We start from the raw sequence: 57,671 nt of genomic DNA, 5'->3' as shown, positions 1-57,671 counted from the left end.
GACCTGACGTTTGATTTATCGCCCGGTGAGTCGCGCTTGCCGCAATCACCGATCAATGCCTGACGACAAACAAACGACCCGTTGTTAACGCAAGACTCTAAAAACAAAACAAGAGAGAGACGAAGCCATGAAAACAACCATCACCCGGGGCGCCATTGCCGCTACCCTGACTCTGGCCACCACACTGCCAACAGTGGTGAACGCCGAAGAAACCATTAACCTGACCGTCGGTTCCAGCCACCCCACCACCATCCCCTGGGTCGGCATGATTCCGAACGTCTTCATTCCCGAAGTCGACCGCATTCTGGCGGAAAGCGGCGACTATGAAATCAACTGGACCGAGGCTTACGCCGGCCAGTTGTATGGCGCCAACGCGACCCTGACGTCGGTCGGCGATGGCATTGCCGACATCGGTTGGGTGTTCAGTTATCTGGAAGGCTCGCGCATGCCGCTGAGTCAGTTGAGCGCCTACACGCCGTTCACAACGAGTGACCCGGAACTGATTCTTGACGTGTTCGTCGACCTGATCAACGACCAGCCCGAACTGGCCGACGAATGGGAAGGCAACAACGTGGTGTTCCTGGGCGCCACCGCGTCGGATACCTACGACATCTACACCAACTTCCCAGTCAACGATTTATCCGACCTCGACGGTCGTCGCATTTCCGCACCGGGCGTACTGGGTGTGTGGCTCGACCCGGTGAACGCCACCCCGGTCGATGGCACCCTGGCCAGCTACTACACCGACATTCAAACCGGCGTGTCTGAAGGGGTTGTTACCCTGGCAACCGGTGCACTGCCGGCGCGCATTTATGAAGTGGCCCCGTACATCACTCAGGTGAACCTGGGCGTGGTGTTCTCCGGCGGTATTGCCATTAACCGCGACCGGTTCGAAAGCCTGCCAGAGGCCGTTCAGGATGCCATGAAGCAAGCCGGCGCGGTGTACACCGCCGCCCACGGCCGCGACCTGGCCGAACGTTACCAGAGCTCGCTCGACCGCATGGTGGAACTGAGTGCCGACGGCAACAACCCGGTTCAGATCACCGCCCTCACAGCAGCCCAGCGCCAGGAGTGGATCGATGGCATGCCGGACCTGGCACAGCAGTGGGTCGATAACAACGAAGCCCGCAACCTGCCCGCAAGCGACATTCTGCAAGCCTACATGAATGCCATTCGCGAGCGTGGCGTGCAGCCAGAACGCGCCTGGGACGAACTCTGAGTTCGGTACCCCCTCGACGCAACGGCCGGGCGGGTGCCCGGCCGTTACCACGGTCACTCCCTGGAGCAGTATGCCATGAACGTGAAATCGCTAGTTTTCGGCCAGGGCACCGGTAACAGTCTCTTTGGCTACCTGGTGGATGGGCTGAACGCCGCCGGGTCGCTGTTGATCTTTGCCATCATGGCACTGATTTGTGCCGATGTGTTATCCCGCAATCTGTTTAACCAACCCATCGATGGGGTGGCCGAAATGGTCGCTGCCTCGATTGTGATGATCGTCTTCCTGCAGTTGGCCAGCACGCTGCGCCACGGCCGCCTGGCCCAGGCCGACATCTTTATTTACGGCTTTACCGTCTCATTCCCTCGCATCGGGCGCAGCCTGACCACCCTCTATTACCTGGCGGGCGCCGCCATGTTGGGCGTGGTGTATCAGGGCACCGTGCCGGTGCTGATGCGCGCGATTAATCGCAATCAATTCTTTGGCGTGGAAGGGGTGTTCACCTTTCCCGTCTGGCCCATTCGTACCGTGGTGGTGGTGTGCGCGGCCGTCACTGTATTGCAATTTCTGGTGCTGGCGGTGCGCGAAGCCCTCTGCGTGGTGCGCGGTACCCCCATTAACACACCCGCCGCCCCCAGTTCAGGAGAACCCTCATGACCGGTTTGGAAATTGGCCTGGTCGCCGTCGTGGTCATGCTGGTGCTGATTTACATCGGCATGCACATCAGCATCGCGCTGATGCTGGTCTCGTTCGGCGCCATTGCCACCCTGCGTGATTCCGGCCTGGCCACGCGCATGGTCGCCGCCGCCGCGAACGATTCGCTAGGCAGTTATTTGTACGGCGTGGTGCCCTTGTTTGTGTTGATGGGCTTACTCGTCGTGGTCTCCGGTGTTGGGCGCGATACCTTCGATGTGTTTCAGCGCCTGCTGCGCAAAGTGCGCGGTGGCCTGGGGTTGGCGACCGTAGGTGCCAATGGCATTTTCGCCTCCATCACCGGCATCAGCGTTGCCTCGGCGGCGGTGTTCACTCAGGTCGCTGTGCCCGAAATGCGTCGCCACGGTTACACCCCGAAATTCTCAGTAGGTGTGGTCGCGGGCAGCTCGGTACTGGGCATGCTGATTCCACCTTCGCTGTTGATGATCGTCTACGGTGTGTTGGCCGAGCAATCGGTGGGCCGCATGTTCATTGCCGGTATTATCCCGGGCCTGATTCTGGCGGTGAGTTTCTGCATCACCATCATGGTGCTGGCCTATGCCTTCCCGGACTTTATGAACCAAAAGGGCCACCAGCCCGTTGCCGACCCGGAAGGCATAAATCCATCACGCCTGGCCCTGGCCAGCAAACTGATCCCGATTCTGATTTTAATGCTGCTCGTGCTCGGTGGTTTGTACTCAGGCTTCTTCACGCCCACGGAAGCCGGTGCCGTCGGCGCCTGTGGCGCACTCGTGCTGGCGTTGGCCAAGCGCCGCCTAACCTGGGGCTCTTTTTACAAGGTGCTGGGTGAAACCGGCCACGTGGCGGTGTCGATTCTGTTTCTGATTCTGGCGGCCTCGTTATACAGCCGCATGCTGGCGCTCACCGGTTTGCCGATGTCCGTCGCGCAGTGGGTCACCTCGCTTGACCTCGCCGTGTATGAATTTTTGTTCGTGTATTTGCTGGTGATCATCCTAATGGGCTGCATCATCGATTCGGTGTCGATCATGCTGATTGTGTTGCCCATTGTGCTGCCGATTGCCCAGTTCTTCGGGCTCGACTTGATCTGGTTTGGGGTGATTACCGTGGTCGCGGTTGAGATTGGCCTGGTCACGCCACCGTTTGGGATATCGGTGTACACGGTAAAAGCCAGCCTGAATGACGACACCGTCTCGGTAAAAGAAATCTTCAAGGGGGTAACGCCCTTCTTCATCGCCATGCTGTTTGCACTGTTCGTGCTCACGGTGTTTCCAGCGCTCTCCACCACGCTGGCTTACCTATATTAGAGGTGACTGCTGCCATGACATCATTGTCGACCGCACCCCTGGAAGACGCGCGCCACACCCCGCTGGATGATTGCGCGCTCAACCAACTGTTCTACGGCGCCCGTACGTTTTCCTACTGGCAAGACCGGCCCGTCGACGACAACAAACTGCGCCAGTTAGCCGAGCTTTCCGGCCTGGCCCCAACCAGCATGAACTGCAACCCGCTGCGCATTTATTTCTTGCGCACGGCCGAGGCGCGCGAGCAACTGGTGCCTGCGTTAAAGGAAGGCAACGTCGACAAAGTGCGCCAGGCGCCGGTCACCGCCATACTGGCCTACGACCGCCGCTTCTACGACCACCTGCCCACCCTGTTTCCACACAACAAAGACGCCCGTTCCCTGTTTGTGGGCAACGAACCCCTGCGCGAAGAAACCGCCTTTCGCAATGGCAGCCTCCAGGGTGGCTACTTTATTCTGGCCGCGCGGGCGTTGGGGCTAGATTGCGGCCCGATCTCCGGTTTCGATAACGACAAGGTCGACCAGAGTTTCTTTGGGTCGGAGAACCCGCACCTGCGCAGCAACTTTATTTGCAACCTGGGTTACGGTGATGAAACCCGGTTGCACGCGCGCGGCCCGCGCCTGAGTTTTGATGAAAGCTGCCGGCTGTTGTAAACCGGCCGGTAGCCGAAGAGTGAACCGATGAAAACGCCGCCGCCACAGCGACGGACACACAAACAAACGGCAAGACAAAAACAACAAGAGGACGCTCCCATGTGCAGACTGTGTGACGCTAACAAAGCCAGTGGCCATTCCGAAGGCCGCCGAGATTTCCTGAAAATGGCCGCCGCGACTGGCGCGGTTGCCGCCTCCATGCCGCTACTGGCCGGGGGCGCACAAGCCGCCGCTCACTCGACCCAATCTCAAATGCCCTCAGGCATCGGCAACGAAGGCCGCCGCACCCTGATCAAAGGCGGCGCCGTCATGTCGATGGATCCAGCCATACCCGACCTGCCCGTGGGCGATGTACTGCTCGAAGGCAAACGCATTGTACAAATTGCCCCCTCCATCAGCGTGGGTGACGACGTAGCGGTCATCGACGCCAAAGGCAAAGTAGTCATGCCCGGCTTCATCGACACACATCACCACCAGTTCGAAACCGCCCTGCGCAGCTTCCTGGCCGATGGCATTCTGATCAATGACGGCCAACCTCACAGCGAGCGCAACTATTACGAGACGATTCTGCAGAACTTCTCGATGCATTACCGCACCGAAGACGTGTACATCAACGAACTGTTCGCCGGGCTTTCGCAACTCGATGCCGGTGTAACCACGGTAATGGACGTCAGCCAGATCCACCATTCACCGGAGCATTCCGACGCCGCCATTCTGGGCCTGAAAGACGCCGGCCGCCGCGGCGTGTTCGGCTACTTCGAAGGCTGGGGCGACCGCGCCCAATACCCACAAGACGCCACTCGCATTCGCCAGCAACACTTTGCCTCCGACGACCAACTGACCAGCATGGTCATGGGCGGCGAAATCTACCTGCCGGGTTACGAAGAAGCCTGGCGCATCGGCCGCGAACTGAACCTGCCGATTGCCCTGCACGTAGTCGGCACCTTCGGCATGGCCGACACCTTCGACCAACTGGCACGCGACGGCCAGTTCGGTGCCGACAACATCTTCATTCACATGACCGGCATGAGCGACATGGCCTGGCAGGCAGCAGCCGATGCAGGCTCACACGTATCCCTTTCAGTACCCATCGAGATGACCATGCGCCACGGCATGCCACCGATTCAGAAATGCCTCGACATGGGCTTGCAACCCTCGCTCTCCAGCGACGTGGAATGCACCATGACAGCCGACCCCTTCACCCAAATGCGCTCCACCATGACGCTGCAACGCGCCTTCGTAAACGAAAAGGCCCTGGCCGGTGAAGACAACCTGCCAGGCCTGCTCACCGCCCGCGACTGCATCCGTTTTCACACCCTGGAAGGCGCCCGCGGCCTGAAATTGGACCACAAAGTCGGTAGCCTTACCCCGGGTAAAGAAGCTGACATCATTCTGTTGGATGCCGAAGCCATTAACGTTGCGCCGTTGAATCATGTACCGGGTGCTGTAGTGACGCTAATGGAACGCAACAACGTAGACACCGTGCTGGTAGCCGGCAAAATCCGCAAATGGCAGGGCAAGCTGGTGGATGTGGATGTAGACCACTTGCGTGGGCAGTTGGAGGCGAGTCGGGATTATTTGTTTGAAGCCGCAGGCATAGAACAGGACCTGTTCAGAGCCTGAAAGCAACCACCCAACTAAAGTCTCCCTCTCCCGCCCTGCGGGAGAGGGCCGGGGAGAGGGCACTCTTCCAGATTTATGCTCCCTCTCCCGCTTGCGGGAGAGGGCCGGGGAGAGGGTGCACTTCAAGTCTTACAGCCAACCACAGAACCCCACCCCGTTAGGCCTGTGCCCGTCGAAGGCCTTTGGGGCGCAAGCCAAACCTGAGACCCTCACATACAGGGGGGCGCGAATGACACCTCTCAGCAGATATGTACTTGCCAACTTCGTCACAGAGTGCCATGGTGAACGGACAACTAAATTTGACTTGGTGTGCCCTGTAACCGGCCGGGCGGTAGTGAATCTGAACGATTCTCACCGACTGCATAACAGTACGTCTCGACCACCATATATATTCCGATCAAATCCGAGGAATGCCAGCAGAATTTGGCCCATGCAGCTTTTGATCGCCTCGGCTATTCGTGCACATCCCAGTGGCTATTGAATCACCCTATAGCTATGCGTCAAAGAACGAAGGGGGGACGGGATGTGCAACATATCCAGAATATCTCGGTGGATATGTTGCAAATGTGATGGGTTATCCCGGATAGCCTACAGATTTGCAGGTTCTTGTGGGTTGACGTGTAGTTCATAGAAAGGGCCTGGTTTTAGATTGAAGGCTCTGGAATGGTTTTTTCAGAGAACTGGCGTGAGATGGGATGTTTTTGGTGGTCTTGGGTAATGTGATGTGCATTAGTTGATCTGAATAATGGTATGGACTCTCTCCTATAATGTCCGCGTCACCAATTGACGCCAGGGCAAACGGGAGGTGGGTATGAAAGGTCTAGGATCATATTGCGGTATCGATATTGCCAAACAGGTAATATCGATTCACATTGAAAACAGTAACCGTCAAGTTATTTGTCGTAAGAACCTGACTCGATCTAAAGTATTGACGTTTTTCAGCAATTTGCCTGCATGCCTAATAGGTATCGAATCATGTGGAGGCAGTCAATATTGGGCGAGAGAATTGATGAAGCTAGGTCATGATGTCCGCCTGATGAATGCTCGATTTATTGTGCCGTACCGACGCAAAAGCAAGAATGACGCTAATGATGCAGAAGCGATCTGTGAGGCTGTGACCAGACCGCACATGAGGTTTGTATCCATCAAGTCTGAACAGCAGCAGTCAATTTTGATGATGCACCGCCTAAGAGAGCAATGCGTATCGCAACGTAGAGCACTAATCAATCAGATGCACGGCTTCTTATTAGAGTTCGGGATTTCGCTACCAAAAGGAGCAAAAGCGGTACACAGAAATATGCAGGCCATTTTGGATGAAGAAAAACTACCAAGTCTTGCTGTAGAGATGTTGCATAACCAAATGGTAGCGCTAGCTCAGGTTGAAGAGCGAGAGTCCGTTCTCACGAAAAGGATCACACAGTGGGCTGAGAGCAATGAACAAGCTAAGGCCCTGCTAGCCCTAGAAGGCGTAGGGCCACTGACAGCATCTGCCATTGTTGCAACAGCTGGTAGTGCCAAGCCATTTAAGAACGGGCGACAGTTTGCCGCCTGGTTAGGCCTAGTACCAAAGCAGCGATCTAGTGGAGGTAAGGCCAAGTTGGGTGGTATTACCAAAACTGGAGACAGTTACCTTCGCAAACTCCTGGTACAGAGTGCTAGATCGGTACTACTAATGGCCAACCGAGGGCGGGGTAGAAACAAGGAATGGGTAGGCCAGTTAGTGGAACGTCGGCCCACGAATGTAGTGGCCATCGCAATGGCGGCGAAGCAAGCACGTATGGCATGGGCTGTTATGGCCGGTAAAGTGGTGTAGCAGTTATTAGAAATGAAGAGGATGCTCAATGATTTGCTGAGAATTAGATGAATGTCAGCCTGACTGACTGCGCGATAGCCTGATAACAGTTTTGATACTCGATATCGATTGAATAATGAGGAGCGCGCAGGCAACTACCATCTTGGTCACTCAATGAGTGAAACCGAATAGATAAATGCAGTCACAAGACGTTACTCTGATTTTCGTGCAAAGCGGGGAGAGTCCATAGATAAACTGTTAGCTTCTACTTTCGGAGATCGTACTCTTGGGTAAATCGAACAAAAAACCTTACGACGAAAGAACCGATGACGAAAAGCTATTGTCCAATTGGAAGAAAGCAGTGGGTCTATTCGAGAGGGAAGATTGGTCGGCCTCTATAATGCGAGTAGCTACTTCTTCAGAAATTGCCTCAAATATCTATGTGCGGCACTATCTTCAGGAGAGGCACGGCCTTCCTGGAGACTTTGTTAATTCACTTTTAAAATCCGCAAATGGTATGGCTGGTAAGTTAAGGCAGTTAATAACTCCAGCAGCTAAATCGCTTGGCAAATGGGATGAGATTAAGTCTATTCAACAGAAAATAGACTCAATCAATACACATCGAAATGAGGTGGCGCATGCAGGAAAGTTCAAGAATAGAAAGGACGCGAGAGTAGTAGTTGAGCATGCAATCGAAGTTATCGGGATTTTAGCGCCCAACGTTAAAGAACAAGTGGCTTGTCAGGCCGAAAAACTAACCAGTAAATCCAGCCGACGCAAAAAGACGCGCGGCTGAATTAGACGTTATACGGTGGGCCTAGTAAATCCGCTTTCGACCCAAAGCGAACATTTATAATTTGAATAAACTAGGTTGTCAGCAACAGATAAACAATATAGTGGCGAGTAGCGGTATTAATGACCAATAGTGATGGCGAAGAAATAAGGAAAGTCATACCGTCTCAGTTTATGAGAGCGCTTCGGCCTGAATATTATTCGGATACCGAAGACCGAATTGCCTATCTGCTAGATCCGCCAACCTTGGAATATCATCTGGAATCGATTACCTCACGCAATCAAACTCATGATTTTGAAATATTTTGCCGGAAACTCTGTGAACGAACAATTTGTCCGAACTTGCGTGCCCATACGGGCCCGGACGGTGGGGGCGATAGTAAAGCTGATACCGAAACTTACCCTGTAACTGAAGAAATTGCAGCTCTATTTTATATCGGCGAAGAAAAATCAGCACAAGAACGATGGGCTTTTGCTTTTAGTGCTGAAAAGAAATGGTCAAGCAAAGTTCGGAGTGATGTGAAAGGTATTGTTGAAACGGAGCGTGATTACAAAAGAATAATTTTTGTTACGAGCAGGTTTGCCCGGGATAAGGATCGTGCCCGTATCGAGGATGAGCTTTCAGAGCAATATAGTATTCCGGTTACAATTCACGACCGATCATGGATCATAAAAGAGATCATAGAAAATGACCGTAAAGACATTGCCTACAATTACCTGAATGTTGGAGAAACCAAGGACGATCCGCTTAGGCTGGGGCCGACGGATTATTCTCGCGTGCAGCAACTCACAGAGATTGAAAAATCCATTGTTGATCCTGACGCATTTAAGGATATGGAACAACAACGGGTCACGGAAGCTCTCTTAGCAGCGAAGTTATCTAGAAACATGGAGCTCCCCCGCACAGAAACCGATGGCAGGTTTCTCCGTGCTATCAGGTTGGCGGAGGCGGATGGTACTTACCGGCAAAAACTGGAAGCCAAATACGAACATATCTGGACAGCATTCTGGTGGTTTGATGATTTTCAGTCTTTAACGGATTCATACGAGGCTTTTGAAACGCTGGCAATTAAATCTGACCATGCCATAAATCTGGAATTTTTGTGTAATCTTCTTCAGCTTTTTGTGAACTCGGTCATTCATGATCATATGTCCCGCGACGAATGCAGACTTGATGAGCGCACGGCCAGGCTTAAAGAGGCGGTGAAAAAAATAGCCACGGATAAAGACCGCCCCAACAATGCTCTTGAAGCGCAGACCTCTCTTCTCATTATCCGGATGAACCAAGCTATGCTCAATAACAAGCGCGATGAACTGGCCAGCGTTTGGTATGATTTTTCTGCCGTCTTGGAAAAAGCAAACGGGCTTGGCGAGTTTAAAGCTGACCGGCTGGTGCAAATTGTGGAGATCGCCGGGAATTTAGCCGGGAATGATCCCGCATATAACGATTTGGTGGAAAAAACAGCAGAGTTTGTTTCCAAACGGAAAAGCGAGGCTGAAGGCGCTTTGATACTTCTTAAGAGGGCGCAGAAGCTTGATTTTGATAATAACTTTGAAATGATCCGCCTGCTTGGCAAAGCCGCTATAGGGCTGACAAAAAAGGAATATGCTGACCATCTCATCGAAGCCCTTCAGCTTTTGATGCTTGCCTATCGGAGTGCAGGGCTATTGTGGGCAGCACGGGCAAGCTGCGCCTTCCTTGCCGCATCCTGTGTTATGGAAGGCGAAGAAGATAGTGAACTGCCGGTCAGTTTTGTTCCAACAATGAAAATCTGGGCGTGGATAGCATTGGAATTGCGCCACATTCCTGATTTTCTGTTTGCGATCCAATTGCTGAACGGCGCTCTGTCCGCTTTACCGTTAACAGATGATTCAAAAGAAAAGGTCGGCGAGGATATTCGGGAGCTGGATATGGCACTTGGCAGCGTGCTCCTGAATTTGGATGAAACCAATCTTCGCAAACTGGAAAGCCTGCCGGATATACTTGAGGCGCTGGGATTATTCATGGCGCGGTCTGCCCTTCTTTTTACGCTTGGTCACGTGGATGTTCTGCGGTCCGACGGTAGTTTGCCCGAGGAAGAATCCAATGACGACGTGAACAGGATTTTTTCAGTGCTAGCAAGTCAGCCGGTTGCACAAAATCTACGCGGGCCTCTTGTTCTGAATACTGAAGTGGCGCAGATTTTAAACACAACCATTCTGGGTATGGCTGTTGAAATCCATATTGAAGGAAGTGCTCAATCCGTCCTTATTGCGGAAGCTATTATGGGTTCTTTGGAAGCGTTTTTTGCCACGGCGATTGAACAACGTATTGTCCCCCACACAGAAAAATTTCGGCTTAATGTGATACAAAGTGAAAGAGTATCCGAGCCATCCTTTGAGATAAGCACCATGGATATGATTGGCACCATCACCTGGCCTACTGATCTTTCTCCCAGCAATTTTGACAATCAAAGCGAGATTCATGAATTTTGGGCAGAGGTATCAGGCTACATCCTTTCCACATGCTGCATTATCGAAGATGCGGAAGCGTTTTTGGAAAAACTATATGCCGATGAGGCTTTGCACCACAGAATGACGATGGTGGCGCTCGCCTCTACCAGTTACCACAGAGTCGCGACGCGAAGCATTTCCCGGCTATCAGATTGGCAAGAGGTCATACAGCAATCTTACGCATTGCGCAGCAAACGCCCGGTGGTAACGCTTATTCCACTTACGGAAGAAAAACTAGACGATCCAGAATTTCAAAGCAACGACAGGCCGCCTATGCCGAAAGATCATCGAGCCTATAGCGTCAAATCGGTTATTGATGTACATGCTTGGGATCAGGCGCAATGGAAAGGAACGGCTTATGCTCAACTCAGCCATTCTCAGCCCCCATGTGTGGCGTTTCTTTTTAAAAATGAAGAAGGTGGCAGGAAAATTTTTGAACGCTGGCGGGAACGGTTTGGCACACAAGATGAAAATGAAGAAATTTCTTTATCCATTATCCGTCAACTGCCAGAGAAAAATGAACATTACTATTGCGTCCTAATAACTTCTAAATTGCCGGAAACAGATGATTTTAAGCCAAATCAAGTGATGACAATGGCCAGTCGGTCTATGACTATGACGCCTGACAACGGAACTAATTTAGAGAGGTTTTTGAAGTCATATGAACAGTTAGGAGCATTCTATGTACTACCAGCGTTTTTGAATGGTGCAGGCCCGCCGGAATTGGCTTTTGACTTGGCGATTTTAAAACGTGATCTGACTGTGAAGAGAGCTCAGAATGTTGGTGAACATGATATCGAGGCGATGGCTCTTCGTGGGCACTTAAAAAATAGCTAGCTATAAAAAAGTCAGTGGCTGCTTAGGCTTCAAGGAGATCATTACATTCCTAATACTACTATTATTAATTTCCCCGAAACATGGCCTGATGATCTGCATCAATTCTTAAATGGAAACGAAAGGGTTATAGAAGGCTGGGAATACAGCGCTCCTAAAACAACGTCAGCGGTGGCCTAACAGGACAGGCACATTCACAATGAAAGAGTGATATTGATTTGAAAGATAGTATTTTGGTTGAAAGAACGGCTTCAGAATATGATGTAAATATAATCATCGGAGAAAATGGTTCAGGAAAAAGTTATTACTTAAATTCTATCGCAAAAGAGTTTATAGATTCTGGCATGAATGTTATCGGGATCGCTACTTCTGTACATGATAAATTTAATATTCGCAGCCGTCGATTTCATTTTTTTGGAGGTCGACAGGGACGAAATATGGTTGAAAAGCTTGTTAAAAAATCTCTCTATTTTAAAGATTCTGTCGACACTGATAGAGTGAGGTATTTAGTAAGAGCGCTTGAGTATAGCGGTTATGAAGCGCGTATTGGCATAAAAGTTGAAGGTTATGATCCTGAAAATGAAAAACTAATCAAACATGACCTAACGATGTCTGATGAAGATAAAAATGAAATCCTCACTATCATATCTAATTATGGAGAAAACTTTGGACACCTTGATTTGCCCGGTTTTAGTGAACTATTAAGTTTAAACTTGATTGGGTTAACTGCTGGAAATATTTATGGGACTACATTATCAACAATATTGAAGCACGAACGTATTCTAAAGAAGCTAAAAATAATATCATCTGTAAATCTGTATCTTGAAAAGGAATATAGTACGGTAGAATTAAAGAATGCCAGTTCAGGTGAGTTAATGATGATGTCTTCATTTTTGCATATATCGTCACATATTACAGGCGATTCAGTAATAATTATAGATGAGCCTGAAAACAGCTTACATCCTAAGTGGCAAAAAGAGTATATAAGCAAAATTTTAGATTTGTTTTACTTATATAAGCCGAAAATTATTATTGCAAGCCACTCGCCATTAATTATTCCTTTGGAAAATCAAGATTCAAAATTGTTCAGGTTATCAGAATACAAACTAGAAGAGATTTCAAGAGAAAGCAGTAATAATGAAGAAGTTATGTCAGAAGTTTTTGGAGTTTTAACCCCGGAGAATAGATACCTTTCTGATTATCTCATCAATGTAATCAATGATTATGACGCTAATCTTATAGACTATAAAGATGCTAGAGATAAAGTCTTAGAACAAAAACAAAAAATATATGACGTTAGGCAAAGAGAATTCGTTGATGGTGTTTTAGAGATCATTGAGGTAATGTCAGATATTAAAGGGGGAGATGGTGGTTAATCGTGTTAAATTCACTCGTGATGAGATTTTGAATATTAAAAGTGCTGCATTAGCAGGGCACAACGGTTGGGATAACAACCCAGAGCTAAAAAAGGTTAAAGATAAAATTAAAGACTTCTCCATAATTAAAACTAATGAGAGGTGTTGTTATTGCGGCAGAAATGTTAAAGGTGAATTTAGAATGGTGTTAGATATTGAGCATATCCTGCCAAAGTCACTTTACCTAAGATATATGTTTACTATGAAGAATTTATCTGTTGCATGTAAACGTTGTAATATGAGTATAAAAAAGAATAGAGTGGACTTTTTAGAGGACAGTATTGTCTTGACGAGTAAAGTATTCAAATCTAAACATTACAAATTCATTCATCCAAATTTAGATAAATTTGATGCTCATTTGCTTCTGGCTGGTATTCAGTTAGGTAAAAATATGATAGTTAAATATCATGTTGTAAAAGACAGTGATAAAGGTAAGTTTAATTATGCTTATTTCAAGCTTGACGCATTAGAAAAAGATAGTTTTGATCGAGGGCAAGGGGGGCGAAAGAGAGCAGAAATAAATAACCAAAGTGTTAGGAATATGTTCAACGATCTGGTTCTCTAACAAGGCGCGCCTAACAGGACAGGCACAGTAGTAAAAAATATTTGCAATACCTTGGTTATAAAAACTGATTTTAGGGACTGGACTAGAAGAACGGCCTAAAAGCCTAAATGGACAGGCACCGTAGTAAAAACAGTTTGAAATACCTCGGTCATAGAAATATGTTTTAGATGCGTTGCAAGAGAATTAATGGATAGGGTTAATCTGTATGAAAACCTGCTAAATTTATGCTTTCCAAGCGCAGCAGCGCCTCAGGTTGCCCTGTGACACAAGCCACATTGGACAGGCACTTTAGAGAAAGAATAGAAAACAGGCCATACATCGATTCAGTAATTTGAAAAACAGTACCGCCGATTAACGTCAGTTTGGAAGAAAGGGGAAGATTGGCTGATTATCGCTTTTTTCAGGCACACAACTGCCTCAGGCTGCCTTGTTAATTGAGTATCGAGGAAAGTTTTGGCTAAGTCAGTTGCGCAGCCAAGGCTAATCCGGGAGTTCGCCGGTAGCTGAACTGCTGGCATTTTGCGCTTATTGAGATTGCAGTGCCAACCAATCCTTTAAACTGGCTTTCAAAGTGCTGAGTGTTATAGAGCCAGTGTTCAGCGTCGATATTAAGGTGTTCGAGAATGGGGGGAAGGGTCTGTGTGATGACCTAACAGGACATGCACAATAGCTGACTATAAAAGCTGAAAAGTTCATAGGTCGATGCTATTGCCTGAGATTGGTATCCAGAAGATTGCTCTTTTTTTAAAGCGACCTAATAGGACATGCACAATAGGCGACCGACTAGTAGGACATGCACATTAGTCGACTATCAAGATCATAGAGTCCATAGGTTTTGACTATTTTTGTGATGGGTGTCCAGCTTGCTCTTCATAAGTCAATAGGGCGTGCACAAAACGTTCTACAGGAAGACTATGGTCAAAGTTTTATGCTATCGACTGTGATGGGTGTCTACAATTTACTTCTACAGTTTAAGGGTAGATTAGAATCACGAAAACTGAAGCAATCATATACAATGCAAACGCTAAAAAGAATGCCCTCAAAAAAGTTCTTTCTATCCCTAGATGAAAACCTGCAAAGACCATTATTTTTCTTAACGTAAATTGTCTGATTATCAATAAACTACTGACGCTTAGTAATAGGGTAACTACCATGTGTTTTGGATCAAACCCTACCAGGACTCTTTTGATGAAGAGAATGGAGAATGCGCAGATGTAGAGCGAAAGGAACAATTTCCAGAACGTATTTCTATCAGCCATCAATTGCTCCCTTTGATAAAGTAGCGTTGCACTAAGGTTAGTCTAACAGGTCAGAATCGCCTAACAGAGCATACACAGAGTCCACTATCAGAGCTAAAGAATTCATAGGTCGATGCTATTGCTTGTAATGGGTTTCTAGCGGGCTGTTGCCGTCTTCCGCATATGACCGCGCGTTTATAGTTGCCACACAGATGACCCGCCACTAAAACCGGGTTCAGCGCCAGAGCTCGGCCGCCACCTCAACCACAATAGCATGACGCCTGGCCAGCGCCTGGCGGTCGTCGTCGTAGCCACCCCCGATGACCGTTGCAACGGGAATGCCTCGCTGTAGCAGCGTGCTCAGCACCAGCCGGTCGCGCTGCCGGATACCCGCTTCTGAAATGTTCAAACGCCCCAGCGGGTCACCGGAATAAACGTCCACACCCGCGTCGTACAACACGATGTCCGGTGAGCTACGCCGCAGTGCCTCGTCCAGTGTGGTGTCGACGACCTCCAGGTAGTCATCGTCTTCCATGCCGTTGGGCAAGCCCACGTCCATATCGCTGATTTGCTTGGTGAAGGGAAAATTGGTTTCGCAATGAATGGAGCAGGTAAAGGCACCCTCATCGTCCTTCAGTAAGGCGGCCGTTCCGTCGCCCTGATGCACGTCGCAGTCAAAGATCAGCACCTGCCGAACATCGGATTGATTGAGCAGCACATGGGTGGCAATGGCCAGGTCGTTCAGAATGCAGAACCCGGAGGCGTGGTCATAGTGCGCATGGTGGGTGCCGCCCGCCAGGTGACAGGCCAGACCCTGATGCAGTGCCAACTGAGCGGTAAGCACCGTGCCGGAGGGCGCCAGTAAGGTGCGATTCACCAGCCCTTCGCTCCAGGGCAGGTTCATCTGGCGTTGTTCGGCACGCGAGAGGGTGTTGTTAATGAACCGGGCCAGATAATCCGGAGAGTGCGTCTGGTTGAGCCAGTGGTCGCGACACTTGCCCGGTCGGTAGGTGTTGTCGGGGGTCAGCAGTCCCTGGCCGCGCAGGTAGTCTGCCAGCAAGCCAAACTTTGCCATCGGGAATCGGTGTTTGGGCGGGAACGGGAAGCTGTAGTCGGGGTGGTGCACCATCGGCGGCAAGCCAGACATCGGGTCATCCTAAGGGTTTAAGCAGCTGTGAATCATCGGGGCTCTGTCTCGGTTATGGCCAGTGGCCAAGTGTAGCCAATTTTGACCCTCGATGTGGCGAGACCTTACCCAAATTTCCAAACACCGGGGTTCACCCGACTCACTGAGTAGCAAAGCGTGAATAATGGGTAGTACCAGGCTCTGGTCGGTGAGCTGAATGGCGCTGACGGTAACGGCGATGCCACCGCGATGGAATGGTAAACGTACCCGGCCCGTTTGGGCCGGATATTTTTTTATAGGAGCAAGTCGCGTCTGGCTTACCAGCGATTATAGGCGAGGTACTTACCGCTCATGGTGATCACGACTCGGTCGCCTTTGGGGTTCTCTTCCTTGTCGACCTCCATGGTGAAGTCAATGGCGCTCATGATGCCATCACCAAACTTTTCATGGATAAGCTCTTTCAACGTATCGCCGTACACACCGACAATCTCGTAAAAGCGATAGATAGCCGGGTCTTGCGGAATCGCATCGTCCCAACCTTTTTTGGGGGATACCTGCAGGGTGGCTGCAACGTCTTTATCGAGACCGAGCAGGTCACAGATTGCGAAGGCTTTGTCTTCTGTCATGGTGTTCATCCCGAGACACGCCGACGTCGTGAATACGGGCGACATACCAATGCTCTCTGCCAGGGCTTCCCAAGAGATCCCTTTAGTCGCCTTGGCTTCGAAAATTTTTGCGGTCATCATTTCTTTGGTCATCATGGCTAAATCCTCATTTCATTGATAATGATTGGTCAAGCGTTAACGGCCTTTACTGTGTCTGGATGACTCTCCTGATCACCGATTGTTGAGCCGGCGGTAAGCCCCGGTTCAACAACGCGCGGACTTCCATCGGCTTCAGGCTCTGCGGAGTCACTTCGGTTAACGAGATAATCGACGAGATAGTCACGTATTTTGTGGTAGGACGGATCCTGGAAAATGGTCGACCGGGCACGCGGGTGTGGCAAGCCGACTTTTACGCTTTCCGCTATCCGCGCGTTAGGGCCGTTGGACATCAGAAAAATGCGATCCGATAACAAAATGGCTTCGTCCACATCGTGCGTGATCATAAAGACGGTTTGTCGTGTTTCCTGCCAGATTTTGACCAGCTCATCCTGAATAACGCCGCGGGTCAGCGCATCAAGCGCACCAAACGGCTCATCAAGCAACAACAGTTCAGGTTGCGTAGCAAAGGCTCGGGCGATACTCACACGCTGACGCATACCACCCGACAGTTGCGAGGGTTTGCGATGAAAGGCGTGATCGAGCCCGACCATTTTCAGGTAACCCTCGCTGTGCTCCAGTACCTGTTGCTTGCTCCAGGATGGCCAGCGCGCGCGCACCGCAAACGTAATATTGCTCAGGGTACTTTTCCAGGGCAGCAGACTGTAGTTCTGAAAGACCACGCCCCGGTCAAGGCTGGGGCCTTTTACTTCCTTGCCATTCATGACGATGTTGCCGGTCGTGGCCTCATCCAGACCGGCCAGCACGTTTAGGATCGTGGATTTACCACAGCCGGAGTGACCGATGATGCACACAAATTCGCCTTTCTCCAGTGCAAGACGAATGTCCTCAAATACGGTGAATTCGCCGCCCTGTCCGTCTGGGTAGACCTTCGACAGCGCTTCGACTTCCAAAAATGACTTACTCATAACAGCCTCCGTTCGGAGTGGTACACCGCCCTCACATCGTGAGGGCGGTGTTTTATTCGGTGTATTCCACCAGCTTCTGGGCTTTGCCCAGGGCGATATCCAATACCATTCCGACCAAACCAATCATGAGAATGGAGAAGATCACGCTGGTCAGATCGAGGTTGTTCCATTCATTCCACACGTAGTAACCAATGCCCGTTCCACCGACCAGCATTTCTGCGGCAACAATCACCAGCCAGGCGATGCCGATCGAAATTCGCATGCCGGTCAGAATGGTGGGTGCAGCGGCCGGCAGGATGACAGTAAGCGCGGTGCGGATCTGGCTAAGCTCATGCGTTCGCGCCACATTAATCCAATCCTGGCGCACGTTGGCTACGCCAAATGCCGTGTTCAATAACATGGGCCAGATCGAACAAATGAAGATCACGAAGATGGCCGATGCGTCGGAGTCCTGAATGATGAACAGCGCCAGTGGCATCCAGGCAAGGGGTGATATTGGCCGCAACACCTGAATGTAGGGGTTGAACGCCTTATACATCAGGGGCGACATACCAATCAGAAACCCAATCGGTAGCGCAATCACCATGGCTGCCAGGTAACCGGCCAATACCCGGTAGACCGAGTACGCCAATTGAATGCCAATCCCTTTGTCATTGGCGCCCGCGTCGTAGAACGGATTCGACAATTCCTCCCACGCCCGAATCAAAACAGCCGAGGGCGGTGGCACCCGGGATTCCTGTTCCGCGCCACCCATCAGAATTTCGTACTCCGTCATACTCTCCTGAGCTTCAGGCGGTTGAGTCGACAGCTCCCACAGGCCAAGCAAGGCGGCCAGGAAAGAAATCGACAGCAGCGCCGCCCTCACGTTCAAAGAGGACATCATCAGACCCTCCCGATCGCAAAGCTTCGCGTGTATTCTTCAGGCGTCGCCGGGTCAAAGGTTTTACCCATGATGACGTGTGACTTGTACGTTTCGTTGGGCACTTCCATACCCATCTCTCTCATGATGCGTCCGGTATCACTCGCCAGGTAAACCTGCTCGGCAATACCCCGGTAATCGACGTCGCCTTCGATGTAACCCCAACGCTTCATTTGCGTCAGAATCCATACGCCCATCGAGTGCCAGGGGAACGGGTCGAAGTCGATACGGTTTGGCTCATCCATGATGTTGCCCAGACCATCGGCATAACGACCGGTGAGTACTTGTTGAATGACGGGAACCGGCTGATTCAGATAGTTGGTCGGTGCAATGGCTTCAGCAATTTCGAATCGGTTGTTGTAATCGTTCGAGTACTGGGTTGCATCAAGAATCGAGCGCAGCAGTGCGCCGTACGTATTCGGGTTCTCTGTGGCAAACCGCTGGCTACAGGCAAAGGCACAGCACGGGTGGCCTTCCCAAATTTCCTTGGTCAGCATGTGAATGAAACCGACTTTTTCCCAAACAGCCCGCTGGTTGAACGGATCGGGCGACAAATAGCCGTCCAGGTTGCCGGCTCTCAGGTTAGCGACCATTTCCGGTGGTGGAACCACTCGAATCTGTACATCTGTATCCGGGTCAATGCCGTTTTCAGCAAGGTAGTAACGCAGCAAAAAGTTGTGCATCGAGTACTCGAATGGCACACCAAATTTGAAGCCTTTCCACTGTTTTGGATCACGCTTATCTTTGTGGTCTACGTGTAACACAATGGCCTGGCCGTTAATGTTTTCTACGGCTGGCATGATGTAAGGTTCCGGAGTAGAACCAGCTCCCATCGACATGGCCAGTGGCATCGGGGTCAGCATGTGAGACGCATCGTATTCGCCCGCCAGAGACTTGTCGCGCGCGACGGCCCAGCCTGCGGTTTTGGTGACGGTTACGTCCAGACCATACTTTTCATAGAAACCCAGCGGGTCTGCCATGATGATCGGGGTGGCGCAGGTAATGGGGACAAAGCCAACGTTGAGTCTTGTCTTTTCCAGCTGCCCCATCGCTTCATGAGCCGCGGCTTTTGCCTGAGCCAGCGGGAATACACTGCCAATCATCGCAGCTGCACTGCCGGCACCCACCATTTTCATGAAGCTTCGACGGCTATGATCGTTGTGCCCGAATACGGAACGCACGACAGCGCTTTCAATTGCCCGGTCAAGCAAGTCTTCGGAACTGCCGTTCTGCGCGATGGTATCGGCAGAAGCCTGCTCCTGCTGAGCGAAAGCGGGGGCACGTTCTTTTGTCGGGTTTGTGGAGGTCACGCAGTCCGAGCAACCGCAGTCTTTTTTGTGTATCAGCGACTGGTCACCGTCAAATGGATTTCCCAAGCTTTTAATGGTCATCGAAGTATCTCCCGTAATGTGTTTGGGGCGCAGAAACCCAACGCCCGGTCCTCAACATCGTTGCCTTTTCACCTCCAGTCGCACCAGTTGGGTGCGATGGCAGGGGCTCTATATAGGTCGGGGCAGAAAGCGGTGCTACCCGACCACGCGTAATGCACCTGACGTAGAGGCTTATCGCAGAAGTTGTGCCAACCCCGGCAACTTTTTTAACTCATTGTTTTCTTTGGCTTTTAGCAGATGTTCAAGCTTTTGGTCGCCTTACGAATATTCGTAAGTTACGAACATTCGTAAAATAGTTAACGATATTTCGTGAGCTGGCATGAGTTTTGGAGAGTCATTCAGACGGGCTGTGCCTACTCCGGGATGGCCATTGACGGGATGACACCTCATGACTGAACTGCTTACGCACTCAGCTTCCGACACTGCGCGCTCTGCCCGGCATTGGATTGACCAACTGCCGGAGCCTGCACTGCTGGTGGATGCCGAGCAGGATGTCATTCTTGCGCTGAATCCGGCCCTCGGGCGGTTGCTTGGCGTCAGTCGAGGCAGCCTGGAGGGTTCGTCCTGTATCCGCCTGTTCCGTGGGCAAGGTCCAATGCTCATTGCCTTTACCGAAGAAACCCTATACCGGGGCAGCGCCTGGAGCCGCGACTTTAGCCTCACGCATCGGGATGGGCAGTCTGTAGAGCTTGAAATGTCAGCCTCACGGGCCGGCGAACCCGACGAGCACGTTATGCTCCTACTGTTGAGAGACAGCAATCTGTTGCGCGTTCGCCGGGAGCGGCATGACGCCAATCACTACCATAGTGGCGGGCTGCTTGAATGGCGGCGCATCGAAGCGCTGTTCAAGGATATGGAGCGAGAGAACCAACTCATTTTGCATGCGGTGGGTGAAGGTATTTACGGCGTGGATGCCGAAGGCCGGGCAACCTTTGTGAACCCGGCTGCCGAGCGAATGCTGGGCTGGCGCAGTGATGAACTGATGGGTAGGGTCGTGCATCGGGTTATGCACCACTCCCATGAAGATGGCAGCCTGTTCCCGTTAAACCAGTGTCCCATCTACGAGGCCTTCCGTAACGGCAGTGTCATGCGGGTCGATGAGGACTGGTTCTGGCGGAAAGACGGATCTGGGTTCCCGGTTGAGTACACCAGCACACCCATCATGGATAACGGCCACCCCGTCGGTGCGGTGCTTGTTTTCCGCGATGTGTCACAGCGCCATCAGGCACAAAAGCAACTGCAAAAAGCCCTGGAAGAAGTGGAAAGCCTGAAGCACAAGCTGGAAATTGAAAACGCATACTTGCAAGAGGAGCTCAGTGCTGAGTATCACTTTCATGAAATCGTCGGGCAAAGTGACGCCATTAAAGCCATTGTCAGGCGTATTGGGCTAGTAGCACCCACTGATGCGAATGTTCTGGTAACCGGTGAGTCAGGTACCGGTAAGGAGCTTATCGCCCGAGCGATTCATCATGCAGGCTCACGACAGGAACGACCACTGATTCGCGTGAATTGCGCGGCTATCCCGAAAGATTTGTTTGAGAGTGAATTTTTCGGGCACGTTAAGGGGGCTTTTACCGGCGCCATCAATGACCGTATCGGTCGGTTCGAACTTGCCGACGGCGGAACGTTGTTTCTTGATGAGGTGGGTGAGATTCCCATTGAACTGCAGGGCAAACTACTTCGGGTATTGCAGGATCAGGAATTCGAGCGAGTCGGTGAAAACCGAACACGCCGTGTTGACGTGAGAGTCATTGCGGCGACCAATCTGGACTTACAGGTCGCAGTGGCTGAGAAGCTGTTTCGGGAAGACCTCTACTTCCGACTCAATGTGTTCCCGATTGAGTCGGTGCCTTTGCGGCAACGAACCGAAGACATCCCGATGCTGGCACAGGAATTCCTGCAGCGAGCCTGTACCCGCTTCAACCGCCCCAGGCTGACACTCACTAACCGGGATGTTGAGCAGCTGCAGCATTACCACTGGCCAGGCAATGTCCGTGAATTGGAAAACGTCATTGAGCGACAAGTCATCACCGCCAATGGCCGGCTCGATTTCGACCTGGTCGGTCGCGATACTTCCAGAGCAAAGCAGGCGCTAGCCAGTGATGCACCTGCCCGACATTCCGGAGCACAGGTCAAAACGGTTCAGGAAATGCAGAAGCTTGAATACGACAACCTGGTACGTGCATTGGTCGCTACCGGGGGGCGGGTGTCTGGACAGGATGGTGCAGCATCTTTGTTGGGTATTAAACCGACGACACTGGCCTCCAAATTAAAAAAGAGTGGCATCAATCCGGCAAGCTTTAAAACGACTGATACTGAGGCCGAGAGTCGTTAGTGCTCGCTGGACGTTGTTGGTCGGTTTGATGAGCCGCTCAGAGTAGCCCAATGAAACCCGGTTCTATAAACAGGGCGATAAATCGTATGGACACAGGCCCCAGAGAGAGTTAATAGCGCATGCCCGGCCAGTGGCTCTCTAAACCTCAGTTTGGTTGGATTATTTCTATTGACTGTTACGGGTGACCACACGATCTATCCACACGACCTGGCTAGCGGGTGTCTTGGTGAGTGCCCTTGTTACCGATCGTGCTGTTCCCTGAGAATCTCCTTGCGGCACACGTCCAGAATTTCATCGGCTAGCGGCGAGTCATCCGGGCAGGCCCTCGACAATATTAATGCACCAACCACATGAGCGTAGGTGCTAATCATCGTTGCCCGCCTTTGGGTTTGGTCGAGTTCGCTTTCTTTTGCGCTCTGGTCCTGGAAGGAAGCGATAGTGTTTTCGATGCCGTCCGCAAAGGTTGCCTTGATGTCTGCCGATTGTCGCGCGGTATCCCCACTGAGTGCCGCTATGGTACAACCCGAGCTACGGCTGTCGCGATGCCCCCGGCTCAAGTACTGCTCGACGAATGCCGCAGGGTCGAGCCCAGTGTTGCTGGTGAGGTTTTGCGAAATCCCGCATGCGGCCGCTTCGTCCATCAGGTCTGCTTTGGAGCGGAAGTGCTTGTAAAACCCGCCGTGGGTAAAGCCAGCAGTGGCCATTAATTCTGCGACCCCCACGCCGTCGTAGCCACGTTCCCGGAATAGCGTGGAAGCAGTCTCAACGATATGGTCCCGGTTCTCCTGAGCCTGTGCTTTGGTGACCTTCATGGCTGGGCCTCTCCCGTTCATACATAAACAAGTCAGCCATACTACATTGATGTCGATCATAATCAAAATTCTTGACAGTTTAGATTATGATCGACATCATAAGGCTTCATTCACTGGTGAGACCCTGCCATGACGAACCCCAATCACACCACTGTACTTATTACCGGTGCTTCAAGCGGCTTTGGCGAAGAGTTTGCCAGGCAATATGCACAGCGCGGCCACCGCCTGGTGTTGGTCGCGCGCCGGAAAGATCGGCTTGAGTCATTAGCTGAAACTCTGCGTCAGCAGTACAACGTCAACGTTTTGGTAGAGCCGGTCGATCTGTCCGACCTGGCTGCAGTAACCGATCTCCACGCACGCCTTACCAAACGTGGCGTCGAGGTCGACGTGCTGATAAACAATGCCGGCCATGGCCTTCACGGCCCATTTCTGGACAACCCGTTGGACGCAGCCCTCTCTATGATCCAGTTGGATATCGCCAGCCTCACGGCCATGACTCATGTGTTTGGGCAGGATATGAGAAAGCGTAAACGCGGGCAGATACTGCAAATCGCCAGTATTCTGGCCTATCAGGGGGTTGAGCAGTTCGCGGTTTACTCGGCCGCCAAGGCCTATGTGCTTCGCTTCGGTGACGCACTGCATCGGGAGTTCAAGCGAGATAACGTCACGGTGACAACACTGTGCCCGGGGCTGAGTGACACCGGCTTCATCAGTGCTGCGGAACAGCGGGTTACACCGCAGATGCAAATGGTCATGATGCAGACCCCACCGGTTGTGCGTGCAGGAATTCGGGCGCTGGATGCGGGTCGTATTAGCGTGGTCGCGGGTTTATCCAATAAGTTGACCACCTTCTTCATGTGGGCCACACCGCGCAGAATTCACCAGGCCGTTATGTCCAGAATCTTGAATGCAGGATAGGGCAAGCAACTCTGCGGTGGTAAAGCCTGAAGACTGTCGGCATTGATCTTGCGGGATCGGTTACAAATTCCATAATACACTGTCGATACTAGGTGACGGTCAGTTCAGAAACGCATTCGAACTGGGTGAAACGTCTTATTTGGTTTCACCCTCGGCATCGGGTTTCGCTGCCTTGAATCACTATGCTGAAATCAAACGCAGCTAATAGCAAAAGCAAAAGAGCTCCATACGCACGCACAACAGTCTTCTATCTGGGCTGAAAAGTTGATGGTCGATGCTATTGCCTGTAATCGGTAGCCACAGAGCTCTTGGTTAAGGCCGGCAGCTGACATCAAGCCTTCGACTGATAAAGCAACCTCCCACTCAACGACAAGAGTCAGCCAAAATAGTCCTCCATCCACTGCACCAGTTTACCGGTGTCCAATTCGGACAAGGCCATACTCTGAAATTCATCTCCGGCCTCTTGTTCGATGGTAATAAACTGATACAACAACTGGCCGGGCTGCCCGTCATGAAGAATCAGCATGATACGTCGAGCTGTTCGATGACAGTCAATGGTCAGTACATCGGCCGGAATACCGGCATCACGCATCTTGCGGCGCACTTCAATGACCGGGTTGATGTGTTCATGACTGGCCTGGATTCGGGCATGGGCATCGCTGACGGCATCTGACAGCAATTTCAGGGGATCTTCGGGCATGGTCGGGCTCACTAGGCATCGCTGACAGGTTTAATGAACCGCTTAGGGTAGCCCAATGAAACCCGATTAGACAAACACTCTGGACACGAGCACCGGGCGAGCCGGTTCCCAGCCTACCCGGTGCACGGTTTACGATCACTCCTGCCGGGTAGGGCGATACAGTATTTCGTTGATGTCCACATCTTCCGGCTGGCTCATCGCGAAGATGACGCAGCGCGCAAAGCTGTCGGCCGAGATTGCATGGTCTTTGTAGAAACCCGCCACCCGTTCAGACACCCCTTCGGCGGCAACTGACGATGGCAATTCCGTATCGACAGCGCCCGGTGACAGTATGGTGGTGCGAATGCCATAGGGTTTCACTTCTTTGCGCAGGCCTTCCGAGATCGCCCGTACGGCAAACTTGGTGCCGGAATAGACTGCGCTGCCAGGCCCAACGCTGTGACCCGCCACCGAAGAGACGTTGATGATCTGGCCGCTTTGCTGCTCTTTCATGTGCGGCAGGGCCGCCCCGATGCCGTACAGAACCCCTTTGATGTTGACGTCGATCATCTGGTCCCATTCGTCGTAGCGCAGCATCTCCAGCGGAGACAGGGGCATTAGACCTGCGTTGTTGATCATCACATCCACCCGTCCGTGGAGTGATATGGCGCGGTCCACCAAAGCCTGAACCTGGGTACGGTCGGTGACATCGGTTTTGACCAGGGCATCCTGGCTTAACCCTATTTCCTCTGCCAGCGCTGTCATGCGGTCCATGCGTCGTGCGCCGAGCACCAGTTTGGCGCCAGCTTTGGCCAGGTGGCGAGCTGCTTCGGCGCCCAGACCACTGCTTGCGCCGGTAATAACAACGACTTTGTTTTCGATACCTTCTGTCATGAGAATCTCCTCTCTTGAGCATTGTCCGTTGAAGCGGTACCCACCATCGGGCTCTAAACGGACGCGGTGGTCATGATTGGTCCGTTATTGGCGATTTCAAACTCGGTGGTTGAAACAAGGCGCGGTGAGGTAGGCAACGTCGGCAGGCAGACGGTCGCTTTCTGTGTTAGCGTTATAGAGGTTCTAGGTCGGGTGCAGCCCCTGTGAGACCGCGCCAGCACAACGGCTCTACTGGTAGTTAATTCACTTTTGTCAGGTTTAGTAATGACCCATGACCCCTTCTTTCATCATCCTGAACTCGCCGATCTGATCACGAAGCCAGAAGACTCATTCTTTCGGGATTTTTCAATAGCCAAGCTCACCAACATACTGACCGACAGAGGGTTGCCGACAGGCTGGTGGCATACCGACGAACACCGTAATGCAATAAGAGGAGAAGCACTCAGCGAACACCGCTCGGGGGATCTCTGGATATTCGCGTATGGATCGCTCATGTGGGACCCGGCCATTCGGTTTACGGAAGTCCGGCGAGCTCGGGTCCAGGGCTATCAGCGCCGGTTCATATTGAAAGACATTCATGGTGGCCGTGGAACACGTGAGGCCCCTGGCCTAATGGCAGCGTTGGACCAGGGTGGTGAGTGCGAAGGGTTGCTGTTTCGCATTGACCGGGACGACATAGAAGTGGAAACCGACATTCTCTGGCGGCGCGAGTTCATCGGGCCGGCATACTTTCCGGTGTTTGTACCCGCTCAATTGGGTGAGGGCACTGTCAATGCGCTGACCTTCGTAGCGGACTATGAGGCTGAGTTAATTGAACCGGAACTCAGTCGAGCGGAACAGCTTGAGTACCTGTTAACGGGGTCGGGTTTTCTGGGAGATAGTGCAGATTACCTCAGAAACATTGCACGGCAGTTTCGGCTGTTTGGCATCAAAGACGCCGAAGTCGACGCTTTGTATAGGGGGATGAATCTACGCGAGGAATGAAACAGCACATCGTTTGAATACTGAATTCCCCGACTCCGTGTATACACGTAAAGAGACACCGTTGGGTATCCGTAAAAAGCGTTGACAGAGCAGTCACCCATCACACAGATTAAGCCCCACTCTATACTGGCGATGATACATAGACGAATCTAAACCGAAGTGGATTTCCCGGTAGGTTGTGCTTAGTGCTGCATTGCAAGGCAGGCTGCAGGGTAGCCTGGCAGAGAAGTAGTGGATAAACATCACGGTAAGCGAGGATGGTTGCAATGGAAGTGTTTGGGATCATTGGTATGTCGATGGGCACCATGGGCTTTATTTTTGGAATCTATGGAATGAATGCAATGAATCAGGTTGCTCTGCTTCGAAAAGAACACGACGCATTGAAGCAAAGCCTGATCGATTCGGGCGTTCTAACAGGCACCCCTGAACCAGAGTAGAGGCGAGCATTCAATGGTGGTTGCCTAATGTTTCTGCACCACGTAACCCCCAACCCTACGACAGCACAATGACCTGAGTCGCTAACGAAAGGTAAGTGGGGATGGTGTGGATGAGGCGGGCGTTGTGGGTGTTTTACTGTAAAGGATGATTCCGTGGATACCGAATATTTCGATTTCAAAGACCATATGGATTCCGTTGAGTGGATAAACAGCCTCCCAAGGGGGATGATACACCAAAGAATGAATACGTTAGTTCACACGGTCACCATCACAAAGAACCATACTGGATGGGAGGTGTACGTTGGCCCCAAAGACATGGACGGCGGCGGAGAGGGTATTGCGATCACGCTGGACGACGACCTCGCCCTGGTGAGCTATGAGATTGAAAGAATTGCACCGAGCCCTTACTAGCGAGAGCGAATATGAGTGACGTGATTCAGATCGTTGCATTGACCCTAATGGCCGGAATTGCCATGCCTTTGGGTGCGTCCCTTGCCGCAGTTGAACGCATCAGTCCGTTTTGGCTGGAAACGGAAGTCCGTCACGGGGTCATTGCATTTGGTGGTGGTGCGCTGTTGTCGGCGGTAGCGCTGGTGCTGGTACCAGAAGGGGTGGCTGACTTATCGATTTTCACGGTTGCGGTTTGCTTTACGGCGGGTGGTGCCCTGTTTATGGCCCTCGACATCTGGCTGGCCGCTAACAAGACACCGCTTAATCAGCTGGCCGCGATGTTGTCAGACTTCGTACCTGAGGCTCTTGCGCTGGGTGCGACGTTCACCGTATCTAGTGAAGCCGGGCTGTTGCTAGCGGGCATCATTGCACTCCAAAACCTGCCAGAAGGGTTTAACGCATACCGGGAAATCAGTGAGGCTACGGAATACAGCCGGGGGCGCATTATCGGTGCGTTTACGGCCATGGCATTTCTGGGCCCGGTAGCCGGCCTGATCGGTTATTTTTTACTGGCAGGGTACCCGACAGTGGTGTCGGGAATCATGGTGTTTGCGGCTGGTGGTATCCTCTACATCGTATTCCAGGACATAGCACCACAGGCCAAGCTGAAGAATCATTGGGCGCCACCCTTAGGCGCGGTTGGGGGTTTCTTGCTGGGGGTTATCGGTCATATGCTGGTTGGGGCCTAGTCGCAACAGCACCGGTCGAAGAATCTAACGCTAGCCGCCAGTGGGTAGGGTCGATTCAAGCATGCTAAACGGTCAACTAACGGAAGTGAGTGATCCGTAGGTCGGTACTCTCGCCTGTGGCCCGTGTGCGAGCACCGCTGTTCCTACTTGAATTCGAGCTAGGGTTATGCTCTGATCAACTGGTTCGAAACATTCTTATGGCAGTTTTCGACATTTACTCTGAAATCTAACAGAAACGATGGATGGACTAAATGAAAGGAATTCTGCTCCCTCAGGCAACTGTGTTTGCCATTAGTATCTTCCTGGTCGGCTGCGGCCCTTCCGATTCTTCTGAAGACAGCAACGCTGGCACTAATGCCGGTGGTGGTTCAAACACACAAACTGCTGCTTATTGCGAAGAAAATTACCCGGCTATGACGTCCAACCTGGGCAATGTCTATGTGTTTGATGCTGAGCCACCTGCGTGCTTTGGATTGGTGCAAAGCCCTGCGCTGCGAAAGGAAGTCCCATTCACCATTTCGACGATCGACATAAGAGATGGCTCGATTGGCGACCCTGAGTTGAGTGTGGACTCAACGGTTAAGCTGTTGCTTCGTCAGTCCGGATTCAACTTTGGTGGATATGAGCTCTATGCTTCCATCACCATGACTAACAATTCCAGTGATTACTATTGTTACCGGCCGGACGATATTGAATTGAAGAACGCATCAGGTGGCGTGGTGGTTGAACGAGTAGGGTCAACATCCCGCTCTGGCGGTGCATTGTTTCATAGCAGCGTTGATACAACGTTTCGATGTTTGCCATCGGGCCAAACTCATTATTACATCGCGTCGTCTTCACTGGTGTCTGAAAGTACTTTTAATTCAGTCGCTTCGGCAACGATGAGTGAGCTTAGACTGGATAAGGAATCAGCCAATTATCGCCAGGCTCCCGTATTGAATGCTGAAATGACGTGGCTAAACCCGGGGAAACGAGGCCTGGGCTACCCGACTCTGGAGGTGACCTGGACAAATACAACGGGTGAAACAGTCGAGTTGGATGACGATACCCATAACGTCTGGCTGATGGATGAAGATGGCTATGCTGTATCACGAACCTATGTTCGGCTGGATGAAGGGTTGAATATCGACGATACCGAACTGCAACCCGATGATTATGTGGTGCTAAACGGTGACACAGTCACGCTATCGGATGATGCGGCCGACAATGCGGTAGTTACACCATCCTCTGCCACCAGGGCACTGATCTATCTGGACTGGATTTGGGTGGAGTAATTCGTTTACCGGAGTTAAATGGGGTTATCCCCATCAATTCTGAATAAGAGCCTGGAAAGCAATGATTAGACATATTTTACTGATAAAGTTTAAAGCTGTTTCAACGTTGGCAGACATCGAGCATATTAAAAACCTGTTCATGGCCATGCCTGAAAAGGTCGAGGGCGTGGCTTCGGTTGAATGGGGCGAAAACGATAGCCCTGAAGGGAAAAACCAGGGCTACACCCATTCTGTATTGATGACATTTGCAGACGCAGCAGGTCGAAAAAATTACCTTCCGCATCCTGAGCACGAAGCCTTGAAGCTCGTTTTTGGTCCGTTGCTGGACGACATAGTGGTGTTTGACTACCCGATTTAGCGGGTATCAGTGCCTGGTGGCATTCTCTGTGGAATACCTCAAGCCTTCGTAAGAACCCAGGCGCAGATGCTAGAATACTTGCCCGCTTCAGCTATCACCGGAGAAAACATCACTATGACCACGGCTTCCACACTTTACCCAATTGGCACGCCAGGCACTCCCTGGGGCGAACCGGAACGCGCCGAGTGGCTGGCCGGGCAAACCCGGCACCGTAGCTTTGAGGCCGATGTATTGAGTGTGATCGAGCGCCTGGGTGATCGTTTCGATGTGCAAGCCTATGGCAGTCTGGACTATGGTGCCGACCATTACCCGCTGATGGCCATCCGCAGTCGGGGCTGGCGTAATGATCTGCCCGTTGTGCTGGTTACCGGCGGCGTGCATGGCTATGAAACCAGCGGTGTGCATGGTGCGCTGCAGTTCGTGGACCAAAATGCGGCGGCATACGCAGACCGTGCGAATGTGCTGGTAGTGCCCTGTGTTAGCCCCTGGGCTTATGAGCGCATTCATCGCTGGAACGCGAACGCGATCGATCCGAACCGGTCGTTCCGCGAAGGCAGCCCGGCTGAGGAATCGGCGGCGCTTATGCGGTTAGTGGCTTCCCTGGGTGATCGCGTCGTGATGCATATCGACCTGCACGAAACCACCGATACCGACGAAACTGAGTTTCGCCCCGCACTGGCAGCGCGCGACGGCGAGCCATTCAAGCCCGGTGAGATTCCCGATGGCTTTTATGTGGTCGACGACAGCGAAAATCCACAGCCTGATTTCCAGCAGGCGGTGATCCGCGCTGTTGAACAAGTCACGCACATTGCTCCGGCTGACAAGCGCGGAGAGATCATTGGCTCAACAGCGGTGGCCCGGGGCGTAATCGAGTACCCGCTCACTCAGCTTGGCCTGTGTGCGGGTATGACCGGTGCGGCGTATAAAACCACCACAGAGGTGTATCCGGACAGCCCGAGGGCGACCCCGGAGCAATGCAATGCGGCGCAAGTGGCGGCTGTGTGTGCAGCGATCGACTACGTACTTGGCTGAGCATAACTGGCAGGGCCGGCCGCGACCGGGTTAATCCAACAGCGCCGTCGTTCAGCATTGCAAGAGCCAACCTGTCAGCGTGTAGATGCTAGCCAGGCTTTGATTGGCTCCCAGTACATTTTGTGCCAGCCACCGTCCAGGTGGTCACCGGCTCCCTCCGGAAAGGCGGTATGCGTCAGGTGCAGCTGAGTGCCTCCGTTGTGGGGTTTCAGTTCGAAGGAGACCAGTGAATAGTGGCCACTGGCCCAGTCGGCACCTCGCCAAGCCTGGACAATGCGCTGGTTCTCGACCAATTCTATGTTGCGACCTTCCACGCCACCGCCATAAAGCGTAAAGGCGCTGCCTTCTGTTGGCTCTATTGTGGCCGGCGCCTTGGTGAATGCACTGTGGTCTTCAGTATTGAGGTAGGCGTTGTAGAGTGTTGCGGGGTCGGTGTCAAAGACCATGTCTTGCTCAATTGAGGCGGTCATGATCGGGCTCCTTATGGGTGGGTTGGACTCATCATCATTTAACTAAACCATTTGGTTTAGTAATTCGATGCTAAACCGTATGGTTGACTATTGCAATGATAAACTGAATGGTTAACAATCCGTCTATGATGACTGAACAAACCGCTCGCCCTCAGACGCTGGATGACGATCAGCTCGACCTGGTTTTTAAGGCTTTGTCTGACCGTACCCGGCGTAGGCTGCTGGCCGAATTGGCCCGTGGCGATGCATCGGTCAGCGAGTTGGCCGCGCCTCTGCACATGTCGTTACCGGCAGCGTCCAAGCACATTCGCGTGCTGGAGAATGCATCGCTGGTTAAACGCACCAAGTCCGGGCGGGTGCAACACTGTGCCTTGCAGGCTGAGGCGCTGTCAGATGCCGACGCGTGGCTGAACCACTACCGGGCGTTCTGGAACGATCAGCTGGACACCCTGCAACACTTCCTTGAAAGTGATCCCTCATGACCTTGGCCGACCTGAGCCTTATTGTTCGGCGTCACATCAAAGCCAGTCCCAATCGGGTTTTTGCCGCCTGGACATCACCTGAGGCGCTGAAAGTGTGGTGGGGGCCCCAGGGTGTCCGCTGCCCGGATGCGCAGGTCGATCTGACTGTTGGCGGGCACTACCGCATTGCCAACGAATTGCCGGACGGTCGCTTACTCTGGATAGAAGGGATCTTTGAGGAAATCGTACCCGATGAAAAACTGGTGTACTCCTGGGTATCCAGTGACCTGCAACCGGCACCAGAGCGAGTAATCGTTCACTTCAAACCGGTGCGTGAGGGTACCGAAGTGATTGTTGTCCATGAGCGAATTGCCAGTAAAGCGGCCGTCGATGACCACACTGCAGGCTGGGAAGGCTGTCTCGATGGCCTGGAGCGACTGGGCTTGATAGGTGATGTATTTTAGTCGACTAACAAGTCTTAGAGGCTGACCGTTTCATGCTGTTGTTGACGCTGTGTTTCCTTACCGCACATCCCGCACACCTTTTAAATGGGTAATCCACCCTAAGGTTATGCTGTGAATACTTGGCTGCGGGAGGCCCTCATGACTCAATCAATCATGCCAAACCCCGGCTTCGCCCCATCTTGGGACCCTGCCTGAATCGGCTCCAGCGGAGTTGACCGCCGTGGGCGTAAGCTCCGCGCCTACAGAATATCCTTGTCGGAGAACAGCCAGAGCTGATTAGGGATTATGCACCCACTAAGGCCGCTATCCGACATAATGCATTACCGGCTAGCAAGGCAACCCCTGGTCATTACCCGCAACATTCTTTCTCGTTCACTCACCCCGTCACGAGCTCTAACCTCAGCGCGATTCCAGATACGCCAGTCAGCCTTGCGATCCCCCGCTGGTGACCAGCGCCACAACAAGTTTGCAGAAAGCACGCACCGCTCTGTGTCCGGCAACGCATCCAGTCGCTCCAACACCACAGGCACTGCATCGGCCCCCAGCGCCATCAGATAATTGGTATCCAGTGACTGTTGCTGATCAATCGTGCGCTCCAGGTTCACACTCGCTACCCAGCCTGCCGGGTTTATAAGCGCGAAAACCAATACCATGGCCACGCCAGCCAGAGTCGACCCCGAAGCGAACCAGTTCAAGCGCCCCTGCAGCACCGTCGCCGAAAACAACAGCAGGGTGAATGCGAGCCACAGCAGAATGGCCAGCACGGTTAACCGGTCCAGACTCAACCCGAAGGCGTCGATATACAGCACGAATCGCTGGGTGGCGGAAACCAGCATTACCAGCACGAGACCGACGAGCACCAATGCCAGGCTGCGGTACAGGCGTTGGCTGGTGCTCACGGAACCGGCGAATAACAATAGGCACAACGTCAGGCCGGCGATGGTCACCAGCTCGAAAAAGCCCCGGCGGGCGTACTCTGCCATCGTTAAGCCTGATACGCGTTGAATCACTTCCTGGCCGCCAAACAAGTACCCCAGTTGCAACGCAACGAACCCACCGAACAGGAGCGTGAGCGAACCCAGTACGATGAGGGTTTCATCCCGGCCAACACTGGGCAGCGGTATCCTTCGAAATCGATTTTCCGAATTGTGGTTGACCACGGCGGCCAGCCAGCCACTCGTTGCCCAGGCTATGAGTAGTGCAATAATGAGGTGGCTGCTTAGTTCGGAAACGGTGAACGTATCTAAAGTGCGCTCCACGAAGCGGTTAAACCCGGCATCCGCTGAAGCGAGCAATCCGGTAAATACCCACATCAGCGGCAAAGCCAGCGCGAGGCCCCGGCCAACCCCAGCCAGGCGTCGCAAAGCAGGGCCCCGGCCCCTGGTTGCTCCGGTGAGTAATGGCACGGCTCCGAACAAGGCCCTCACCGGCACCGATACGAGTGCGTACAAATGATCCAGCGGCAACGACCGGCCCAATCGAGCACCCCAGCCGAGCATGATGATTTGGGAGACCGCAAACGGCAGGAGCAAAAACAATAGAAACTGGGTGAACCCATTACCACGAACCACCATCAGCCCGGTTGCCATCAGCGCCACGGCACACCAGGCCGCAACTGGCCGCCAACGGGTGGGGTCGGCTTGCAACGCCAGCCAGGTTGCTGCGATGCCAGCCAATCCAACCCACACCACCAGCCCGGGCCCTACCGGCCCGGCTCGCACTAAAAGATCTCCCAGAACGCCCAGCAGCAGAGCCGATAAAACGGTTGCGCGTTTCAGGTGGGTTGGTTCGATAGCGGCTTCGGTATCCATGTGTATTACTCCTTCACAGTAAAAGTACTTTGAAATACAAAGTATGTAGGCAAAAAAATATCAGCCGCCTTTAACGTGGCTGATAATGGCTTCCATGTGGGCCACATACTGCTCCAGTGCCTGGCGGCCCTCGCGGGTCAGGCGGTAGTCAGTACGTGGCGTTCGGCCTTCAAACCCTTTGCGACATTCAATGTAGCCCGCATCTTCCAGTTTGCGGGCGTGTACGCTGAGGTTGCCGTCGGTTGCCTTCAATACTTTTTTGAGTTCACTGAAACTGAGGCTTGCATCGGTCGCCAGTGCACTGAGAATGCCCAGGCGTACCCGGTCGTGTATTAACCGGTCCAGATCTGCTGCAGGGGCTGGTGCCGGTTTGGCAGTCGGTGGGTTGTTTTCGACTTTTGCCGCTGTTTTCTTTATTGCTTTAGCCACCGTACCGCCTCCAAATCAACAGGCCGAACAGGCCATGCAAGCCGCCGAAGCCGAGCAACATCATCCAGCCTGTCGTGTCTGGCCACAGTAACGCGATTGCGCCCGCTGCCATAAAGGCCATGCCCATCACCGGAATAATGCTCACCGAGAACAAACCGCCGGTGATCACGCTTACCCCGTATAAACTCAGCCAAATGCCCTGAATTAACGCCAGGTTGCCCGTTGGGTACAGCACGAAGGTTAATAAGCCACCGGCGGCCATCGGCGGTGAAAAGGCCAGCAGCAATTTTCGGGCAGAGCGGGTCCACAAGGTCGTACCTGCGCTGGCCGCCTTGCGTGCGGTAAACCAAAGGCCAAGTACCGTCGCCATTACAAACTCGGCAAACCAGATTGCTAATTCGAACTCGGGTGCCAGCAGTGACACCAACCAGGCTAATGCTGCCGAAACCCCAATCAGTAAATAACCCAGGCCGGAAAGTTCGGTGAAGCGGCCGGTGCTTTCCATGGTCTCGCGGATGAAGCGCAGGTTATCGGCTGCGTGTTCGTGCAAGCTTGTCGGTTCGGGCGGTACGGCCCTGGGTTGGGTGTCTGTCATAGCGGGTGGAACCCGGGTTGTTGGTTGTTGACCAAGTACTTTACAAAACAAAGTATTCTGGAGCAACCTGAATCTACAGATTGAGTAACGGTTGGGGTAGTATCGAAGGCCAAATCATTGCCGATCCTCTACAGAGAACGTTGTATAAAACAATGAAGAGACTGTTCGTTTTATTGTTATTGTTATTGTTGCTGGCCAGCGCTTCGGCCAGCGAGCTGCGACCCTTTACCTCAGACGGCTGCAGTTCTTTCCCAAATGGAACGTTCTGGCAAAACGAGTTATGGCTTGCGTGTTGTACCGCCCACGACTATGCCTATTGGCAGGGGGGCACCTTTGAGCAGCGTCTGCAGGCCGACCAGGAACTGGAAGCCTGCGTCAGTGCCGTGGGTGAGCCCGAGATCGCTCGTCTGATGCTGGCCGGTGTCAGAGTCGGTGGTACGCCCTATTTACCCACGATGTTTCGTTGGGGGTATGGCTGGCCGTATCCGCGTGGCTATAAAGCATTGAGTGATGAAGAGCGACAGCAAATAGACGCATTGGAAGGGTGAAGGTCTGGGAGGTCTGCGGTTATGTCCGGTAACGTCGAAACCTAACCTGATCGTGCCTCATGATGTCTGGCACACGGCCAATGTTCCGCAAGGAGCGCTGGCGATGTTTATTACTGAAGGTGAAGGCCCGGAACATCGCCCCGGGGATTGAGCATCCTGCGACATCCTTTTTCAGGCCTGGAGTTTGCCAATGCGCCCTAGTCAATATGCCCAACTGTGTTCCATCGCCCACCGGATCATTCACGATACCGGCGAAGCGGAAGACGTTGCGCAAGAGGCTTTACTGGCCGCATTTCTGGCAGGACACGCCGATTTTGAGGCCATCGAAACTCGGCGGTGGCTCGTCGGCACCGTTCGGAATATGGCCCGCATGTCGCTGCGCGGCACCGTGCGTCGGCAAGAGCGCGAAAGCCAGTGGCAGGGTGCACAGCACGTTCAGTCCGACCCCTCTGCCAACGGTTACCAGGTGTTGCCAGTCAGTTTGTCGCCTTCGCTCAAGGCTGTTGCCGCGCTGGCCTTATCGGGCCACAACAAGAAAGAAATCGCGTACTTACTGAATCTGACGGACGTAACGCTGCGCCAGCGCATTCGCTCCTTAAAGCGTGCATTAACCCAGGCAGAGATGGTAATGCCGACTGAACTGCCGGGGTTACACCTGGGGCTGGCCTATGGTCGACTTCGCAGTGCTTTGTTGTCCAAGTTGTCGCATCGGGGCGGTGTGTTGGCCAGCCATGATCCCGATGGGCATCTTTTTGTCATCAGTGGCTCACAAAAGGGAAATCGGCGGCAATTAGGCGGCAATTAACAGGTGGATAAACCAAAAAGGAAAACACCATGAACTTCAAACCTAAAAGTGCCAGCATCGTCTATTACGTCAGCGACATTCAGCGTACGGAAACCTTCTACAATGAGACCTTCGGGCTTGGCCTGGAGCGGATGGAGGGTGCCGATCCGTTCTGGCTGCAGGGGCAGCTGGAAAATGGACTGGATCTTATATTCTTCGAAATGGAAGGCACACGGGGCAATACGCCCGCCATTGTATTCGAAGTGAATGAAGGCGGAATTGACGATATTGTCGCCGAACTGGCGGATTCTGGGGTGACCATTGTGACGCCCGTGTCGGAGGCTCCTGGCGGCTGGAGCGCCGATTTTTTGGACCCGGATGGGTTTGGTCTGGGCTTATGGCAGTCGGGCGAGTTGCCGCGTACGTTGAAGTCCTGATCCGTCAGGTTTGTGATACCCCGGGAATGGCCATAAAGCGTCATTTTTCTGGCTAATTTCCGGCATCGGCCAACAAATCTCTACCAGAAACGTGTCTTCCGGCACAGTGTTCGGTGTCTGTTTCGCCGATAATCAGAGTTCACTGTTTTGTGGAAGCCAGCCGTGCACCGGTCATTCATTGTCTTCAGCCTTGGCTGTATTAGCCTGCTTGCCGGGTGCAGCCAGGAGCTGCCCGGCACTGGTTCGCCTACCACGGCACCGGTTGCCGATGTACGCATCGATTGCAACGCTAACGACGATGAGTTCTTCAGCTCCAAAGTCTGGCCGATTCTCCGGGAATGCAGCAGTTGCCACGTCGAGGGCGGGGTGGCGGTTAATCAGGGTGCCCGGTTTATTGTGGCCCCCGGTAACGCAAGCGCCAGCCAGGGCCTGCTGCGCGATTTCATTACCTTGGCCGGCGATCGGCTCGTTAACAAGCCGACGCTGTATCAGGTCAGCCACGGCGGCGGACACCTGTTCGACACCGATAGCCCGGAAGCGGCTACCCTGGCAGAAGCCGTATTGCGTTACAGCCAGAGCGCACCGCAATGCAGCGAAGATGAATCGCCCGTTGCCGAACAACCGGGATACCGCGATGTCAGCCTGATCAGCCGTACTCGAACGCTGCGCAAGGCGGCGATCATGCTCGGCTCAGAATTGCCCGATACCAGTACGCTGAACGACGTACGCGACGATGACAACGCTTTGCGGGAACAGCTGAACGCCTTAATGCAAGGCCCAAATTTCGAAGCCTGGCTGAAAAGTGGGGCCAACGATCGCCTGCTGAGCCGCAAGTATCTGGATGGCATGAGCGAAGCCCAGGAAACGCTGGGCGGAACCTATTACGAAGCACTCTATGAACGCACCGGTGAAGCGTTTGCATCGGCTGATGCAGCCGCTACGGCCTGTGGCAGTGATTTGGATGCCGACACCAGCGAATGCGCGCTGGCGCGGGACGAACGCCAGCGCGCCAACCTGATCTACCAGGAAACCCAGCGGGCTTTGGCCGAAGAGCCGCTGGAGCTGATTCGGCACGTGGTGACCAACGATCTTCCATACCGGGAAGTGCTCACCGCCGATTACCGGATGATGAACCCTTTCACCTACGAGGTGCTCGACGGTGCCAGCTGGCAAGGCAGCTACGACCCTCTGGATCCGACCGACTGGCGCCCTGGCCAGATAAGGCGGTACCGGGTGGCCTGGGGCGTCTCCTTGCAGGCGCGAACCGGGCGCGACTATTTGCCCTCGGCCGGTATTCTTTCGTCACCGGTGTTTCTGGCCCGCTTTCCATCGACAGAGACCAACCGCAACCGGGCCAGAGCGCGCTGGACGTACCAGTTCTTTCTCGGTGTCGACATCGAACGTCTGGCCGTTCGGGCCATGGATCCGGAAGAGCTCAAACGGGTGACCAATCCCGGGGCCGAAGGCAGCAGCTGTTTCGGCTGTCACTCCCTGCTCGACCCCGTTGCCGCCACCTTCCAGAACTGGGGCAACGATGGGCATTTTCTGGATCGGCAGGGTTACGATGCCTTGCCGCCCAGCTATATCGGTTCGGAGCACTACCAACCGGATGACCGGTGGTACCGGCAACAGCTACCGGCTGGTTTCAACCAGCAAACAATGCCGACCATTGCGCCTTACGGCCCGGTCAATGGCCACGACGATGGCTTGCGCTGGCTGGCCGGGCAGATCGTCACCGACGACCGCTTCGCCACCGGTACTGTGCAGTTCTGGTTCAAGGGTTTGCTGGGCCGCGAACCCCTGTTGCAGCCGTTAGAGCCGAGTGACCCGAATTACAGTGCGGACCTCGAAGCCTGGCAAGCCGAACAGACGCTGATCCGGGAGCTGGGCCAGCATTTCCGCGACAACAACGAAAGCCTGAAATCGCTTCTCGTTGAAATGATGATGTCACCGCTGTTTCGCAGTGAACGCTTTGACCAGGCGTCTAACGCTCGTCGCGAGGCATTGCGCGAATTGGGAATCGGCCAGTTGCTGACGCCCGAACAACTCGATAGAAAGCTGACCGCCGTGCTCGGCCAAAGCTGGAAACTGGACTGGCAACAACGCGGCCAACTGCTGGAAAACTATTACCTGTTTTACGGCGGCATCGATTCCGATGGCATTACCGAACGCCCGCAGTATCTGAACAGCATGATGGTCTCGGTCACCGAGCGTATGGCCAACGAGCTTGCCTGCGAGCTGGTGTTTCAGGAGTTCTGGCCAGGCATGCCCCGAACCCTCTTTCCGATGGTCGAGATCACCACCGACCCGACCACTGAAGCGGGTGAAGCCGCCATTCGCACGAACCTGCAGCACCTGATGTGGCGGCTGTGGGGCACCACCGAACCGGCCGAGGTGGACGCTGCCTGGGCATTGTACAAGGCGCTGTATGAGCAACGACTGAGCTGGGATGAACCCACCCCTTACCTGTCGCAGGTAGCGATCTGGAGCGGCCCCGACGCTGACCCGAACGAAGACGAATATTGCCCGGTGCGGGATCGGGACTCCAACGACGGCGTCGCCATTTCCCTGAATTGGGACGGCATCACCAACAGCGACTGGGTGGCTGCCAGTAATGGCAACCCGGAGCCGGTGCGCGCGCACCTGGGCAGTTTCTACAATCCCGAACAGACACTCAGACCCTGGGTCGGTGTGCTGGTCTATCTGTTAACCGACATCCAGTTTCTGACGGAGTGACCATGGATCGCCGCGACCTGCTCAAAGCGCTGTTTGCCGCCGGGCTTGCCCCCGCACTGGCCCCTTTTGCCCGGGCCGAAACAATGCGTTACGAAGGCCCGATTTACATCACCGTGTTTGCCGAAGGCGGTTGGGATGTGACCAGCCTGTGCGACCCGAAAAACGGCCAGCGGCTGAACCCGGCCAGTGGTGAAAGCGTTTGGATCAATCACTGGGCTGAAGCTGGCGAGAGCATTGCCAGTACTGCCAATGGCCTGCGATACGCGCCCTTTGCCGACAATGAACGGTTGTTTCAAACCCTGGGCTCGAAAATGATGGTCATCAATGGCATCGATACCCAGACCAACGCCCACAATGCCGGGGTGCGCCATACCTTCAGCGGCCGTTTTGCCGATGGCTACCCGGCCCAGACGGCGTTGGCCGCCGCCAAACACGGTGCAGGCTTGCCACTGGCCTTTCTCAGCAACGGCGGTTACCGGGAAACCGCAGGTCTGACTCAGTTCACCCTGATGCAGGACCCAAGCACCCTGAACAACCTGATTAACCCGAACGAGCCCAACGGAATCGACAGCCATTATCATCGGGCCGACAGTCTTGACCTGATCGCCGCGGCACGACAATCGAGGCTCGACCGGCTGATGGGCCAGCACCAGCTCACACAACGGTTGAGCGATGCGGCGCGCTTTATGGATTCGAGCCGGGCCGGGCGAGACCAGTTGGCGGCGCTAAACGATTTTCTGCCCGAGACCCTGGCACCGGCCACCGACGCCGATGGCCGCTGGCACCCCATTCTGCGCCAGATCCAGTTGGCACTGGTGTCGGCCGCTGCCGGGTTAACGGTGTCGGCCGACCTGGTGCAGTGGGGTTTCGATACCCACGCTAACCATGACAACTCACAAAGCATTGCCCTGAGCCAGCTCAGCGATGGGCTCATCTATTTGTGGCAGGAAGCCGCCGACATGGATCAGCGGTTTGGCACCAACCTGGCGAGTAGGCTGCGCGTGGTTGTTGCCTCTGATTTTGGCCGTACACCCTGGTATAACGACGGCGATGGAAAAGACCACTGGCCTCTGGGCAGTGCCATTCTGATGCGCGACGGCGGCTTTGCCCAGCACACAGTGGGTGGTACCAGCGACGACGTCGAAGCGCTCAGCCTGAATGCCGACCTGAGCCTGAACGCCGATCCGCAAGCCGCCGATCAATCACGGATCATCCGGCCAGCCCATTTGCAGCAACTGCTGCGCTATTGGGCCAATGTAGAGAACTACAACTCAACCTTCCCGCTGGAAACCGGCAGTCTGGACTTGCGTTCGCTGCTTGGCTAATGAGCCTTTCTAATTCCTATTAGGAATAGATCGCATAGCAATGATTCACTGGTGGAATGCATGCCTTTCCTCTAACTTGGCGGTTCGAAAGGAGTGCGAACCATGAGTTGGATTGGCTTTACCCTGTTGGCGGCGTTTATGCAGGCGGTGCGAACCGCCGGGCAAAAGCAGCTTTCCCTTCATTTAACCGCGATGAGTACGACGCTGAGCCGGTATTTGTTCGGCTTGCCGGTTGCGTTGTTGTATACGGCGGCACTGTGGTATTGGCAGCCCGAAGCCACGCCACAGTGGTCTGGTGGTTTTCTGATGTGGGCGGGGCTGGCGTCGGTGGCTCAAATTGGCGCGACCTGGTGTCTGGTAACAGCCTTTCGGTTTAACAACTTTGCTGTCGGTACCACCCTCGCCAAAACCGAAGCCTTGCAAACCGCGTTGATCGGCTGGTGGCTATTCGGTTTACCGCTGGCCATGCTTGGCTGGTTCGCGTTGGTTGTCGGTTTTTTGGGTGTGCTGGTCATGGGTAACCCGAAAACCCTGTTTAGCAACAAACACGCCTGGCGCAGCCCGGCGCTGGTGTATGGGTTGGCGGCTGGGGCGTTGTTCGCCGTTGCCTCGCTCAGTTTGCGTACGGCGGCTTTGTCGCTGAAGGTCGATACGTTGTTGGCGGCAGCGTTAACACTGAGCAGTATGGTGATGTTGCAAACGGTGATTTGCGCGGTTTGGGTGAGCACCACCGAGACAAAACCCTGGCAGCGATTGTGGCAGTATCGCCGGTTGGCGCTGTTTATCGGCATCACCAGTGCTCTGGGTTCTATTGGTTGGTTTACGGCCATGGCTTTGCATAACCCGGCCCTGGTTAAAACGTTGGGGCAGGTCGAATTCCTGATGACGCTGGCAATTACCCGGTGGGTATTCCATGAGCGGATCAACCACTATCAGGGGTGGGGCATGGTGCTGGTGGTAACCAGTGTCATCTTGTTGCTGCAATAAACCGGGCTGCTAAACCCTATGTTTTACGGGTAGTGGTTAGGGAATGGTGTAAGTACTTTTGGATTCAATTAATTGCCATTTTTAGGTGCAATGCAGCCATGCCTTGTTTATATTGGTTTAGTGTAAAGATAATGGTAAAAGGAACTTACTTATGAAAATGAGTGTTCGAATGGCGGTCGTGGTGGCTGCAGTCGGTTTGAGTATTGCGGGCACAACGCAGGCTGTGGATTGGCGTGCCAAGCCGAACTACGGCACCATTGAATTGAACGCTGGCTTTCGTCCGGACCCTTACACTACGTCAGTCAGAGCCGGGGGTGCAGAGTCTGCTCGCACTGTCGGGGATAACTGCCGTGGCTTTATCAGCAATGCCCCGGACATGGACCTGAACTACGACGCAGGCTCTACTTCGCTGACGATCTACGTTGAGTCGTCAGCCGATGTCACCCTGGTCGTTTATGATGCCGCCGGTAATTGGCATTGCAATGATGATTACTCCAGCGCCGGTGGCACAAATCCAGCCATTCGCTGGACCAACCCGCCCTCCGGCAATTACAACATTTGGATTGGCACCTACGAGTCGGGCGGTTTGCAAGATTCTCAGCTGAGTGTGACGGAATTGGCTTTGCCATGGAGTCAAAGCACGTCCAATAGCACAGGTACTGGCATCGAGTGGGGCGATAATACCAGTAATTGGGCCGATGATGGCGAGTGTGATGACCCAAGATTCGCCGGTCCCGGTACCTCATCAGCGGCCGCCACGGCACACCGTTTTCACGATGCCAATGACTGCCGGACACTTTATCAGCAAGGGCAAATCTACCTTCGGTAATAAGTCGGGTCGGTTCGACAAACCCGTCCCAATCGGCATCGTATCCGCTAAGCCATTGCCGTCAGAACCTGGCCGGTCGACGGCTTTGCTGCAATGGCGTTACACTGCGCGCCTAAAACAATAACAGCGCAAGCCGAGACCCCAATGCAAGATCTCCTGAACGACATTGCCGGCAAAATGAAGCTGGCCACTGAGCGCGGCCAGGTCGCGAATTATATTCCCCAGCTTGCCCATGTCGATCCACAACAATTTGGCATTGCGGTGGCAACACCCGACGGCCAGGTATTTACCGCCGGGGATGCCCACGAACCCTTTTCCATTCAGAGTATTTCCAAAGTTTTTGCGCTGACGCTTGCGCTGGGCAAGCAGGGCGACAGTTTGTGGCAATACGTAGGGCGAGAGCCCTCGGGGGACCCGTTCAATTCCATTGTGCAGTTGGAGCACGAATCGGGGAAACCCCGTAATCCGTTCATTAACGCCGGGGCCATCGCGGTGGTGGATGCCATTATGATGGGGCATGAACCGAAGGAAGTGCTGGCAGAATTACTGAACTTTGTGCGCTTTGTAGCGAACGATGACAGCCTGTATTTCGACCATGAAGTGGCAGCTTCGGAACTTGAGCACAAGCACCGAAATGCCTCACTGGCGCACTTCATGAAAGCCTTCGGTCGGTTGCATCACGAGGTGGATAAAGTCATCGGTACCTACTTCCATCAATGTGCGCTTGCGATGAGCTGCGTGCAATTGGCGCAGGCAGGTTTGTTTCTGGTGGCCGATGGCGTCAACCCTGTAACTGGCACCCGGGTGGTGTCGGCGCAGCGCGCCCGGCGAATCAATTCACTGATGATGATGTGCGGGCATTACGATGGCTCGGGCGAGTTTGCGTTTCGAGTCGGCTTGCCGGGCAAAAGTGGTGTGGGTGGCGGCATTCTAGCCATTGCACCGGCCAGGGCCTCCATCGCGGTCTGGTCGCCCGGTCTGGATAAGATCGGTAATAGCTTGCTGGGAACTCGTGCTCTGGAAATGCTGGTACAGGAAACCGGTTGGTCGGTGTTTGGGCATTAAGGTAGGTTTTAAGAGAGTACAGACTTACACACCGCTTGCGCAATGTTTACATCGAGTGTGATCAGGGTATCAGGAAGTGATCTGGTACGGGGGTTACACTGGCGCTCGATCAGGAACCTAACAGCCACCCGCGCCGAATGGTCGGTTCGGGTTTCAGATGCGTGAGTGTTGCCGCATGACGTTGTAACCCTGCAGTACTGTCTAACCGGTGCGGTTCGTTCTGGAGCCCCCCGAATGCGATGTTATTTCATACTATTCCCCGCTTTGTTTTTGTTGCCGGTGCAGGCGGAAACGACCAGCACCACCACGTTTCAGGTGGGCGCTCAGGTTCAGTCCGGCTGTCGGGTTCAGGCGAATGATCTGCGTTTTGCCGCTCTCGATGAAGCGGGCGTCGAACGCCTCAATACTTCAGCGTTACTCAGTGTGCATTGCACACGCGGTACCTATGTCGGGATGATGCTCGATCAGGGCCAGAACGCTCACCCGGAAACCGGAGTTCGCCAGCTTGCCGGTGAAGAGGCACAGGCAGTTCTCGGGTATCGGCTTCAGCATCAGAAAGCGGAGAGCGCACCTGCGGAAACCGACTGGGAAAATGGATTACCGATGCTGGTCAGTGATGGCAAACGGCAGGCGTTAACGCTATATGGTGAACTGGCTGAAGCCCCGAATGGCTCGCGTTTTCTCTCCGATACGCTAACCATTACGCTGGTGTATTGATGCGCTGGTTCGCGTTGCTCGTGTTAAGCGGTTGGAGCCTGGCGTCGTTTTGCCTGGGGGCGGGGTTGCAGGTGACGCCGATTTTGCAGGAAATTCCCAGAGGGGAAACGACGGCCCTGTACCAGGTACGCAATACCGGAGATGCAGCCGTAACGGTTCAGGTGAGCGCCCAGTTGTGGCAACAGGACAACGGAGAGCGGGTTACCTCGGATACCGACAGCATTCAAACCAACCCGCCGTTGATATCGCTTGAACCCGGTCAGGATGAGTGGGTGCGGGTGGCGTTAATGAGTGATCGTGCCGATGAAGAGCAAGCCTTCCGGGTGTACTTCAGCCAGGTACCGGAAACGGCTCAAACTCTGCACCCGGGTGTTAGAACGCTTATCAGGCTGGATACGCCGTTGTTCTTTCAGGCCCAGGAGCCGCAAACCGATCTTCAATGGAGTGTGCAGCAAGAGGCTGAAGGCTGGCAATTACAAGTACTGAACGCAGGGACCCGGTTCGGCCAGCTAACGCGGCTGGTGGTGGAGACCGAGGGCGGTCGACGCCTGCCCATTGCGGAGGGCGTGCTCTACGTTTTGCCCGATGCTTCGCAAGCCTGGCCCTTGGACCTGTCAGATGTCGACGTCCAGGGCGGGCTTTCGTTGCAGGTTGTGTCGGGTGGCCAGGTTCAGTTTCAACCCTTGAACAACACTGAGTAGCCCGATGATGATGGGGCACATCAGCTTACGCGCAATGCTGCTGCTGGGAATGCTCTTTTTGGCAGTGGCGAGGGCAGACCTGTTGCCGCCAATGGACGAAGGCGATGACCGACCGCGCAATCTCAGAATTCAGTTGCAGCAACAGGAGGATGGTACCTGGGTTTTGCCGATCTCCGACCTGACTGCATTTGGCTGGGCGATGCCCAATGCCGGCTCGCTGCCAGTTTTCGAACAGGAAGGGCGACGTTACATTACGGTTGATGCACTGCCTGAATCCGTCGCTCGCGTGAATGAACGCGAAGGCTATGCGAGCCTGCAGACAGAGGAACTGCGCGTTGTCGATGTCGAAACCGCGAGCGAGTGGCTGCTGCCCATATCGCTGAACAGTCAGGAAGTTAGCGAGCCTCACTCCCTGGTGCGGGAAGCAGGACAGTATTATTTGCCGGCGCAAACCCTGGAAGCTCTGGGTATTTCTCCCGCAGCCATTGTACCCAATGCCACGGGCCTTTATTCATTGAATGAACTGACTGAGGGGTTTTACTGGCTGGATGTTTCTCAGCCCAAACTCACTTTGTGGATGCCCACCAGCCGCTTCAAACCCTACCGGATTGAACGCAAGCGAGCCGACCCTCTGGTGCCGCAGCACGGCTATTCGTTCTTGCTCGATTACCAGTTAACCGAAGGCATCGATGAAGATGAGTGCTGGCGCACGGGTTTGTTTGATGCAGCCGTGAGCCTGGGTACGGCGTATTGCGAAACCCAGCATCAGTACCGTTCCACCACCGAACGTTTTACCCGTCAGGGCAGCCGGTGCGTGCTGGATCGTCCGCGCTCATTGCTTTCTGTAACGCTTGGGGACACCTTCACCTCCAACTCGGTACTCGGGCAAACCGTTGCGTACGGCGGTGTGCAAGTAGGCACCAATACCAAGCTGGCGCCTTCCTGGGTAACGCGGCCTCGACCTTCGTTGCGGGGTGCCGTGTTGACGCCGGCCATGCTGGAAGTATGGATCAATCAGAACCTGGTCACTCAGGAGCAACTGCCACCCGGTCAGTTTGAACTTTACGATTTGCCGGCTGCCAGTGGCGTCAGCGATATTCTCAGTCGCATTGAAGACAGTAGTGGTATGCCCATTATCCAGCGCTTTGCTTTTTATTCAGATGCCTCTTTGCTTGCCCGGGGGCTTGGTGAATGGTCACTTTCATACGGGCATCGCCGGGCGGGTGTCATCGACGGGCAAATCCAGTACGACGAGTTCCCCTTTGCTCTGATGGCCGGTCGTTACGGGTTGACCAACAGGGTGACCTTCGGTGCGCGGGCTGAATTGTTCGAAACCGGACGCGTTGGCGCAGGCACCAGCTATTGGGGCTTGGGCCGGCTTGGCATGCTCGATGTTGGCGGCGCGCTGAGTTTCAACGAAGACACTCAGGATACCGGTGCCACCTGGCAATGGGGCGTTACCCGCCGGGCGAGCAAGGTGTCGCTCCGGTACCGGGAGCAGCGTACCGACGATGCATTCATTCAGTTCGGCAGTACGGTGCCCAACCGGCTACCGGATGTCGAAAAGCAACTGACACTGGGCTGGTCGGTGCGCCGTGGCGTGTCGCTGTCGGTAGGTCGGCTGGCGCGGGAATACGAGACCCGGGCCGACTACCTGGCCAATAACGCCACCCTGGGGCTGAGCTGGGCGGGCCGCGGAACTGTGCGGTTTTCGGCATTGGATGTGATCGAGCCGCAGCCACGGCGACAATACAACCTCAGCTTTACGCTGACGCTGGGCAAGGGCCGCTCGATGACGGCCGCCATGTCGGGTGAGGAACTGGAAAATCGCGGTGTGAGTTACCAGTACCGGTCGCCCGGCGATGGCGGCTATGGGTACCGGGTACATACCGGCGAACAGGGTGAGGTGAGTGTGCAGGATGCCGAACTGAAGCTGGATGGCAGGCTGGCAACGTTGCGCTTGAATGCTGAACGACGCAACGATGAGCTCAGTGGCGCCGTCGAATTAAGCGGTGCCCTGGTTATCAATGAAGCCGGTGCCTTCCTCAGCCGTAACCCGGCGGGCAGCTATGCACTCGTCGATGCCGGCGTCCCCGATGTGCGGGTTTACCGCAACAACCGACTGGTTGGGGTAACGGATAACAGCGGCCGCTTGCTGGTGTCGGGGTTGAAGCCCTACACCCACAACCGGTTGCGCCTGGCAACTGAAGACCTGCCTCTTGCGGCCAGTTTGGCGGAACCCTCTGTGCAGCTGGTGCCGGGAAACCGCCAGGTATTAACGGCACCGTTCGATGTTGTTCTGGACCGGAGTATCACCGCCTACCTCATCGGCCCGGACCAAAACCCACTGCCTGCAGGCACCACCGTGCGCTTTGAAGGGCAACCCGAAGCGCTCACGGTGGGCCACGACGGTTTGCTCTATACCGACGTTGGCTTGCGTTCATATTGGGTGGGTCAGGCCCGACTGGGCGATCAGAAAGTGTGTGAGTTTGAACTGGAACTGAGCGAGGTGGAAGCCTACCCCGCAGACCTGGGAGCCGTACAATGCGAACCCTTATAACCGCAAAAATCGTTCTGACCTACCTGGGCCCGGTGGTGCTGGGCAGCTTGGTGAGCAGTGCGGCAGCGTGCACGGTCAGCGCAACACCGCTGGCTTTTGGCCCTATCGACCCGCTGGCGGACCAGCCAACGGACAGTGTCGGCAGCCTCACCGTGGAATGCCCCGAAAGCAGGGCTTACACCCTGAGCGTTACGCCGGGTAAAGGCACTTATAGCCAGCGCCTGATGAGTGTTGGGGAACTGACGCTGGCTTATAACCTCTACATCGATCAGGAGCACCTGTTTATTTTCGGGGATGGCACCGGCGATACCCGGGTGCTGACTGGCGAAGGGGTAAGCACCGAGGGGGTGTACGGCAGGGTGCCCGCTCAGCCCCGAGCGTACCCCGGGCACTATACCGATGACATAGTGGTGACGGTGGCTTACTGAGCTGCAAGGGCGCGCGCTGATGTGCCCAATTATTGTGGGTGACTGTGTTGGTCCATTTACTGTTCACGCCTTCTCAGGGTACCGTTCGTTCATATCAACCAGTGACTGTCGCACCAATTCCCTAAGCGCCGATGTATCCACATCGTTCAGCCGCTTGATGTATAAACAAGACTTACCCAGCTTGTGTTTGCCAAGACGCTCCAGCACAGCTTGGTAGGGCTTGAAGCCGGGGATGATGTAGATCGACAGATTCTGTTTTCTGGGCGAAAATCCAACCCGCATGAAATCGCCCTCCCGACCACTGTCATAGCGATAGTGGTATTGGCCGAAGCCGATAATGGCCGGACCCCAAAGCACCGGTTCCTGGCCGGATTCCTCTCGCATCAAATCAATCAGTTGGTGGCATTCGGCTTGTCGGCGTTCGTCGGCGAGCGACTCTATAAATTCCGCAATGGAGGTTGAGGTAGGTTGGGTTTTGTTGGCCATGAGGTGTTCTCCATAAGCTGTATTATTGACCCCCGCAGTGCAGGCTGGCTTGCCATTATTTACCCCTCTCTACTGCCCACTGTCTGAAAGGTGGCTCTGCAGCTCAATCACAGACGGCAGAATACTCCGGTAGAAAATATCAAACAGTACGGCCGTTTTATCCGAATTGTAAAACCCAGCGGTAAAGACGGCGACCAGGTCGTATTCGGGAACGATGAATATTAGCTGGCCCCCGTTTCCGCTGGCCCAAATCACTTTGACCCTCTTTTCACCGTAAGGCAGCGTATCCATCCACCAGAGGTACCCATACGGTGTTTCTCGCACCTGGGTTTGAGGTTGAATTGACTCTTGAATCCAATCACGGGGTATCAGCTGGCGACCTTCCCATTGGCCCTCTTGCAGCACCAGTAGCCCCAGCTTAGCCATGCCTTGGGGTGTGAGCAACAGGTGACCACCGGTGTCGACTTTTTCGTCGTTATCGAACCTTGCCCAGCGATAGTTGCTAATACCCATAGGGCCGAACAGGGCGTCATCAGCAAAGTCGGAGAAATCCCTTCCCGAAGCCTGGGCAATGACCTCGCCCAGGGAAATGACACCCGCGGTGCAGTAACGGGCGACTTCGCCCGGGGCGTGAACCGGCGGTAAGGCGAGAAAGGAGGCGACCCAGTCCTGAGTGCGGTAGAGGCGGTCTTCCTGGCCCTTCGAGCGCCAATTGAAGTCGTCGCAATCAAGGCCGGAACTCATTGTTAGCAAGTGGCGGGTCTGGATATCACCCTTGTTGTCGACATTGGGGTAGCTCTTTGCGAGAAAGTCCATGATGGGGCTTTCCACACTGGGAATAACGCCCTGATCCAATGCCGCTCCCGTCAATAGCGAAGTGATGCTTTTCGTCGCCGAGCGCAGGTCATGAGGGTTATCCCGGCTGTAGCCATTGTAGTATTCCTCGAACACAAGGCGGCCGCCCCGCAGGACCAGCAGGCTGTGAAGCTGATGGCTTTGCATCGCCGCAAGTTGGTTCGATACATTTTCCAAACGGGCTGCGTCTAACCCTACCGACTCTGGTGTGCCGACAGGCAACGGCTCGTCTGCATTTATGGGCGGGTGAATGGTGCCTACTGACGAGCATGCAGTCAGGCCAGCCGACATAAAGAGAGCGCAAACCCAAATCAAGAGTCGGTTGGCGTGCGTCAGGGAGGGTACTGCAACCGAGTTTGCATCTGACCGTGTTTTCTTTGTCATAACAGGGTTAGGTTTTTTCGTATTCCCTTGGTCCATTTGACTGCTCCCTAGATCAGTTAACCCGACAAGAAGCCAGAAGTCATCCAAAATCACAATAGGCCAGGCAGGTTGTCGGGCGCTGGTGAGGTGTTCCATTGAAGAGCCGTTCATTCACAATAAAATTCCTTAGGTAGTCACTTAAGATAGGCAAAAAAAAGAGCAGGGCAAAGCCCCGCTCTTTCTGTGGTACCGGGTTATTGTTTACTTAATCCAATATTTGCCCCAGTGGGTAATGTTGAACTGAGCGATATTGCTCATGAACCGCTGAATCGAGGGCTCGGTATCAACGGCGTCTATTTGCTCGTCAATCAGGTACGTAGAGTGCGCAAAAACCGAGGTTACAAAGGCTATGGCATCGGCATTGACTTCCAGCGCACGCAGATCGACGTTATCAATGGTGTCGCAAGCCGAATGGTAGCACTCGTCGAAGGCCACACCGGCTTGACCGCCAAATATCAACGCTTCCTCTTCGGTTTTAATAACTTCGGCACCGGTAAAGAGCCCGCCGAAGGGAATGTCTTCTACGAAAAATTCGGCGTAATCGGAGCGAAAGCTGATTTCGCTGTCGACATAGGATTCACCTCTTAATTCGAAGTACTTCTGGAACACGCTCTCAATAGCCGCTGACCCTGCCGGGCCCTCAAGCCCGAACCCGGAGCCGTCGCCATCGTAAATGCCGTAAATAAAGTTCGGCGAGGCGATCATGTCGAAGTTCAGGTAGGCCTTGATCCGTTCAAGCTCGGTTTCACCCAGGTTTTGAACGTAACGGGTCGAGCCAACCAGGCCGGCCTCCTCGGCACCCCACCAGGCAAAGCGGACTTTGTTGCGGGTACGGGCCTTCTTCATCAGGTTGGCCATTTCCAGCAGAGCGGCGCTGCCTGATGCGTTGTCGTTAATGCCCGCGCCTTCGGCAACGGAGTCGAGGTGAGCGCCGAGCATCACAACGTTGTCCGGGTTACCCCAGCGGCTCTCGGCTATGACGTTGTCGACCGACCGGGTCTCGCGCAATACATCGGCCAGCATCGACAAGACCAGGCCATCGGTTTCAGCCCAGGTAACGCCGTTGTCGTAGGTGGCGAAGAAGACCGGTATGCCGCCGCTGTATTCTTCACCCAGGGTGGCGTTGATCAGGCCTGTGCGATCATCGGCATTGCCCTGGTTAAAGACAATGACGCCAACGGCTCCGGCAGTGGCGGCGTTTTCAGCTTTTTGCTGGAAGCTGCAGGCACCGCGCTGCACCAGGGCAATATTGCCGGATTGAAACGAGTCGAAGTCCTCGATTTCACAGCCGCTGGTAGAGGCATTGCCAGCACCGAGGTCGAGGTCTACCGCCTGAACGGTGCCTGATACGTTGCCCGGTTCTGTCTGGGAGAGGTAGGTGAAGTCTTCGTTCCAGACATAACTGGTCGGCGTTGGCGCCAGAGAGTTCAGTTGCCCGTCTCCCTGCTCGTAGTACGCGGTGAAGTCGAAGGCATCCAGGGTGACGTTGTAACCCATATCTTCGAGTGATTCAGCCACGAAGGCGACCGAGGCATCGTAGCCAGGCAGTCCTGAGGCCCGGTTGCCGTCGTTTTCGTCGGACAGGCGTTGGAAGGTTTCCAGATACGGCACGATGTTCTCGGCCTGCATGCAACGCGGCATGTGCATGGGCGTTGCCCAGCGGATCACCCGGCACTCATTCTTGTGCATGTAGGCTCCGCTCCAGTAGGCATCCAGAAAGTACGACAGGGCCGGAGGGGGCGCATTATTCGAATTGCCATGGAAGGGGTTTGCTATTGCGGCATTGCCGATGAGTAAAGCGCCTGTGGCTATTGCTCCCGCCAGCAGGGTTACAGGTTGGATTGATTTCATGGTTTTTCCCTTGGTTGGTTATTGTTGCTTTTGCCTATAACTCCATCAATACAGACAGTCTTTCCGCCTTGTACTGCTAAACCAAGTTGGGAGGTACATACTGGTAGGTTCATGCAGGTTTTCCATGAACCGGTTCATTATTGTCGAAAAAAAACAGCCCGCCATCGTAAGCCTGGCGAAACAGAGGGAGGGGAAGGGGTTACCTTTTCTATGATGCCATTCCGATTGATTGTTACGGCTTCGCCGCCTGGTAGGCCGCATCCAGCCCCGACAGAACGGTCGACTGAAACCCTTTCTCCATCATGCATTGAAGCCCCTGAGCGGTGGTGCCGCGGTATTCGATCAGTCGGTTTACCATGTCTTGCGGATCGGTGTTCAGGTGTTCCAATAGCCGGCTGCCACCAACCAGTGTCTGCATAACGGCTTCATAGGCGATAGCGTCGGTGATGCCCATCTGTTTGGCATGCGCCAACATGGCGCTGGCCAGCAGCGCCGGGAAGGCCGGGCCAGCGCCGGTTAAGGCGGTCATGTAATCCAGCTCTTGCTCGGTTACCAGCTCGCGCGCCTTACCACAGCTGCTTAGCAGATGCTGTGCTGCGACCCGGTCGGCCTGGGTTGTTGCTGCGCTAGCGTGCCAGGGCATGTAGGCTTCGCCAATCTGTGCCGCGGCGTTTGGCATGGCGCGAATGATGCGCTCGCTGCCGGTCTTGCGGGCAAGCTCTGCGCTGGAGACCATGGCGAGCAGCGAGATGACCGGTTTGTCGCCAACTGGCAGTTCCAGCGCGGGCAGTTGATCCGGGCGCACAGACAGCACCACCAGATCGGCCAGGGCCAGCAGGTCGTGGTTATCGTGAACACAGCGAACCTCCGGCCAGGCATCGTAAGCATCACCGCCGGATCGAGACGACACCACCAATTGACTGGGCGGCACCAGCCCCTGGTTCAGCAAGGCCAACCCCAGGGCGCGGCCCATCCATCCGTGACCGCCGATGATGCCGACAACGCTTCCGGCTAGTTCGTTTTCAGACATTCCGCCGCTCTCCGTTGATCGTAAGCCTGCAACCACTCTTGCAGGTTGGGTGCGTGACGCGAGACGAAACGTTCAAGGTCAGACCGTTCGCAGGGGTGGCCGGTGAAAATCAGGATGTAGTCGGCAAAGCGACCGATGCGCACGGCTTTGGTCTCATGAGTGTGCATTGAAATATAGCCGATTTGCGTCAGATAAATAGTACGTGCGCGGACGCCAGCTTCATGGGGTGGGTAGTTGAAGCGCAGTAACATATTGGTTAGCGCTTGCAGCCGGCGTTCGTCGGCGGTGGCGACTTCTTTGGCCACCTGGGCGTTCTGCATGGCCCAGTTTCGCACGGCGTATTCGAATTCCGAGTCAAACAGTTGCTCATCGAGCCAGCAATCGAACACATTGAGCGTGGCTTCAACCACGGTGTCGGCATAGCGTTCGGTCTGCTGAATGAGGCCCTCGGTGTTGTGCGCTTTCCACCGGTCGATCAGGCGGTCGAGCAGAGCTTCCCGGTCTTTGAAAAACCAGTAGAAGCTGGTGCGGGAGGTGTTCAGCGCTTTGGCCAGCGGCAGTATTTTCACCGCATCCACCCCGGATTGGATCAGCAGACGGTAGGCGGCATCGAGCCAGTCTTCTGCGCGGCCTTTGTCGGTATCGGTTGTCATGGTGCCCTCTGATGAAAATGAACGATTCAGTCGTCTGGCGTTACCTAATTGTACACCAATGTCATTTTAATTGACACAAGTGTACATGATCGATAGCGTGTTTAACCAGCCGGTATTCGACAGGAGACTGACCATGGCTCAAGACCCGTTGTTGCAACCCTTCCAGCTCAAGCATCTGACGATCAAAAACCGTTTGATGATGACCGCGCATGAACCGGCTTACCCGGTAGACGGCATGCCTACCGAGCTGTACCGGGCTTACCATGTTGAGCGCGCCAAAGCCGGTATCGGCCTGACCATGACCGCCGGTTCCGCCGCCGTGGCGAAAGACAGCCCGCCGGTGTTCAACAATATTTTGGCCTACAAAGATGAAGTCGTGCCCTGGCTGCGCGAACTGACTGACGCCTGCCACGAACAGGGCACCGCGGTAATGATTCAGCTGACCCATCTCGGCAGGCGCACCCGGTGGGACAAAGCCGACTGGCTGCCGGCTGTTTCCGCCTCCCACCATCGCGAAGCATCGCATCGCGCTTTTCCCAAGCAGGCTGAAGACTGGGACATTGATCGTCTGATTCGTGACTACGCCGACGCCGCAGAACGCATGCACGCCGCCGGGCTCGATGGCATTGAACTGCAGGCTTACGGGCATTTGATGGATCAGTTCTGGTCGCCACTGACGAATACCCTGGAAGCGCCTTACGGCGGCAGCCTGGATAACCGGTTACGGTTCACGTTTGATGTACTGCGAGCCATTCGCGAGCGGGTAGGGCCCGAGTTTATTGTGGGCGTGCGGTATACCGGCGACGAACAACTGCCCGGTGGTTTGAGCGCCGATGAGGGGCTGACTATTTCGCGGCGTATGAAAGACAGCGGCATGGTCGATTTTCTCAACGTAGTGCGTGGTCACATTGATACCGACCCCGGTCTGACCGACGTGATACCCGTTCAGGGCATGCCCAGCGCCCCGCATCTGGATTTTGCCGGCGAGATTAAACGCCAGGTCGACTTCCCTACCTTCCACGGCGCCAAGATTCAGGACGTGGGTACCGCACGCTATGCCATCGAATCCGGCAAGGTCGATATGATTGGCATGACCCGCGCGCACATGGCCGACCCGCACATTGTGAGAAAGATTGTGGCAGGGCGCGAGGAAGAAATACGCCCCTGCGTTGGTGCCAATTATTGTTTGGATCGAATCTATCAGGGCGGTGCCGCTTATTGCATTCACAACGCGGCCACCGGGCGTGAAACCACCATGCCGCACGATATCCCCAGGGCCGGGCAGAGGCGTCGCATTCTGGTCATCGGTGCCGGGCCGGGCGGATTGGAAGCGGCCCGGGTCGCCGCCGAACGCGGACATGAGGTGGTGGTCATGGAAGCCATGAGTCAGGCCGGAGGCCAGGTGCGGTTAGCCGCGCAAAGCGAACGCCGGCGCGAGATGATCGCCATCATCGACTGGCGGTTGGCGCAATGTGAAAAACTGGGCGTCGAGATCCGATACAACTGCTGGGCCGAGGCAGACGAGGTACGTCAGGAAAACCCGGATGTCGTGATTGTTGCCACCGGTGGATACCCGATTGAAGACAAACCCACAATGGGGCACGACCTGGTCGTCAACAGTTGGGATATTCTATCGGGTCACATCAAGCCCGGACTACGCGTTCTGCTGTTCGATGATGCGGGCGACCACCCGGCACTTCAGGCGGCGGAAATCATTGCCAGAACCGGTGCCGAGCTCGAGATCATGACACCGGATCGAACCTTTTCGGCCGAGATTATGGCCATGAATCTGGTGCCCTACATGAGAGCACTGCAGCGCCCTAACGTGACCTTTACACCGACCTATCGGTTGAGATCGGTAGAGCGTAATGGGAACAACCTGCTCGCCAGAATCACCAGCGACTACCTCGATCTGGACCACGAACGTCATGTCGATCAGGTTGTCGTTAATTACGGCATAACCCCCATGGCGGACATCTACTTCGATCTCAAGCCGCACGCCAGCAACGGCGGCGAAGTGAATTACGATGATCTGATTGTGGGCAAACCGCAAAACGTGGTGCGTAACGAAGACGGGCGTTTTCAATTGTTCCGCATTGGCGATGCGGTTGAATCACGCAATATTCATGCAGCCATATATGATGCGTTGCGGTTAACAAAAGACCTTTAAGGAGTCTCTGCACACATTCCTCTGGAGAAAATGTTCAGAGGCCCCCTAGCATTCGATCACATTCACCGCCAACCCACCGCGCGAGGTTTCCTTGTATTTGTCGAGCATGTCTCGCCCGGTGTCGCGCATGGTGCGTATTACCTTGTCGAGCGAGACGAAGTGTTCACCGTCGCCACGCAGGGCCATAACAGCGGCGTTAATGGCTTTAATGGCGCCAACGGCATTGCGTTCAATGCAGGGTACCTGAACCAGGCCCCCAATCGGGTCACAGGTCAGGCCGAGGTGATGTTCCATGCCAATTTCTGCGGCGTTTTCAACTTGCTCCGGCGTGCCACCGGTTACGGCTGCCAAACCTGCAGCAGCCATGGCGCAAGCCGAACCGACTTCACCCTGGCACCCCACTTCTGCACCGGAAATGGACGCGTTTTCCTTGAACAGAATGCCAATGGCAGCCGCGGTTAACAGGAAATCAACAACGCCTTCTTCGCTGGCATTGGGGCACCAGTTCCAGTAGTAATGGAGCACGGCCGGAATAATACCGGCGGCACCATTGGTAGGCGCAGTCACCATTCGGCCGCCGTTGGCGTTTTCTTCGTTCACGGCCAGCGCATAGAGGTTTACCCAGTCCATGGCGCTCAGTGATGGTGAGATCATATCCTGGCGATTAATGTCCATTAACGAAGCGTAGAGCTTTGCTGCCCGCCGCCTGACTTTGAGTCCGCCAGGTAAAATACCTTCGTTCTTTATGCCGTTCTGCACACACTCCTGCATTACCTGCCAGATGTGCAGAATGCCTTCGCGAATCTCGGTTTCACTGCGCCAGGCTTGTTCATTGGCCATCATCACACCGGCGATGCTCAACCCGCTGGCCTTGCACTGATTCAGCAAATCGACTCCGCTTTTGAACGGGTAGGGCAAGGGGGTTGTGTCTTCCACAATGCGGTCAGCCCCGGCGGCTTCCTCATCAACCACGAAGCCGCCCCCCACTGAATAATAGGTGCGCTGACGAATCGCTTCTCCATCGGCACCGAAGGCGGTAAACATCATGCCATTGGGATGGTAGGGCAACGATTCCTTGCGGTGATAGGTCAGGTCGGTCGCTTCAGCAAAGGCAATGGCGTGCTCCCCGTGCAAGCACAGTTCACCCTGGGTGCGAATGTCGTCGAGCCGGGGGTTGAGCATGGCGGGGTCTATGGAATCCGGTCGGTGACCTTCAAGCCCGAGCATGACAGCAGGCCCGGTGCCATGGCCTTTACCCGTCGCACCGAGCGACCCGTACAATTGAATATCCACGCGAGTGACGTCAGTGAGGCGCCCGGCTTTGCACAGGCCTTCAACAAACAGGTAGGCCGCTTGCATCGGCCCGACCGTGTGTGAACTGGACGGGCCAATGCCGATTTTCAACATATCAAACAGACTGATGGCCACAGGCAATGCTCTTTAAAGACAGTTTTAAGTGATGAGCTACGAGCTACGAGTAATTAGCTAACAGCTCGAAGCTCAAAGCTCGCAGCTAACAGCTTTCCCTTCACCCGTACGCCGGGAAATCCCGGCACAGCTGGGTAACCTGTTCTCGGGTTTCCGCAATGGCAGCACTGGCGTCGCCTTTTTGCAGAGCATCCAGAATATCGACGATCCAGCCGGCCAGCGCCCGGCACTCGGGCTCTTTCAAACCGCGTGTGGTAATAACCGGTGAACCAATGCGCAGCCCGGAGGTAACAAAGGGCGATTGCGGATCGTTCGGAACTGCATTTTTGTTGACGGTGATGTTCGCTTCGCCAAGCGCTGCGTCGGCTTCTTTGCCGGTTAGCCCCTGTTTGACCAGGCTAAGCAGGAACAGGTGGTTATCGGTACCACCGGAGACGACGTCGTAGCCGCGTTCGATAAAGACATCAGCCATGGCGCGGGCGTTGTGCACCACCTGTTGCTGGTAGCTCTGGAATTCCGGTTCGGCTGCTTCTTTGAAGGCGACGGCTTTGGCGGCGATGACGTGCATTAACGGGCCTCCCTGGCTGGCCGGGAACACGGCCGAATTGAATTTCTTTTCCAGGTCGGGCTGGCCCTTGCACAGGATCAAACCACCGCGCGGTCCGCGCAAGGTTTTGTGAGTCGTGGTGGTAACGACGTGAGCGTGCGGTACCGGGTTCGGGTAAACGCCTGCCGCAACCAGACCGGCGACATGAGCCATGTCGACCATTAAGTAGGCGCCGACAGCATCGGCAATTTCCCGAAAGCGTGCCCAGTCAACAACGCGTGAATAGGCAGAGAAAC

Annotated in this window: 54 protein-coding genes (2 of these 54 only partly in view); 35 read left to right on the top strand and 19 right to left on the bottom strand. The window is 54.3% G+C overall.

Features of this window, described 5'->3' with window-relative positions:
* The 11 genes from ABJT94_RS17090 to ABJT94_RS17040 all read left to right on the top strand — a co-directional run.
* A protein-coding gene (locus ABJT94_RS17090) for a dioxygenase (protein ID WP_348476318.1) crosses the window boundary here: on the top strand, positions 1 to 63 show its 3' end. 879 nt of this gene lie to the left of the window's left edge; the window shows 63 of its 942 coding nt (coding positions 880–942); the start codon falls outside the window, past its left edge; its stop codon occupies positions 61 to 63.
* A 64-nt stretch (positions 64 to 127) separates the two neighbouring features.
* Positions 128 to 1,219, top strand: a complete 1,092-nt coding sequence (locus ABJT94_RS17085) for a C4-dicarboxylate TRAP transporter substrate-binding protein (protein WP_348476317.1) — start codon at positions 128 to 130, stop codon at positions 1,217 to 1,219.
* Between the two features lie 75 nt (positions 1,220 to 1,294).
* Positions 1,295 to 1,873 (top strand): TRAP transporter small permease, encoded by a 579-nt coding sequence (locus ABJT94_RS17080; RefSeq protein ID WP_348476316.1) that lies wholly within the window; start codon positions 1,295 to 1,297, stop codon positions 1,871 to 1,873.
* A complete protein-coding gene (locus ABJT94_RS17075; RefSeq protein WP_348476315.1) occupies positions 1,870 to 3,195 on the top strand; it encodes a TRAP transporter large permease in 1,326 nt (441 codons plus the stop codon). Before ABJT94_RS17080 ends, ABJT94_RS17075 begins: the two co-directional genes overlap by 4 nt.
* A gap of 14 nt (positions 3,196 to 3,209) precedes the next feature.
* The gene (locus tag ABJT94_RS17070) at positions 3,210 to 3,845 is read left to right on the top strand and encodes a malonic semialdehyde reductase (RefSeq protein ID WP_348476314.1); all 636 of its coding nucleotides are present in this window, start codon (positions 3,210 to 3,212) and stop codon (positions 3,843 to 3,845) included.
* Positions 3,846 to 3,944: 99 nt separating this feature from the next.
* The gene (locus ABJT94_RS17065) at positions 3,945 to 5,468 is read left to right on the top strand and encodes an amidohydrolase family protein (RefSeq protein WP_348476313.1); all 1,524 of its coding nucleotides are present in this window, start codon (positions 3,945 to 3,947) and stop codon (positions 5,466 to 5,468) included.
* Positions 5,469 to 6,279: 811 nt separating this feature from the next.
* A complete protein-coding gene (locus ABJT94_RS17060) occupies positions 6,280 to 7,281 on the top strand; it encodes an IS110 family transposase (protein WP_348476311.1) in 1,002 nt (333 codons plus the stop codon).
* A gap of 265 nt (positions 7,282 to 7,546) precedes the next feature.
* On the top strand, positions 7,547 to 8,056 hold the full coding sequence (locus tag ABJT94_RS17055) for a hypothetical protein (protein WP_348476310.1): 510 nt from the start codon (positions 7,547 to 7,549) through the stop codon (positions 8,054 to 8,056).
* A gap of 119 nt (positions 8,057 to 8,175) precedes the next feature.
* The gene (locus tag ABJT94_RS17050; RefSeq protein WP_348476309.1) at positions 8,176 to 11,382 is read left to right on the top strand and encodes a hypothetical protein; all 3,207 of its coding nucleotides are present in this window, start codon (positions 8,176 to 8,178) and stop codon (positions 11,380 to 11,382) included.
* A 215-nt stretch (positions 11,383 to 11,597) separates the two neighbouring features.
* The gene (locus ABJT94_RS17045) at positions 11,598 to 12,755 is read left to right on the top strand and encodes an AAA family ATPase (protein WP_348483196.1); all 1,158 of its coding nucleotides are present in this window, start codon (positions 11,598 to 11,600) and stop codon (positions 12,753 to 12,755) included.
* Positions 12,745 to 13,359, top strand: a complete 615-nt coding sequence (locus ABJT94_RS17040) for an HNH endonuclease (RefSeq protein ID WP_348474774.1) — start codon at positions 12,745 to 12,747, stop codon at positions 13,357 to 13,359. The genes ABJT94_RS17045 and ABJT94_RS17040 overlap by 11 nt, the downstream gene beginning before the upstream one ends.
* 1,473 nt (positions 13,360 to 14,832) lie before the next feature.
* Here ABJT94_RS17040 and ABJT94_RS17035 read toward each other — a convergent pair.
* From ABJT94_RS17035 to ABJT94_RS17015, 5 genes are all read right to left on the bottom strand, one after another.
* Complete coding sequence (locus ABJT94_RS17035) at positions 14,833 to 15,744, bottom strand: histone deacetylase (RefSeq protein WP_348474773.1); 912 nt, start codon at positions 15,742 to 15,744, stop codon at positions 14,833 to 14,835.
* 296 nt (positions 15,745 to 16,040) lie between these two features.
* Positions 16,041 to 16,481, bottom strand: a complete 441-nt coding sequence (cynS, locus tag ABJT94_RS17030) for a cyanase (RefSeq protein ID WP_348474776.1) — start codon at positions 16,479 to 16,481, stop codon at positions 16,041 to 16,043.
* Positions 16,482 to 16,516: 35 nt separating this feature from the next.
* Entirely contained in the window at positions 16,517 to 17,413 is an 897-nt protein-coding gene (locus ABJT94_RS17025) for an ABC transporter ATP-binding protein (RefSeq protein ID WP_348474772.1), read from the bottom strand.
* Between the two features lie 52 nt (positions 17,414 to 17,465).
* Positions 17,466 to 18,296 carry a nitrate ABC transporter permease gene (gene ntrB / locus ABJT94_RS17020; RefSeq protein ID WP_348474771.1) on the bottom strand — a complete coding sequence of 277 codons (831 nt, stop codon included), beginning with the start codon at positions 18,294 to 18,296 and terminating at the stop codon, positions 17,466 to 17,468.
* The gene (locus tag ABJT94_RS17015) at positions 18,296 to 19,723 is read right to left on the bottom strand and encodes an ABC transporter substrate-binding protein (RefSeq protein WP_348474770.1); all 1,428 of its coding nucleotides are present in this window, start codon (positions 19,721 to 19,723) and stop codon (positions 18,296 to 18,298) included. Before ABJT94_RS17015 ends, ntrB begins: the two co-directional genes overlap by 1 nt.
* A 388-nt stretch (positions 19,724 to 20,111) precedes the next feature.
* Here ABJT94_RS17015 and ABJT94_RS17010 point away from each other — a divergent pair, with 388 nt between their 5' ends.
* Positions 20,112 to 22,058, top strand: a complete 1,947-nt coding sequence (locus ABJT94_RS17010) for a sigma 54-interacting transcriptional regulator (RefSeq protein WP_348474769.1) — start codon at positions 20,112 to 20,114, stop codon at positions 22,056 to 22,058.
* Between the two features lie 239 nt (positions 22,059 to 22,297).
* Here the strand turns inward: ABJT94_RS17010 and ABJT94_RS17005 are convergent, their stop codons facing one another.
* Positions 22,298 to 22,870 carry a TetR family transcriptional regulator gene (locus ABJT94_RS17005; protein WP_348474768.1) on the bottom strand — a complete coding sequence of 191 codons (573 nt, stop codon included), beginning with the start codon at positions 22,868 to 22,870 and terminating at the stop codon, positions 22,298 to 22,300.
* Between the two features lie 129 nt (positions 22,871 to 22,999).
* Here ABJT94_RS17005 and ABJT94_RS17000 point away from each other — a divergent pair, with 129 nt between their 5' ends.
* On the top strand, positions 23,000 to 23,788 hold the full coding sequence (locus ABJT94_RS17000) for an SDR family oxidoreductase (protein WP_348474767.1): 789 nt from the start codon (positions 23,000 to 23,002) through the stop codon (positions 23,786 to 23,788).
* Between the two features lie 376 nt (positions 23,789 to 24,164).
* On the opposite strand, the gene ABJT94_RS16995 is transcribed toward ABJT94_RS17000, so the two are convergent.
* On the bottom strand, positions 24,165 to 24,488 hold the full coding sequence (locus ABJT94_RS16995; protein WP_348474766.1) for a hypothetical protein: 324 nt from the start codon (positions 24,486 to 24,488) through the stop codon (positions 24,165 to 24,167).
* Between the two features lie 135 nt (positions 24,489 to 24,623).
* The gene (locus ABJT94_RS16990; protein WP_348474765.1) at positions 24,624 to 25,361 is read right to left on the bottom strand and encodes an SDR family oxidoreductase; all 738 of its coding nucleotides are present in this window, start codon (positions 25,359 to 25,361) and stop codon (positions 24,624 to 24,626) included.
* Between the two features lie 264 nt (positions 25,362 to 25,625).
* Between ABJT94_RS16990 and ABJT94_RS16985 the strand changes: the two genes are divergently transcribed.
* The 7 genes from ABJT94_RS16985 (at position 25,626) to ABJT94_RS16955 (ending at position 30,585) form a co-directional block, all read left to right on the top strand.
* Positions 25,626 to 26,345 (top strand): gamma-glutamylcyclotransferase, encoded by a 720-nt coding sequence (locus tag ABJT94_RS16985; protein ID WP_348474764.1) that lies wholly within the window; start codon positions 25,626 to 25,628, stop codon positions 26,343 to 26,345.
* Positions 26,346 to 26,611: 266 nt separating this feature from the next.
* Positions 26,612 to 26,782, top strand: a complete 171-nt coding sequence (locus ABJT94_RS16980) for a hypothetical protein (RefSeq protein ID WP_348474763.1) — start codon at positions 26,612 to 26,614, stop codon at positions 26,780 to 26,782.
* 153 nt (positions 26,783 to 26,935) lie between these two features.
* Positions 26,936 to 27,193: a hypothetical protein gene (locus tag ABJT94_RS16975; protein WP_348474762.1), complete on the top strand. Its 258-nt coding sequence runs from the start codon at positions 26,936 to 26,938 to the stop codon at positions 27,191 to 27,193.
* Positions 27,194 to 27,204: 11 nt separating this feature from the next.
* The gene (locus ABJT94_RS16970) at positions 27,205 to 27,921 is read left to right on the top strand and encodes a divalent cation transporter (protein ID WP_348474761.1); all 717 of its coding nucleotides are present in this window, start codon (positions 27,205 to 27,207) and stop codon (positions 27,919 to 27,921) included.
* Positions 27,922 to 28,172: 251 nt separating this feature from the next.
* Positions 28,173 to 29,195: a hypothetical protein gene (locus ABJT94_RS16965; protein WP_348474760.1), complete on the top strand. Its 1,023-nt coding sequence runs from the start codon at positions 28,173 to 28,175 to the stop codon at positions 29,193 to 29,195.
* Positions 29,196 to 29,256: 61 nt separating this feature from the next.
* Entirely contained in the window at positions 29,257 to 29,553 is a 297-nt protein-coding gene (locus ABJT94_RS16960; RefSeq protein ID WP_348474759.1) for a Dabb family protein, read from the top strand.
* 114 nt (positions 29,554 to 29,667) lie between these two features.
* The gene (locus ABJT94_RS16955; RefSeq protein ID WP_348474758.1) at positions 29,668 to 30,585 is read left to right on the top strand and encodes a M14 family metallocarboxypeptidase; all 918 of its coding nucleotides are present in this window, start codon (positions 29,668 to 29,670) and stop codon (positions 30,583 to 30,585) included.
* Between the two features lie 74 nt (positions 30,586 to 30,659).
* Here ABJT94_RS16955 and ABJT94_RS16950 read toward each other — a convergent pair whose 3' ends face one another.
* Positions 30,660 to 31,055 (bottom strand): SRPBCC family protein, encoded by a 396-nt coding sequence (locus ABJT94_RS16950; protein WP_348474757.1) that lies wholly within the window; start codon positions 31,053 to 31,055, stop codon positions 30,660 to 30,662.
* Positions 31,056 to 31,180: 125 nt separating this feature from the next.
* Here ABJT94_RS16950 and ABJT94_RS16945 point away from each other — a divergent pair, with 125 nt between their 5' ends.
* On the top strand, positions 31,181 to 31,537 hold the full coding sequence (locus ABJT94_RS16945; protein ID WP_348483197.1) for a metalloregulator ArsR/SmtB family transcription factor: 357 nt from the start codon (positions 31,181 to 31,183) through the stop codon (positions 31,535 to 31,537).
* Entirely contained in the window at positions 31,534 to 31,980 is a 447-nt protein-coding gene (locus ABJT94_RS16940) for an SRPBCC domain-containing protein (protein WP_348474755.1), read from the top strand. The genes ABJT94_RS16945 and ABJT94_RS16940 overlap by 4 nt, the downstream gene beginning before the upstream one ends.
* A gap of 320 nt (positions 31,981 to 32,300) precedes the next feature.
* Here ABJT94_RS16940 and ABJT94_RS16935 read toward each other — a convergent pair whose 3' ends face one another.
* From ABJT94_RS16935 to ABJT94_RS16925, 3 genes are read right to left on the bottom strand one after another with little or no spacing between them, the layout of a single operon-like run.
* On the bottom strand, positions 32,301 to 33,791 hold the full coding sequence (locus tag ABJT94_RS16935) for a DUF4173 domain-containing protein (protein WP_348474754.1): 1,491 nt from the start codon (positions 33,789 to 33,791) through the stop codon (positions 32,301 to 32,303).
* 60 nt (positions 33,792 to 33,851) lie between these two features.
* On the bottom strand, positions 33,852 to 34,220 hold the full coding sequence (locus tag ABJT94_RS16930; RefSeq protein ID WP_348474753.1) for a transcriptional regulator: 369 nt from the start codon (positions 34,218 to 34,220) through the stop codon (positions 33,852 to 33,854).
* A complete protein-coding gene (locus tag ABJT94_RS16925; RefSeq protein ID WP_348474752.1) occupies positions 34,213 to 34,815 on the bottom strand; it encodes a hypothetical protein in 603 nt (200 codons plus the stop codon). The genes ABJT94_RS16930 and ABJT94_RS16925 overlap by 8 nt, the downstream gene beginning before the upstream one ends.
* A 152-nt stretch (positions 34,816 to 34,967) precedes the next feature.
* On the opposite strand from ABJT94_RS16925, the gene ABJT94_RS16920 reads away from it, so the two are divergent.
* The 12 genes from ABJT94_RS16920 (at position 34,968) to ABJT94_RS16865 (ending at position 47,932) form a co-directional block, all read left to right on the top strand.
* Complete coding sequence (locus ABJT94_RS16920; RefSeq protein ID WP_348474751.1) at positions 34,968 to 35,363, top strand: hypothetical protein; 396 nt, start codon at positions 34,968 to 34,970, stop codon at positions 35,361 to 35,363.
* Positions 35,364 to 35,553: 190 nt separating this feature from the next.
* The gene (locus ABJT94_RS16915; protein ID WP_348474750.1) at positions 35,554 to 36,168 is read left to right on the top strand and encodes a sigma factor; all 615 of its coding nucleotides are present in this window, start codon (positions 35,554 to 35,556) and stop codon (positions 36,166 to 36,168) included.
* Between the two features lie 29 nt (positions 36,169 to 36,197).
* Entirely contained in the window at positions 36,198 to 36,584 is a 387-nt protein-coding gene (locus ABJT94_RS16910) for a VOC family protein (protein WP_348474749.1), read from the top strand.
* Between the two features lie 162 nt (positions 36,585 to 36,746).
* Positions 36,747 to 39,320: a hypothetical protein gene (locus ABJT94_RS16905; protein WP_348474748.1), complete on the top strand. Its 2,574-nt coding sequence runs from the start codon at positions 36,747 to 36,749 to the stop codon at positions 39,318 to 39,320.
* A gap of 2 nt (positions 39,321 to 39,322) precedes the next feature.
* Positions 39,323 to 40,645: a DUF1501 domain-containing protein gene (locus tag ABJT94_RS16900; RefSeq protein WP_348474747.1), complete on the top strand. Its 1,323-nt coding sequence runs from the start codon at positions 39,323 to 39,325 to the stop codon at positions 40,643 to 40,645.
* A 102-nt stretch (positions 40,646 to 40,747) separates the two neighbouring features.
* Positions 40,748 to 41,632 (top strand): DMT family transporter, encoded by an 885-nt coding sequence (locus ABJT94_RS16895; RefSeq protein WP_348474746.1) that lies wholly within the window; start codon positions 40,748 to 40,750, stop codon positions 41,630 to 41,632.
* 151 nt (positions 41,633 to 41,783) lie between these two features.
* Entirely contained in the window at positions 41,784 to 42,461 is a 678-nt protein-coding gene (locus tag ABJT94_RS16890; RefSeq protein WP_348474745.1) for a hypothetical protein, read from the top strand.
* Between the two features lie 144 nt (positions 42,462 to 42,605).
* Positions 42,606 to 43,526 (top strand): glutaminase, encoded by a 921-nt coding sequence (locus tag ABJT94_RS16885; RefSeq protein WP_348474744.1) that lies wholly within the window; start codon positions 42,606 to 42,608, stop codon positions 43,524 to 43,526.
* A gap of 234 nt (positions 43,527 to 43,760) precedes the next feature.
* Entirely contained in the window at positions 43,761 to 44,243 is a 483-nt protein-coding gene (locus ABJT94_RS16880) for a spore coat protein U domain-containing protein (RefSeq protein WP_348474743.1), read from the top strand.
* The gene (locus ABJT94_RS16875; RefSeq protein ID WP_348474742.1) at positions 44,243 to 44,944 is read left to right on the top strand and encodes a fimbria/pilus periplasmic chaperone; all 702 of its coding nucleotides are present in this window, start codon (positions 44,243 to 44,245) and stop codon (positions 44,942 to 44,944) included. Before ABJT94_RS16880 ends, ABJT94_RS16875 begins: the two co-directional genes overlap by 1 nt.
* 4 nt (positions 44,945 to 44,948) lie before the next feature.
* Positions 44,949 to 47,504, top strand: a complete 2,556-nt coding sequence (locus tag ABJT94_RS16870) for a fimbria/pilus outer membrane usher protein (RefSeq protein WP_348474741.1) — start codon at positions 44,949 to 44,951, stop codon at positions 47,502 to 47,504.
* Positions 47,489 to 47,932 carry a spore coat U domain-containing protein gene (locus ABJT94_RS16865; RefSeq protein WP_348474740.1) on the top strand — a complete coding sequence of 148 codons (444 nt, stop codon included), beginning with the start codon at positions 47,489 to 47,491 and terminating at the stop codon, positions 47,930 to 47,932. The genes ABJT94_RS16870 and ABJT94_RS16865 overlap by 16 nt, the downstream gene beginning before the upstream one ends.
* 63 nt (positions 47,933 to 47,995) lie before the next feature.
* On the opposite strand, the gene ABJT94_RS16860 is transcribed toward ABJT94_RS16865, so the two are convergent.
* From ABJT94_RS16860 to ABJT94_RS16840, 5 genes are all read right to left on the bottom strand, one after another.
* Complete coding sequence (locus tag ABJT94_RS16860; protein ID WP_348474739.1) at positions 47,996 to 48,418, bottom strand: DUF1801 domain-containing protein; 423 nt, start codon at positions 48,416 to 48,418, stop codon at positions 47,996 to 47,998.
* Positions 48,419 to 48,487: 69 nt separating this feature from the next.
* Positions 48,488 to 49,450: a serine hydrolase gene (locus ABJT94_RS16855; protein ID WP_348474738.1), complete on the bottom strand. Its 963-nt coding sequence runs from the start codon at positions 49,448 to 49,450 to the stop codon at positions 48,488 to 48,490.
* Between the two features lie 447 nt (positions 49,451 to 49,897).
* The gene (locus ABJT94_RS16850; protein WP_348474737.1) at positions 49,898 to 51,547 is read right to left on the bottom strand and encodes a M28 family metallopeptidase; all 1,650 of its coding nucleotides are present in this window, start codon (positions 51,545 to 51,547) and stop codon (positions 49,898 to 49,900) included.
* A 232-nt stretch (positions 51,548 to 51,779) separates the two neighbouring features.
* A complete protein-coding gene (locus ABJT94_RS16845; RefSeq protein WP_348474736.1) occupies positions 51,780 to 52,577 on the bottom strand; it encodes a pyrroline-5-carboxylate reductase dimerization domain-containing protein in 798 nt (265 codons plus the stop codon).
* Positions 52,559 to 53,230, bottom strand: a complete 672-nt coding sequence (locus tag ABJT94_RS16840; protein WP_348474735.1) for a TetR/AcrR family transcriptional regulator — start codon at positions 53,228 to 53,230, stop codon at positions 52,559 to 52,561. Before ABJT94_RS16840 ends, ABJT94_RS16845 begins: the two co-directional genes overlap by 19 nt.
* A gap of 133 nt (positions 53,231 to 53,363) precedes the next feature.
* Between ABJT94_RS16840 and ABJT94_RS16835 the strand changes: the two genes are divergently transcribed.
* Positions 53,364 to 55,400 carry an NADH:flavin oxidoreductase gene (locus ABJT94_RS16835; RefSeq protein WP_348474734.1) on the top strand — a complete coding sequence of 679 codons (2,037 nt, stop codon included), beginning with the start codon at positions 53,364 to 53,366 and terminating at the stop codon, positions 55,398 to 55,400.
* A gap of 45 nt (positions 55,401 to 55,445) precedes the next feature.
* On the opposite strand, the gene ABJT94_RS16830 is transcribed toward ABJT94_RS16835, so the two are convergent.
* A complete protein-coding gene (locus ABJT94_RS16830; protein WP_348474733.1) occupies positions 55,446 to 56,828 on the bottom strand; it encodes an L-serine ammonia-lyase in 1,383 nt (460 codons plus the stop codon).
* Between the two features lie 100 nt (positions 56,829 to 56,928).
* Positions 56,929 to 57,671, bottom strand: partial view of a serine hydroxymethyltransferase gene (gene glyA, locus ABJT94_RS16825; RefSeq protein WP_348474732.1) — the 3' portion only. Its footprint extends 520 nt past the window's final position; only the last 743 of its 1,263 coding nucleotides appear in the window; the start codon falls outside the window, past its right edge; the stop codon is at positions 56,929 to 56,931.

Origin of the sequence: Saccharospirillum sp. (assembly GCF_039982735.1) — a bacterium.
Classification (GTDB): domain Bacteria; phylum Pseudomonadota; class Gammaproteobacteria; order Pseudomonadales; family Natronospirillaceae; genus Saccharospirillum.
The sequence above is the reverse complement of the archived record's forward strand: the minus strand, read 5'-3'. Positions and strand labels throughout refer to the sequence as shown.

What these genes read in the sequence shown, in the direction of transcription:
- ABJT94_RS17085 (WP_348476317.1), top strand. Translation starts at nt 128, where the DNA reads ATGAAAACAACCATCACCCGGGGCGCCATTGCCGCTACCCTGACTCTG.
- ABJT94_RS17080 (WP_348476316.1), top strand. Translation starts at nt 1,295, where the DNA reads ATGAACGTGAAATCGCTAGTTTTCGGCCAGGGCACCGGTAACAGTCTC.
- ABJT94_RS17075 (WP_348476315.1), top strand. Translation starts at nt 1,870, where the DNA reads ATGACCGGTTTGGAAATTGGCCTGGTCGCCGTCGTGGTCATGCTGGTG.
- ABJT94_RS17070 (WP_348476314.1), top strand. Translation starts at nt 3,210, where the DNA reads ATGACATCATTGTCGACCGCACCCCTGGAAGACGCGCGCCACACCCCG.
- ABJT94_RS17065 (WP_348476313.1), top strand. Translation starts at nt 3,945, where the DNA reads ATGTGCAGACTGTGTGACGCTAACAAAGCCAGTGGCCATTCCGAAGGC.
- ABJT94_RS17060 (WP_348476311.1), top strand. Translation starts at nt 6,280, where the DNA reads ATGAAAGGTCTAGGATCATATTGCGGTATCGATATTGCCAAACAGGTA.
- ABJT94_RS17050 (WP_348476309.1), top strand. Translation starts at nt 8,176, where the DNA reads ATGACCAATAGTGATGGCGAAGAAATAAGGAAAGTCATACCGTCTCAG.
- ABJT94_RS17040 (WP_348474774.1), top strand. Translation starts at nt 12,745, where the DNA reads ATGGTGGTTAATCGTGTTAAATTCACTCGTGATGAGATTTTGAATATT.
- ABJT94_RS17035 (WP_348474773.1), bottom strand. Translation starts at nt 15,744, where the DNA reads ATGTCTGGCTTGCCGCCGATGGTGCACCACCCCGACTACAGCTTCCCG.
- cynS (WP_348474776.1), bottom strand. Translation starts at nt 16,481, where the DNA reads ATGACCAAAGAAATGATGACCGCAAAAATTTTCGAAGCCAAGGCGACT.
- ABJT94_RS17025 (WP_348474772.1), bottom strand. Translation starts at nt 17,413, where the DNA reads ATGAGTAAGTCATTTTTGGAAGTCGAAGCGCTGTCGAAGGTCTACCCA.
- ntrB (WP_348474771.1), bottom strand. Translation starts at nt 18,296, where the DNA reads ATGATGTCCTCTTTGAACGTGAGGGCGGCGCTGCTGTCGATTTCTTTC.
- ABJT94_RS17015 (WP_348474770.1), bottom strand. Translation starts at nt 19,723, where the DNA reads ATGACCATTAAAAGCTTGGGAAATCCATTTGACGGTGACCAGTCGCTG.
- ABJT94_RS17010 (WP_348474769.1), top strand. Translation starts at nt 20,112, where the DNA reads ATGACTGAACTGCTTACGCACTCAGCTTCCGACACTGCGCGCTCTGCC.
- ABJT94_RS17005 (WP_348474768.1), bottom strand. Translation starts at nt 22,870, where the DNA reads ATGAAGGTCACCAAAGCACAGGCTCAGGAGAACCGGGACCATATCGTT.
- ABJT94_RS17000 (WP_348474767.1), top strand. Translation starts at nt 23,000, where the DNA reads ATGACGAACCCCAATCACACCACTGTACTTATTACCGGTGCTTCAAGC.
- ABJT94_RS16995 (WP_348474766.1), bottom strand. Translation starts at nt 24,488, where the DNA reads ATGCCCGAAGATCCCCTGAAATTGCTGTCAGATGCCGTCAGCGATGCC.
- ABJT94_RS16990 (WP_348474765.1), bottom strand. Translation starts at nt 25,361, where the DNA reads ATGACAGAAGGTATCGAAAACAAAGTCGTTGTTATTACCGGCGCAAGC.
- ABJT94_RS16985 (WP_348474764.1), top strand. Translation starts at nt 25,626, where the DNA reads ATGACCCATGACCCCTTCTTTCATCATCCTGAACTCGCCGATCTGATC.
- ABJT94_RS16980 (WP_348474763.1), top strand. Translation starts at nt 26,612, where the DNA reads ATGGAAGTGTTTGGGATCATTGGTATGTCGATGGGCACCATGGGCTTT.
- ABJT94_RS16970 (WP_348474761.1), top strand. Translation starts at nt 27,205, where the DNA reads ATGAGTGACGTGATTCAGATCGTTGCATTGACCCTAATGGCCGGAATT.
- ABJT94_RS16965 (WP_348474760.1), top strand. Translation starts at nt 28,173, where the DNA reads ATGAAAGGAATTCTGCTCCCTCAGGCAACTGTGTTTGCCATTAGTATC.
- ABJT94_RS16960 (WP_348474759.1), top strand. Translation starts at nt 29,257, where the DNA reads ATGATTAGACATATTTTACTGATAAAGTTTAAAGCTGTTTCAACGTTG.
- ABJT94_RS16955 (WP_348474758.1), top strand. Translation starts at nt 29,668, where the DNA reads ATGACCACGGCTTCCACACTTTACCCAATTGGCACGCCAGGCACTCCC.
- ABJT94_RS16950 (WP_348474757.1), bottom strand. Translation starts at nt 31,055, where the DNA reads ATGACCGCCTCAATTGAGCAAGACATGGTCTTTGACACCGACCCCGCA.
- ABJT94_RS16945 (WP_348483197.1), top strand. Translation starts at nt 31,181, where the DNA reads ATGATGACTGAACAAACCGCTCGCCCTCAGACGCTGGATGACGATCAG.
- ABJT94_RS16940 (WP_348474755.1), top strand. Translation starts at nt 31,534, where the DNA reads ATGACCTTGGCCGACCTGAGCCTTATTGTTCGGCGTCACATCAAAGCC.
- ABJT94_RS16935 (WP_348474754.1), bottom strand. Translation starts at nt 33,791, where the DNA reads ATGGATACCGAAGCCGCTATCGAACCAACCCACCTGAAACGCGCAACC.
- ABJT94_RS16925 (WP_348474752.1), bottom strand. Translation starts at nt 34,815, where the DNA reads ATGACAGACACCCAACCCAGGGCCGTACCGCCCGAACCGACAAGCTTG.
- ABJT94_RS16920 (WP_348474751.1), top strand. Translation starts at nt 34,968, where the DNA reads ATGAAGAGACTGTTCGTTTTATTGTTATTGTTATTGTTGCTGGCCAGC.
- ABJT94_RS16915 (WP_348474750.1), top strand. Translation starts at nt 35,554, where the DNA reads ATGCGCCCTAGTCAATATGCCCAACTGTGTTCCATCGCCCACCGGATC.
- ABJT94_RS16910 (WP_348474749.1), top strand. Translation starts at nt 36,198, where the DNA reads ATGAACTTCAAACCTAAAAGTGCCAGCATCGTCTATTACGTCAGCGAC.
- ABJT94_RS16900 (WP_348474747.1), top strand. Translation starts at nt 39,323, where the DNA reads ATGGATCGCCGCGACCTGCTCAAAGCGCTGTTTGCCGCCGGGCTTGCC.
- ABJT94_RS16895 (WP_348474746.1), top strand. Translation starts at nt 40,748, where the DNA reads ATGAGTTGGATTGGCTTTACCCTGTTGGCGGCGTTTATGCAGGCGGTG.
- ABJT94_RS16890 (WP_348474745.1), top strand. Translation starts at nt 41,784, where the DNA reads ATGAAAATGAGTGTTCGAATGGCGGTCGTGGTGGCTGCAGTCGGTTTG.
- ABJT94_RS16885 (WP_348474744.1), top strand. Translation starts at nt 42,606, where the DNA reads ATGCAAGATCTCCTGAACGACATTGCCGGCAAAATGAAGCTGGCCACT.
- ABJT94_RS16880 (WP_348474743.1), top strand. Translation starts at nt 43,761, where the DNA reads ATGCGATGTTATTTCATACTATTCCCCGCTTTGTTTTTGTTGCCGGTG.
- ABJT94_RS16875 (WP_348474742.1), top strand. Translation starts at nt 44,243, where the DNA reads ATGCGCTGGTTCGCGTTGCTCGTGTTAAGCGGTTGGAGCCTGGCGTCG.
- ABJT94_RS16870 (WP_348474741.1), top strand. Translation starts at nt 44,949, where the DNA reads ATGATGATGGGGCACATCAGCTTACGCGCAATGCTGCTGCTGGGAATG.
- ABJT94_RS16865 (WP_348474740.1), top strand. Translation starts at nt 47,489, where the DNA reads ATGCGAACCCTTATAACCGCAAAAATCGTTCTGACCTACCTGGGCCCG.
- ABJT94_RS16860 (WP_348474739.1), bottom strand. Translation starts at nt 48,418, where the DNA reads ATGGCCAACAAAACCCAACCTACCTCAACCTCCATTGCGGAATTTATA.
- ABJT94_RS16850 (WP_348474737.1), bottom strand. Translation starts at nt 51,547, where the DNA reads ATGAAATCAATCCAACCTGTAACCCTGCTGGCGGGAGCAATAGCCACA.
- ABJT94_RS16845 (WP_348474736.1), bottom strand. Translation starts at nt 52,577, where the DNA reads ATGTCTGAAAACGAACTAGCCGGAAGCGTTGTCGGCATCATCGGCGGT.
- ABJT94_RS16840 (WP_348474735.1), bottom strand. Translation starts at nt 53,230, where the DNA reads ATGACAACCGATACCGACAAAGGCCGCGCAGAAGACTGGCTCGATGCC.
- ABJT94_RS16835 (WP_348474734.1), top strand. Translation starts at nt 53,364, where the DNA reads ATGGCTCAAGACCCGTTGTTGCAACCCTTCCAGCTCAAGCATCTGACG.